Raw genomic sequence first — 57,671 nt, forward strand, 5'->3', positions numbered from 1 at the left:
TTCGCCATTCCGATTGAATCGGATGGTTTGATCGATTGAAATTTTATCCAATGAAGGCTGCTGGAGTATCCTGAATGTATAACAACAACACGAGCATGTTTGATGGGCTGATCGGTGTTGGCTCAACGGCGATTATCATCGTTGTCGCACTTTTGACGATCGGGTTCATCCTGATGCGGCTTTATGTGCGCGCGTCAAAAGAAATTTCCTTTGTCCGTACCGGTTTTGGCGGGCAAAAAATCATTATGAATGGCGGGGCGCTGGTTTTTCCGATCCTGCATGAAACCATTCCCGTTAATATGAATACGCTGCGCCTGGAAGTGCGCCGCGATGATGATCAGGCGCTGATCACGCGGGACCGGATGCGCGTTGATGTGGTCGCCGAGTTTTATGTACGTGCGCAGCCCACAGAGGATTCTATTGCCGCAGCCGCCCAGACGCTGGGCAAGCGGACGATGCAGCCTTTGGAATTGAAAGAACTGGTTGAAGGCAAGTTTGTTGATGCCTTGCGTTCTGTTGCGGCCGAAATGACGATGGAAGAGCTGCACGAAAAAAGAACCGACTTTGTTCAAAAGGTGCAGCAGGCCGTTACCGAAGATCTTTTGAAAAATGGTTTGGAGCTTGAATCCGTTTCGTTGACGGGTCTTGACCAGACCGGGATGGAATTTTTCAACCCGAACAATGCGTTCGATGCCGAAGGTTTAACCCGGTTAACCGAGGAAATTGAACGTCGCAAGAAAATCCGTAACGATATCGAGCAGGAAACACAGGTTCAGATTAAAACCAAGAACCTGGAAAGTGAAAAACAGCATTTATCACTGCTGCGTGACGAAGAATATGCCCGCCTTGAGCAGCAGCGCGAAATTGAAGTTCGCAAGTCCACCCAGTCTGCCGAGATTGCCCGTCACCGGGCCGAACAGGAACAGGCGGCAAAACAGGCCGAAATCACCTCCGTTCAGAATGTTGAAAAATCCAAAATCACGGCGGATAAAGGCATTGCCGAAGAACGGATCGAAATGGAACGGTTGATCCGCGAACGCGAAATTGAAAAGCAAAAGGCAATTGAACTGGCCGAGCAGGGCCGTGCCATTGCCATTGCAGAAAAATCCAAAGAGCAATCCGAAGCCCAGTCGAATGCGGATGAAGCACGCGCGAAGGCTGTTCAGGCCGAAGAGCGCGTTTCAACGGCCCGTGAAACGGAAATTGCGGAACGTCAAAAAGCCATTGAACTGATTGAGGCGGCCAAAGAGGCGGAACGTCAGGCGATCAGCATCAAAGTTGCAGCAGAAGCTGAAAAAATGGCGGCTGCAGACCGGGCGGAAGCCTTGCGTGAAGAAGCAGAAGGTGACGCCACAGCAGAAAAACTGCGTGCTGAAGCCGCAGAAGTTCGCTATCGCGTGGATGCTGCTGGTACACGTGCGATCAATGAAGCGCAAAATGTGTTGTCGGCAGAACAGATTGCGATGCAGATCAAGATCAAGTTGATTGAAAACCTGGATCAGATCATTCGCGAAAGCGTCAAGCCGATGGAGAATATCGACGGTATCAAAATCATTCAGGTGGATGGTTTGACCGGTGGTTCGTCTGGCGGTGCTGGCGGCAGTGATTCCAGTGGCGGCGGAAGCCTGGCGGACAATGTTGTGAATAGCGCGTTGCGTTATCGTGCGCAGGCCCCGCTTTTGGATTCCCTGTTAAAAGAAGTTGGTATCAATGGTGCTGATATTAACAGCATGGCCTCGATTTTGCCGGGGCTGACAGATACCGTATCGCAGTCAAAGTCCGATACTGCATTGGATCCGCAATCTCAAGCCAGCAGGGATGCCAAGGCCGATACTGAACCGGAAATTGATGCGGCATTGGCATCCAAAGAGATGTCGGGCGATAAGGGCAACAGCCCGCAAGATCCGAAAATCTGATCTATTACGTATTTGAACAAAAAAGGCCCATCCAGCGTCGTCTGGATGGGCCTTTTTAGATTGCGAGGTGGATTATTCCGCGCTGGGGGCCTCGGCGTTCTTTTTCTTGTCGCCAATTTTGGGTTCGGTGCCATTTAGCAGGCGGCGGATATTGGCGTGGTGGGCGGCCCAGACAATGACGGCCAGGAACAGCGCCAGCCAGCCAGCCCCGACATCATGGGCGATGAAAAACGCAGCCAGCGGGGCCACGGCAAGAGCCATCAGGGCCGAAAGCGACGAGATACGGAAAATCAATGCCATAACCAGCCAGGCCAGGCAGGCGATGATCCCCATGATCCAGTTGACGGCCAAAAGCGTGCCCAATGTGGTGGCGACACCCTTGCCGCCCTTAAAGCGTAGCCAAAGCGGGAGCATATGCCCGACGACCGCTGCCGCGCCGGCAAAAATGCCCTGTTCCGGGCCGTAAATATAGGTAAACAGAACAACTGCTGCTGCCCCCTTGCCGCTATCGCCAATCAGGGTCAGCAGGGCGAGGAACTTGTTGCCGGTACGCAGCACATTGGTGGCACCAATATTGCCCGATCCAATGGTGCGGATATCGCCAAGGCCCGCCATGCGGGTTAATACCAGACCAAAGGGAATGGAACCCAGAAGGTACCCGCAGACAACAGCAATCTGCAGGGACATTAATGTTGCCTTGTAGGTGGCATCGAGTTCCATGATCAGGACCCTTCAATACAGCTGGGGTGTGTAAAAACTTCGCGTCCGTCGATCAGGGTGCGTAAAACGATGCCCTGGATCAAGCGTCCGTCAAAAGGCGAGTTTTTCGATTTGGACTGGAACTTGTACGGATCGATCTTTGCCGGGCGGCCAGGGTCGAACACCACAATATCTGCTGCACTGCCCGCTGCCAGCGTGCCATGATTTTCAAGCTTCATCAGTTTTGCCGGCGCATGGGTGACTTTGCCAATTGCGTCAAGCAACGACATATGCCCGTTATGATAAAGTTCCAGCGTGATCGGCAGCAGGGTTTCAAGGCCGACACCACCAGCCGCCGCCTGGGCAAAGGGCAGGCGTTTGCTGTCCTGGTCCTGCGGGTTGTGGTCGGACGCGATGGCGTCAATCGTGCCGTCAGCAAGACCCATGACAATTGCCTGGCGGTCATCCTCGGCACGCAGGGGCGGGGACAGCTTGGCAAATGTGCGATAATCGCTAACGGCATTTTCATTTAACGCAAAATAAAACGGGGCCGTGTCGCAGGTGATTTTAAGGCCGCGTTTTTTTGCCCTGCGAATGACTTCAACCGATTCACCCGTCGAAATATGGGCGAAATGCAAGCGGCCCCCTGTCATTTCGGCCAGGCGAATATCACGTTCGATCTGAATGACTTCTGCCAGTGGCGACACACCGGAAAGACCCAGCCGGGTGGCAAGTTCGCCACTATTCATATGAGCACCGCGTGAAAGTTCCGGTTCTTCGGGGTGCTGGACGATCATGCCATCGAAAAAGGTGGCATAGGACAGGGCCTGGCGCAGTAAACGCGCACTGGCAATGGTTTGCACGCCGTCACAAAAGGCAACCGCCCCGGCCTGATGCAGCAAACCCATTTCGGTGATTTCATGGCCTTCTATGCCCTTGGACACCGCCCCATAGACAAACACCTTGGCAAGGCCGACCTTGCGCGCCCGGCGGGCGACAAATTCCACCCCGGCCACATCATCAATCACCGGGTCGGTATTGGGCAGGGCGATCATGGTGGTGACACCGCCGACAGAAGCCGATTTGCCTGCGGTTTCGATGGTTTCCTGATGTTCGAACCCAGGTTCGCGCACCTGAACGCGCATATCAACCAGCCCTGGTGCCAGGCAAAGCCCCTGGCCATCAATAACCCGGCAGTCTGATGGCAGTTTATCGCGGGTGACGGAGGGGCCAATGTCGGCAATGATGCCATCCTGCATCAAAAGGCCGCCGGTTTGATCCAGGCCGGTTGCAGGGTCCAGCAGGCGCACATTGACAAAGGCGGTTTTACCGCTGGCTTTGGCGCGAATGGCAGGCATCATGAATGGCCCCCTGCAAGATTTCGGTGGTTTTGAACCAGAATTTCCAGGGCCGCCATGCGCACGGCAACCCCCATTTCAACCTGTTCGCGGATGACGGAACGTTCCACATCGTCCGCGACCTCGCTGTCAATTTCGACTCCCCGGTTCATCGGCCCAGGGTGCATGATCAGCGCGTCGGGCTTGGCATTTGCCAGTTTGGCACGATCCAGGCCGTGGAAATGGAAATATTCGCGCACGGACGGGATAAAACTGCCTTCCATGCGTTCCAGTTGCAGGCGCAACATCATGACGATGTCACAATCCTTCAGGCCTTCTTCCATGTCGTGGAAAATTTCAACGCCCATACGATCAATTTTGGACGGGATCAGCGTAGGCGGGGCAATCAGGCGCACCCGCGAACCCATTGTATTAAGCAGCAAAATATTGGAACGTGCGACGCGGGAATGGGCGATGTCGCCGCATATTGCCACCGTCAGGCGATGCAGGCGCCCCTTATGGCGGCGAATGGTCAGGGCATCCAGCAGGGCCTGGGTGGGGTGTTCATGGCGGCCATCACCGGCATTGAGGACCGCACAATTAACCTTCTCGCTGAGCAATTTGACAGCACCGCTATCGGCATGGCGCACGACAAGGGCGTCGGGGTTCATGGCGTTAAGTGTCATGGCCGTATCAATCAGGGTTTCCCCCTTTTTGACCGAGCTGGTCCCCACCGTCATATTGATCACATCCGCACCCAGCCGTTTGGCGGCCAGTTCAAAGGATGTCAGCGTTCGGGTGGAGTTTTCATAAAACAGGTTAACGACCGTGCTGCCAGCGAGGATATTGCTGGTTTTGTCTGCGGTGCGGTTTTTTTCCGCATAATGCTGGGCACGATCAAGAATGAGGGTGATTTCCCCGGGGGTCAAACCTTCGATCCCCAGAAGATGTGGATGCGGATAGTGATCCGCCTCTGGTCCCATGACACTCATGGCGTTGCACTTGTTCCTTGGCTGCACACTGATTGGAAAATTGCGTGCGGAGCATAGCGAATTGCACCTGTTACGGAAAGGTGAAATATCAATTTTTAGCCTGTCCGCTTGGTCAGCATTTGAACAGTTAAAATGTTGTGGTGGCTGGACTTACGCCGCATGGAGCAAAATAGCCAAAACCGGCATGGTCGCAATGGCAACCAGTGTTTGAACGGTGATGATGCTGGCCATCATTTTGGCGTCGCCCCCCATCAGGCGTGCGAGAACATAGGCACTGGCCGAACAGGGCAGGCCGGCGTAAAGCGCAAGGGCCGCCATATCCGATGATGGCATGGCAAACAGAATGGCAAGGCCGATGGCAATGGCCGGGCTAAGAACCAGTTTACCAATGGTCGATGCCGCAACCGGGCCGCCAGCGCGCCGGGCGGCCTGCAAGTCGATCCCCGCACCCACGGCAAGCAGGCCGATAGGCAGGGCAGCACGGCCCAAAACTTCCAGAAACGGCCCTAAAATAGGCGGAAGGCCAAGCCCCGATATGTTGGCAATAACACCAATAACGCAGGCCATTAATAACGGGTTCCGGCAGACATCGCGCAGGACGGATAAAAGGCCGGTTTGCCGGTTATTATCCCCCCAATAGGAACAGGCCATGACCGAGAGCACATTGACCGTTGGCACGATAAGCGCAACACATAATGCCGTAACCGTCAGCCCGCGTTCACCCAGCAATGCCGCCGCTACGGCAAGGCCAATATAGGTATTGGGGCGAATGGCGCCCTGAAAGATCGATGAAAAGGCCGCATCGGAGACCCGTAAGGCGGGTTTGCTCAGAATGACCAGGGCTGTTTTGATAAAAACGGTGCCCAAAATGACGATTGCAATGCCGCTGACGGGCAGGCTACCCAAATCGGCCTTGGCCGTATTGGAAAACAGCAGGGCCGGAAAGGTGATAAAATAGGTCAGTTTTTCCGCGCCGGGCCAAAAGGCATCGGGCAAAAAGCGCGACTGGCGCAGGGTGAAACCCGCCAGTATCAGGCCAAAAGTCGGGATCAGGGCGGAAAGAATGGCGAGCATGGTTTCGATCTATCGCAAAAGGAAGTGTAACTCGATAGGGCAGATCACGAGTTTGTGCAATGTTTTGCAATGTGTCGGAGCGGATGCAAGGCCAATATCGCGCCGCTAAGTTGCAATGGGCTCATTTTTTCTGTGCCTTTTTTGCTGAAAGCTGCTTATGACTATATTCTTATAAAAGTTCGACCCGTTGACGGGTTTAAGGCGGATGATGGTGCAAGGTTACGCAGCTGGTTACAAAGAATGGCAATAAAGGTTTTGATGGCGGATGGTTCGGCTGACCTGCGAATTGGCATTTGTGTGACGGAATGACACAAGAATAAGCGCCACGAGATGCTATCGACCAAATGACCGACACAAAACGGTTAAAAGTCTTTGAAGCCCGGCTGATGGAATGGCCGAAAAGGGATGGGATAAACCCCGAATGGTGCCTAAAAAGGGGGAGTCTGTAAGGAGATGACAGATATGATCAGGGCGATTGATCATCTGGTATTATGTGTTCAGGACCTGGATACCGCCTGTGACCGGTATCGTAAATTGGGTTTCCGGGTGACACCAAAGGCCGTTCATCCGTTTGGTACCGGAAATGCGCTGGTGCAGCTTGACGGGATGTATCTGGAATTGCTGGCCGTGCTGGACCCCGAGTTGATCGGCCCGGACGAGCTTGACCAGCCATTTTCCTTTGCTGTTTATAACCGCAATTTTTTACGGTTGCGCGAAGGCATGTCGATGCTGGCATTGCAATCGCAGGATGCCCGTGCCGACCGCGCCGCCTTTTTGCAGGCGGGTGCTGCCGTGCCCGAGGTGTTTGATTTTGCCCGGAAGGGTGAAACACCGGACGGAAAGCAGGTTGATTTGGCGTTCTCGCTGTCTTTTGCCAGCCATCCGTTGTTGCGCCATGGTGTGTGTTTTTCCTGCCAGCATCATCACCCGGCAGAGAATTTTTATTTTTCGGAATATCAGTCCCACCCCAACAGTGCTGTCGCCATTGACCAGGTTTTTCTAACCCACTGGGCGGCAGAGGCCGTGGAAGAATTCTTTTCTTCTATGGCTTTGAATGATCTTGTTGATGTGGGGCATCAGGATGAATTATTGGCACGGTATCCGGTTGGCGACAGTATCTTGCCCGATGATGGTTTTGCCGGTTTCCGGTTGCGGGTGAAGGATATCGAGGCGATCCGCCCGGCGGCCCTGTCTTTGGGGGCGGTGGAATGTGGTGATATGCTGGTGGTGCCCCCCACGCACATGTTTGGCGTTATGATGGTGATAACCCAGCAAAAAGCCGCCTGAACGATTGTTCGGCGGCTTGATATATCCAGGTATTTATTTGAAAGACGGGGCAGGGTTACTTTTCTTCCCCGTCATCATCGAAATCTTCGTCTTCTTCATCGTCATCGACCACGCCGGGGTCGGTATGAAGATTAAGATTATCAAGCGCACCTTGCAGGATATAGCCTGCTGCGGCCTTGTCGACCACGTCAGCACGGCGCTTGCGGGTCATGTCGGCTTCGCCGATCAGGATGCGTTCAACAGCCGAGGTGGACATGCGTTCGTCCCACAGCAAAACCGGCAGGTCGATATGCTTGTCCATTTCATCGACAAAGGCATAAACGCGGTGGCAGGCCGTGCCAATCGTGCCGTCCAGCTCGCGCGGGAAGCCGATGACGATGCCGCCGACATTTTGCTTTTCAACGATCGAGGCAAGTTCGACGATGTCGCGGGTGAACTTTGTGCGCTTGATCAGGCTGTAGGGCGTTGCAATTTGCAGCCCGACATCCGAAAGCGCAACACCAATGGTTTTGGTGCCCAGGTCCAGGCCCAAAATCCGCGCTGCTGGTGCAAGGTACCGCAGCAATTCCTGAGTATCATTACATATCATGGCGACCTTATAGGGCCGGTGCGCAAAAAATGCCAGCGCAAAGCATGATGAAACAGGCAATTCAGGCATGCTGTTTTTACAGAAGAAGGTGGCGATTTTTGATAAAATTGCCGTTGCGGCCCAAACAGCGTGGAAAGGAGGGCGCACGGCCCTTGCCGCCGGTCGTTCCGGGTGCTAGGTTCCGCGCTGTATTTTCAGTTTCTGGCGGATGACCATTCGCCGGGTGTTTTGTCATTCCTTAAGAGAGACTTTCATCCATGTCGTCTTTGGATAAGGAAACAGTACGCAAGATCGCCTTTCTGTCACGTATCAACGTGTCCGAGGAAGGCCTGAGCGAACTGGCGGGAGATTTGACCCGTATCCTCGATTTTGTTGAGGAACTGCAAGAAGTTGATGTCGAGGGCTGTGACCCGCTGACGTCGGTTGCCGATCTGACCCTGCCGCTGCGCAAGGACGAAGTCACCGATGGCAATATCCAGCAAAAGGTGCTTGCAAATGCACCGATGACCGATGCTGGCTGTTTTGTTGTGCCGAAGGTGGTTGAATAATGACGGATCTGACAAAATTAACGCTTGCCGATGCCCGTGACGGGCTGGCAAAGGGCGACTTTACATCGGTTGAACTGACCGAAGCCCACATCAAGTCGATGGATGCCCATCGCAACCTGAATGCCTATATCACCGAAACGCCGGAAAAGGCTGTTGAAATGGCGAAGGCATCGGATGCCAAACGCGCCAAAGGTGACGCAGGCAAGATGGAAGGCCTGCCGATTGCGATTAAGGACCTGTTCTGCACCGAAGGTGTGCAGACCACGGCTGCCTCGCATATTCTTGAAGGTTTCAAGCCGGAATATGAATCCACCGTGACGACGAACCTGTTTAATAACGGGGCGGTCATGCTGGGTAAGGCCAACCTTGACGAATTTGCAATGGGCTCGTCCAATACCTCGTCCTATTATGGCAACGTGATCAATCCCTGGAAAACAGCGGATGGCAAGGATCTGGTACCGGGTGGGTCATCTGGCGGGTCGGCTGCGGCTGTCGCGGCGGGTATGGCGCTTGCGGCAACCGGTACTGATACCGGTGGTTCCATTCGCCAGCCGGCATCCTATTGCGGTATTGTGGGCCTAAAGCCGACTTATGGCCGTTGCTCGCGCTGGGGCATTGTGGCCTTTGCAAGCTCGCTGGATCAGGCCGGACCGATGACCAAAACCGTGCGTGATGCGGCCATCATGCTGGGCGCGATGGCCGGGCATGATGCCAAGGACAGCACATCGGCCCCGGTGGCGGTGCCTGACTTTGAGGCTGCTTTGACGGGTGACATTCGCGGTATGAAAATCGGTATTCCCAAAGAATACCGTGTTGATGGCATGCCCGAAGAAATCAACAAACTGTGGGAAAACGGTATTGCCATGCTGCGCGATGCCGGTGCCGAAGTTGTTGATGTTTCCCTGCCGCATACGAAATATGCGCTGGGCACCTATTATATTGTCGCCCCGGCAGAAGCATCGTCGAACCTGGCACGCTATGATGGCCTGCGGTATGGCCAGCGCGTGATGGAAGACGGCGACAGCCTGGACGACATGTATATGAAATCGCGTGCTGCGGGCTTTGGCAAGGAAGTCCAGCGCCGTATCATGATCGGGACCTATGTTCTTTCGGCGGGTTACTATGATGCCTATTACAACAAGGCATTGAAGGTGCGCCGCCGCATTTATCAGGATTTCGAGAACGCATTTGGCACCGTTGACGCCATATTGACGCCGACGGCACCGTCGGCTGCCTTTGCGATTGGCGAGAACGAGGATGATCCCGTCAAGATGTATCTCAATGACGTGTTCACCGTTCCGGCCAGCCTTGCGGGTCTTCCAGGGCTGTCCGTGCCAACCGGTCTGTCGGCCGCTGGGTTGCCGCTGGGTTTGCAACTGATTGGTAAACCGTTTGATGAAGAAACTGTCCTGCGTGTTGGCGGTGTGCTGGAAAGTGCCGCTGCCTTCAATGCAAAACCGTTCGGGCAGGAGGGCTGATCCATGACCTATATTCTTGAAGGTTCAACAGGTCCTTGGGAAATTGTTGTTGGTCTGGAAGTTCACTGCCAGGTCATTTCCAAATCAAAGCTGTTTTCGGGGGCGTCGGCCTCGTTCGGCAGTGATCCGAACACCAATGTCAGCCTGGTTGATGCGGCCATGCCCGGCATGCTGCCGGTGATCAATGCCGAATGTGTGCGCCAGGCGGTGAAAACCGGTTTGGGCCTGAAGGCAAAGATCAACAAGGAAAGCGTATTTTCGCGTAAAAACTATTTTTACGCCGATCTGCCGCAGGGCTATCAGATTTCGCAGTTTGATAAGCCGATTGTTGGCGAAGGCACGATCATTCTGGATATGCCTGATGGTTCGACCAAGGCCGTTGGCATTGAACGCCTGCATCTGGAACAGGATGCCGGTAAGTCGATGCACGACCAGGACCCGAAATATTCGCATATCGACCTGAACCGGTCGGGTGTGGCGCTGATGGAAATCGTGTCCAAGCCCGACATCCGGTCGCCGGAAGAAGCTGGTGCCTATCTGACCAAGCTGCGCGCGATTGTGCGTTATCTTGGCACCTGTGATGGCAACATGAACGAAGGCTCGATGCGTTGCGATGCTAACGTTTCGGTCCGCAAGGCCGGTGCCGAATTTGGTACGCGCTGCGAAATCAAGAACGTCAATTCCATTCGTTTTGTGATGCAGGCGATCGAGATCGAAGCCATGCGCCAGATCGAAGTGATCGAAGGTGGCGGGGAGATTGCGCAGGAAACCCGCCTGTTTGACCCGAAGCTGGGTGAAACGCGCTCCATGCGGTCCAAGGAAATGGCACATGACTATCGCTATTTCCCGGACCCGGACCTGTTGCCGTTGGTTTTTGATGACGCGTTTATTGCGGAAATCGAAAAAACCCTGCCGGAACTGCCCGACGAAAAGAAAGCCCGTTTCATGCGTGAATATGGCCTGTCGGCCTATGATGCGGGTGTTCTGGTCGCCGACCAGGAAAAGGCCGAGTATTACGAAAAGGTCGCCAAGGGCCGTGATGGCAAGATGGCGGCAAACTGGGTGATCACCAACCTGTTTGGCGCGCTGAACAAGCTGGGCGTTGATGTTTCCGAAAGCCCGGTTTCGGCTGAAAATCTTGGCAAACTGATTGGCCTGATTGGCGATGACACCATTTCTGGCCGTATCGCCAAGGATGTGTTCGAGATCATGATTGAGACCGGCGACGATCCTGAAAAGATCGTTGAAGAAAAAGGTCTGAAGCAGATCACCGATACTGGCGCGATTGAAGCCGCCATTGACGAAGTCATTGCCGCCAACCCGGACAAGGTTGAAGAAATCCGTGCCGGTAAGGATCGTATGCTGGGCTGGTTTGTTGGCCAGGTCATGAAATCCACGGGGGGTAAAGCCAACCCGGGCATGGTCAACAAGATGCTGCGCGACAAGATCATGGGCTGATTGCCTGATCCGTTCGATATTTGCTGCAAAAGCCGTCCTTCAATTTTGGAGGGCGGCTTTTGTGTATTCAGACGGCGTTTGCATCCTGTTTTTGCGTAATGGCTGCGGCCAGCATGGTTAAGGCCTTTAGCAACGGGGTGCGGGTGGTTTCATCGGCCAGAATATCGTCTGGCGAATAGTTTTTGCCATTCAGGGCAATTGTGACGCAGGCATCTTGCAGAATATTGGCATCCATCGTGCTGATGGTGTCAATTAATGCGGCTTGGGCGATGGTGGCGCGCCCCGATGCGTTTAATGCCACAACCGGCATCGACATGAATTCGCCACTGGCAACCGTCCAATCCAACGCATTTTTGATTGCGCCTGTGACGCCGTGGGCATATTCCGGGCTGGCGACCAGTACACCAGCCGCGCGCCTTAGCTGTTTTTTAAAATTCAGCACGTTTTGCGCTTCATTACCTTCATCATCGGGGTTGAAGATGGGCAGGTCGCCCAATCCTTCAAACAGGGTGATGGCAAGGCCGGTTTCCGGGGCAAGTTTTTGGGCGGCTTGCAGAAGTGTCCGGTTGATCGAGGCTGCACGCAGGCTGCCGCAAATGGCCAGCACATCAAAATGTGATGAAGGCATTTCATTCCTTTTTGTTGGCTTTTTAAGGCTGGATTGGTATTTGGGCGGGTATTCTATACTATGAAGAACCGGGCGGGTGGTGCAAATATCCGAGCAAAATTCCGACATGGCTTGCAGGGAACCTGTTGCGGTAGGGCAGGTGTGCTCCCTGCAAGCCAATGTCTGTTAGCGGAGGATAAAGCGCGTTAACTGGCGCGGATTGTTTCGAGAAGTGTGGATACCTGTTGTTGCAGGCGGCTCGACATGTCACCCATTTCTTCCGAGGCACTCAATACCTTTTGTGATGCTTCCCTGGTTTCCAGGGCGTTACGTTCGACATCGATAATACTTGAAGATACCTCCTCCGTGCCAGAGCTGGCTTCAGCGACCGAGCGCGAAATTTCGTCCGTGGCGGTATTTTGCTGATTAACCGACGTTGTGACATGACCGGTGGCTTCGTCGATCTTTTTTACGTTTTCTATAATGGCACTGACGGCGCTGACACTGTTGCGAATGGCGTCCTGAATGGCGGTGACACGTTTGTCAATTTCACCTGTTTTGTTCGCAGTTTCATTGGCGAGTTTTTTAACTTCATCGGCGACGACCGCAAACCCTTTGCCAGCTTCACCTGCGCGGGCAGCCTCGATTGTTGCATTGAGCGCCAGCAGATTGGTTTGTTCGGCAATATCCTTAATTGCACTTACAACTTCGCCAATATTGCTGGCCAAATTGTTAAGCTGGTTGACCGATGCGCTGGTGACTTCGGCATCTTTGGCGGCCTGTGAGGCGATATCGGCAACACAAGAAACCTGCCGGTTAATTTCGTCGGACGAGGACGTCAGTTGCTGTGCCGAGGTGGTTACGGTATGGACACTGGCATTGGCCCGAACAGCGGCGGTTGACACTTTTTGGGAAATCGCCAGGGTGTTTTCGGAAGCATGCGTCATTTGTTCGGCCATTGAGGACAGAGAAAGTGCCGAGTTGCCCAAAGACTGAATGACATCAGAAACCTGAGAATCGAAATCATCAGCCAGTTTGCGGGCTGCGATTTTCTTGTCTTCTTCGGCTTGTCGTTTCAGTTCTTCCTGTTGCCGTTGGAGGCGTTCTACTTCCTGGCCTTTGTTTTTGAAAACCAGAGTGGTTCGTGAGATTAACCCCAATTCGTCATTGGTTTGGTAATTGGGAACATCGATATTATAGTCCCCTTCAGCCATGTCGCCCATGACTTTGGAAATTCTGCGCAATGGCTTTAATGCCAGCATAATCCACAAGCCCGAGGCAACGCCGACAACGATTGCGCCAATCAGCGTGATGAGGCCAATATTCGACGCACTGGTCAGAATATCGCGGATGATGTCGCCTTCGGCATTGTTTTTGTTCTCTTCATAATCGATGAATAGATTGATGGTTTTTAGCCATTCCGTAAAGGCGGGTTTTGCCTCTTTGAGCAGAATCGTGCGCGCCTGTTCGTTTTTGCCGTTTAGGCGCAGCTATATGACCTGCTGGATCAGCGGCAAGATGTGGGCGTTGATTTTTCCCATTTCAGATACAATGACGTGTTCTTGTGGGTCTCCTTCACCCTTGGTCATTGATTCTTCAAGAGGAACGGCGACTGAATTGTATTTTTTGCCCAATTCGGTAATTTGTCGGACATAGATTTGCGCTTCGGTCAAATCCTGGGCCAGAACAACATCCCTTAATAAAATAGCGCGATCATGGACACTGCCGCGCGCATCAACAGCATATTTCTGTTTGACCGCGTTGATGTCGTTGATATTTCCAAGGTGGAAGTCAACTTTTTGGGATTTAATAATATAGACGTATGTCATGAAGCACATTGCTATTAAGACAAGAAAAAATCCGATTATAATGCGAAATCTTATTGGAATTATTTTGATTCCGTCGCTCGTATTATTTCTATTTTCGTTGAAAATTTTCATATGATTTACCCATAACTTTTAAATTTTGAAGTATTGATTTTTTTTTGAAGTCTATCGATTCCGTAGATTTTTATTGTCTTGACTGTTGAGGATTATTTTTTCTCGTTGGGTAAGTGAAATAGATTTTTGCAATATTTTTTATTCAAATTTCCTATTAGACATTTTCGCGTTTATTTTCAATTGCATAGAGCTATCATGTGAGAAACATAACGTGTGTAAATCAACTTGCTGGACAGTACCCCGAAGCCTGGAGCGTTCCCTGTTTTGGCTCTCGGGTTGTGTGCAAACTTCAGAGCGAATTGCATGACATTTGCGTCCGTAATTTTATTGCAATTGGATGTGAAGCAAACTGACGCGAAGCCGATTTGATGCGCCGATATGGACGCGCCAATGAGGGCGTTTTCCGATATTACGGGCGATAGTCGCGCGGTGATGCGCCCAATATGCGTTTGAACATGCTGGTAAAGGCCGCCGGGTTGTCGTAACCCAGATCAATCGCAATGGTGGTCACGGCGTCGCCCGCCGCCAGCCGGGGCAGGGCGGCCAGTGTGCAGGCCTGTTGGCGCCATTCGACAAAACTAAGTCCGGTTTCACTGCGAAACAGGCGGGTGAAGCTGCGGCGGCTCATGCCCAGATCATGGCACCAGCGATCAATTGTGTCATGCGCGCTTGGTTCACGCATAAAGCTGTCGCAGCGCCGGGACAAGGCGGGATGATCGGGCAATGGTAGCGAAAGCGGCACACCGGGCATGTTGCGAATTTCATGGTCAATCAATGCCATAAGCGCACCATCGCGCCCGTTTATGTCATAATCGGCGGGAAGGGTGGCCGCTTCGGATAGCAGGCTGCGCATTAACGGCGAAATGCTGACAACCTGGCATTGGTCGGGCATGTTGCGGGCTGGGTCAGGTCTGAGATACAGGGTGCGCACCACAACCTTGCCGATCATACGGACTTCATGAACGATGCCCGCCGGGATCCACATGCCGCGTTGGGGTGGCATCATCCAGACACCCTGGCCGGTGGACACAATCACCAGTCCCGTCATGCCATATAAAAGCTGGTCCCGGTCATGATGATGCGGGGCGATGATATCGCCATCCGCATAATTAACGCCAAGGCCAATGACAGGCCGGTCAACATCCGGGTATGACGACATTCCTGATCCTGTGCTTTTGGCCCAATAGCGTAAGTGATTGACCCTATCGTGGTGGTGGGCCGGTGTCGAGGCTTTTAGAATGATGCCAGACACACCGGCAATTTCGCCAAACAGCAAGCATATACAGGGTCACTACATGAATAATGCTGCCATTGCCCAACGACGAACCCCCAGGGCGGTTTTCCCGGTTTTGGGGGCCGCCAGTTTTTGTCATTTGCTTAATGACATGATTCAGTCGCTGTTTACAGCGGCGTATCCGGTTTTCAAGGGCGGGTTTGACCTTGGCTATGCGCAGCTTGGTTTTCTGACGCTCACCTATCAAGTCACGGCATCGGTGTTGCAGCCGTTGGTCGGCAGCTATACGGACCGAAATCCAAAACCTTATTCCCTGTCATTTGGCATGGGGGTGTCGCTGTTGGGCTTGTTGGTTTTGGCCTATGCTAGCAATTTTGTCATGTTGTTATGCGGCAGTGCGCTTTTGGGGATGGGGTCGTCAATTTTTCATCCGGAATCCTCGCGTCTGGCACGTCTGGCATCGGGTGGGGCGCATGGTTTGGCGCAGTCGATTTTTCAGGTTGGCGGCAATGTCGGCTCGGCTATCGGGCCATTATTGGTGGCGTTTGTTGTTTTGCCAAATGGGCAAAAAAGCCTGGCCTGGTTTGCCGTGGTTGCTCTGGGCGGCATGGTGATTTTGGCCGGGTTGGGCAATTGGTACAAGTTGCAAGGACATGCCAAACCGCCCGCCCGCAAGGCTCATGATGTGAACCCCCATTTAAACCGTTCGCAGGTATCGCGTGCGCTAACCGTGCTGTTTTGCCTGATGCTGTCGAAATGGTTCTATCTGGCAAGTTTCACCAGCTATTATGTGTTTTACCTGATGGACCGTTTTACCCTGTCCGAAGGGCAATCGCAGATTTATCTGTTTGTCTTTTTGGCGGCCGTTGCGGCGGGAACCCTGATTGGCGGGCCGATTGGCGACCGGATGGGGCGTAAAAAGGTGATTTGGGTTTCTATTGCCGGAACTTTGCCTTTTGCGTTGTTTTTGCCTTATGTCGGGCTTGGCGTAACCATCATTCTAAGTGTGATTATCGGCTTTGTTATTTCATCGGCCTTTTCTGCCATTGTTGTCTATGCACAGGAACTGTTGCCGGGCCGGATTGGTATGATCTCCGGGCTGTTTTTTGGTCTGGCATTTGGTATGGGCGGGATAGCGGCGGCATTGCTGGGTGTGCTGGCCGATGCGACCAGCATCTATTTTGTCTATCAGATTTGCGCCTTTTTCCCGGCCATTGGCTTTTTAGCGGCGTTGCTGCCGGATATTGAACGTGAAACCGCGTAATTTGATGCGGCAGAGATAATAAAGGCCGCCCGACATTTGCCAGGCGGCCTTTGTGTTTGGATCGCGGTGCTGATTAACCAACCTGTTGGGCGGGGTAGCCTGCTTCATCCAGGGCGGCAATAACAGCCGCACTGTCAGGATTACCCGAAACAGTGACAAGGCCACCCGCAAGGTCGACTTCGACCTTTTCGACATCATTTACGCTGCTGGCGGCCTCGGTGACAGCTTTGACACAGTGGCCGCAGCTCATTTCTTCGACTTTAAGTTTCAGCATGGCAATTCTCCATCCGTTTGACCGGCGGTAGTGTGCACCTTCCAGTAGATGGAAGGTCAAGCCATTTTCAGGATGCCAGCAGTTTCATGGTGGCGTCCGCCGCCAGTTCGCTTGACGCCGGGTTTTGCCCGGTAACAAGTTTGCCGTCGGTCACGGCAAACGGGGCCCAGTTGGCGCCTTTTTTGTAGTTGCCACCGGCCTTTTTAAATTCCTGTTCGATGGATAACGGCACAACTTCTTCAAGGCCGACGGCCTTTTCTTCTTCATCGGTAAAGCCGGTTACTTCCTTGCCTTTGACCAGTGGTTCACCATTGGTGGTTTTGACATTAACCAAGGCGGCCGGGCCATGACATACGGCACCAACCGGTTTGTCCTGGGCAACAAAGGCCTCGATCAGGGCAATGGAATCAGCGTCAGTTGCCAGGTCCCATAACGGGCCATGACCACCGGGGAAGAAAAGGGCATCAAAATCATCGGCCTTCAGGCCCTGAAGTTTCACCGTTGAGGCAAAGGCCTGTTGCGCGGCTTTGTCCCCTTCAAAGCGTTTGGTGGCTTCGGTCAGGGCATCGTCGGCTTCGCTATTGGGGTCAATCGGCGGCTGTCCCCCTTTGGGCGATGCCAGTGTGACGGTCGCGCCACCATCAAGAAAGCGATAGTAGGGGGCGGCGAATTCTTCGAGCCAGATACCGGTTTTATGGCCGGTATTTCCCATTTCATCGTGCGACGTCATGATCATTAAAATGCGCATAGCCGTGTAAACTCCTTGGCATAATTTGTGACCGATACATAAGGAGGATGTTTGCAATGCGCCAGTGCGGACAATGTCGGGAAGTTCAAAGCCTGTTCATGTCAGCAGGAGGCGAATTTCCGGTGCCAGAAGGTGCCAGGCGACCATCCACATTACACCTGCGGTAACGGTATCAATGATTTTCCAGGTAATGGGCCGGGCGATATAGGGGGCCAGCCAGGCAGCCCCAAGGGCAATGGTAAAAAACCAGATGAAACTTGCGCTGATTGCGCCAAGGGCAAAGGCCAGCCGTTCGGTCGCGGGGAATTGACCGCCAATGCCGCCCAGAACCACGACGGTATCGATATAGACATGCGGGTTTAACAGGGTGATCGCCAGCGTTGCTGTTAAAATGGCGCGCCAGCCCTTGGTTGAATTGCTGGTTTCCGTCAGTTTTTCATCCTGAAAAACCCGGATAAAGGCAGAACATCCATACCAGATGAGAAAGGCACCACCGCCCCAGGCCGCAACTTTTGTCAGCGGCGGGTAGCTGGCAACAAGGGTGCCAAGGCCGGCAACACCGGCGGCAATCAGCACGGCATCGCAAAGGGCGCAAACCAGGGCAATCAGCACTGGGTAATTTCGCCGTAACCCCTGAGACAATACAAAGGCATTTTGCGCGCCAATCGCGATAATGGCGCTGGCACCAAGTCCCAAGCCGGTTGCATAGGGCAGAAGCATTTTTAAAATCCAGTATGTTCACGTCATCGTTGTTTGCCTCGGTGATAACAAGTTTGGAAAATAAGAAAATCGAATTATACTGATGCTTCATTAGAAAAAATGATACTGATAGATGATCGATTATAAATTGCTGCAAGCCTGTGCCGAAGTGATCCGGCATGGAAGTTTTGAAAAGGCGGCCCGTGCTCTGGGATTAACCCAGTCCGCCGTATCGCAGCGTGTAAAACTGTTGGAAGACCGGATCGGCCAGCCGCTGATCATGCGGACCAAACCGATTGCGCCAACACAGCCGGGGGAACGCCTGCTGCAACATTATCAGCGTGTGCATTTGCTAGAGCAGGAACTGCGCGATGATGTGCCGGACGTGGTTGAAGGGGGCGGATATGGGCATATCGCCCTGGCCGTGAATGCCGACAGTCTGGCAACATGGTTTCATGAGGTTCCGAAAAAGCTGTTTGATCAATTGGGTTTGTTGTCTGACTTAAAAGTACAGGATGAGGTTTTAACCCATAATCTGTTGCAAACTGGCCGGGTTTTGGGCGCGGTTGGCACGCGCGATATTCCGGTGCAGGGCTGCAAGCTGCGCTCGCTTGGCTGCATGCGCTATATCATGGTTGTTTCGCCGGTATTTGCCGCCCGGTTTTTTCCGAATGGGGTTACAGCGGATGCGTTACGGGCGTGTCCGGCGGTTAACTTTTCCGAACATGATGAATTGCAAAACCAGTTTTTTTATCGTTTTTTCGGCCTTAACCCCGGTGAGTTTCCGGCTCATACCATGCCCAGTTCACAAGGATTTGTCTCGATGGCGGAACAGGGCATTGCCTATGCCGTGGTCGAAGAACATCAGGCAGAACCGGGACTTGCGGCAGGGCGGTTGGTGCAGCCGTGTTCGCATGTCATTGAAAGGCCATTGTTTTGGCATCACTGGAATATGGAAAGCAGGTTGCTTTCCCAGGTAACCGATATTGTGTGTGAAGAGGCCCGCCGTTTTTTGCATCAACCGGGCGGTTAGGGCGATCTTACTGATAAATATCAATAAACCGATTGTTTCTGTGGGAACCGATTGGCATGGACACCGTTTGACAGGAGGCAAAATTTGCTTCTTACTTCTGATAACCCTTCACGTCTGTCACAGCAGAAAGAATTTCATAGATGTCGCACCGGCTGATCGCCTGTGATCATTGTGACTACCTGCATACTGAAGAAGAAATTCCGCCCGGACATGTTGCACGGTGCGCACGCTGTGGGTCTCCGCTGTATCAAAGCCAGAATAACAGCATAGAACGGTCGCTGGCCTTTGCTTTTACCGCGCTGGTGTTGTTCATTCTGGCAAATTCTTTTCCGATTTTGCAGTTCAGTATGGAAGGCCGAAGCGAGACCAATACGCTGTCATCAGGGATGGTTACGTTTTGGCATGAAGGGTTTGCGTTTCTGGCATTCATGGTGGGGCTGACCTCTATTGTTGCCCCGTTGCTGTTGATTCTGGCCTATATTTACGTGCTGCTACCTTTGCGTTTCGGTTTTAATTTCCCGGCCATTCGCAAGGTCTGGCGTGTTTTGGCCGTGGTTCGGCCCTGGTCGATGCTGGATGTATTTTTGATCGGCCTGTTGGTCGCATTGACCAAACTCAGTGACTTTGCCGATGTGATTGCCGGGCCCGCCTTTTATGCGGTGTGCATCCTTATTCCCACAACCCTGCTGATGAGTGCGCAGCTTGACCCGCGCGAGGTGTGGCACAAGCTGGCCCCCAAAGGGCTGAAATACCCGACGACCGACGATATTGACGCCGGGCAGAATGAACCACATTGGGCCACCTGCGAGGTTTGCGCCTATGTTCTAACCGGGGATGCTGCACAACAGGCACATGCCAAATGCCCCTGTTGCGGGGCGGTTGTGCATCACCGCAAGCCGCGCAGCCTGTCACATGCCTGGGCCTTTCTCATCAGTGCTGCGGTTTTTTATATTCCGGCCAATGTTTTTCCGATCATGAGCGTGACCATGCTGGGCAGTACCGAGGCCGATACCATCCTGTCAGGGGTAAGTGCCCTGATCGATGCCGGGGAATGGCCAATTGCAATGGTGGTGTTTTGCGCCAGCATCGTAGTGCCGGTTTTTAAACTGGTGGTTCTGGCCTGGGTTTATACCGCTGCGGGCATGGGGGTTGCCGGTCCCTTGCGCCAGCGCACGCGGATTTATCGCATTACCGAACTGATTGGCCGCTGGTCGATGATTGATGTGTTTATGGTTTCAATTTTGGCAGCCTTGGTAAAACTGGGGAATATTGCTACCGTTGTACCGGGGTTCGGGGCAGTGGCATTTTGTGCCGTGGTTATTTTTACGATGCTTTCCGCGATGGCGTTTGATCCACGCCTGATATGGGATCGCGCGATACTGAAAATGCAGCAAGGGACGCCATCATGAGCGATGATAACCAGAACCGGGCGCCATCAGAGCCGCAAAAACCCGAAGTTCGGCGTGGATTACAAAATTTATCGCTTATTTGGCTGGTGCCGTTGGTTGCAATTATCATTGGTGGATGGCTTTTGTGGCGGGAAGTGGCCTCGAAGGGCCCGGAAATTACGGTAACATTCCAGTCCGCCGAAGGGCTGACTGCAGGCAAGACAGCGGTGCGGTATCGCGATGTCGATGTTGGTCTTGTTAAGGAAATCAATCTGTCAGACGATTTCAGCAATGTGGTGCTGGTCCTTCAGATGAATTCCGATGTGGAAGATTACCTGACGGATAAAACCAAATTTTGGGTTGTGCGTCCGCGTGTATCTGCGCGCGGGATTTCCGGCCTCGAAACCATTGTGACAGGCGCCTATATCGAAATTGTCCCGAGTAAGGAGGGCGAACCGACCAAAGAATTTGTCGGATCGGAGGAACCTCAGCTTGTTGCCGATGGTAGCGATGGGACCCGTTTTGTTCTGACAGCCAACGAATTGGGATCGATTAATCCGGGGGCACCCATTTTGTTACATGGGGTGTCTGTTGGCGAGGTTCTCGATACATCGCTTGATGCCGCCGCCGAAAAGGTATCGATCCCGATTTTCGTCAAGGCGCCCTATGATAAATTGGTCAAGAATGATAGCCGGTTTTGGGATTCAAGCGGGGTCAGTGTTGATTTGAATGCGCAAGGGGTGTCGATACATGCGCAATCGATCCGGTCGGTTATTCAGGGCGGTATCAATTTCATGACACCCGCTGGCAATGAAAAAGCGGCCCCGGCAAAGTCCAATACGGTGTTTACCCTGTATAAAAACCGCAAGCAGGCCGAAAGCCTGGTGCAGGGTTATACGCAAAAATTCATGCTGTATTTTGAAGGTTCGATACGTGGCCTTTCGGCGGATGCTCCTGTTGAATTCCGGGGAATTCGGGTGGGCACCGTTGACAGCGTTAATCTTGAATATTTGCGTGACAAAGGCATCTTCCGTGCGCCGGTACAAATCACGGTGGAGCCGGAACGTATTCAGACGGTCGGTGCCGAACCCAAAAGTGCGGCTGAATATAAAGCAGTTCTGGATCAATTGATTGAACATGGCCTGCGTGCGCGCCTGAAAACCAGCAGCTTCCTGACTGGTCAGCTTTATGTGGATATGGATATGTATCCGCTGTCTCCGGCGCGGTATCTGGGGGACGACAGTAGTGGCATTCAGGAACTGCCGACACTCCCCAATCAGATTGATGAAATCACGGAATCGCTGCAATCCCTGCTGGCCAAGGTTGAAACGGTCCCGATTGAACAAATCGGCATGCGGGTTTTGGGGACGGTCGAGGGGATGGAAAACCTTGTGACCTCGCCAGAGCTTAAGAAAAGCATGAAGAGCATCCAGGAGGCCAGCAATGGCATTAATCAGCTGGTTTCGCACCTTGATAGCAGTGTCTTGCCGGCAACCGAACAGGCTTTGGATGAAGCACGGAAAACACTGGCTGATCTGCGGGATATGACGGCCCCTAATTCACCGGTCAGATATAACCTTGAGGAATCGCTCAAGGAAATTTCGACGGCTGCGCGGTCGGTACGCACCCTGGCCGATTATCTGGAACAGAATCCCAACGCCCTGATCCTGGGCAAATCCGGCAATCAGGAGGAATAAGATGGCTTTTGTATCGGGCAGGCACAAAATGCGCAGTAGACTTACGGGGCAGGTTGCTGGTCGTGCTGGTGTTGGAATGAAACGGATCTGCCAGGTCGGTGTCGTCGCGGGAATGGCGGTTTTGCTCGCGGCTTGCAGTACCCCGGAAGCCGGGCGCTATTTTGTTTTATCCTCGGTTGCGCCAACGCAATCCATGCCGTCGGGCGTGGTTAATGCGGTGTTGGGGGTGGGGCCAATTTCGCTGCCCTCGCATTTGGACCGCGCACAGCTTGTTTTACGTACCGGCCCCAACGAGCTTTATTTGCGTGAAAATGATAAATGGGCAGAGCCGCTTGTTGAAACCACCCGTCGTATCTTAACCCAGGATTTGCAAACACGCTTGACCCCCAAACGGATAGAAACCTTTCCCTGGAACAGCCGTGATGGTGTGAACTGGCAAATCGCAGTTGACGTGGACAATTTTGAAGCGCAGCCGGACCGGACTGTTCGCCTGAATGCGCAGTGGAAAATTATCGATTTTTCCACGGGGAAGATTGTCCTTTCCCATCAGTTTGATCAAAGAATTAAACCGGCATCGGCAAATAGCGCGGATATTGTTGCCGCCATGAGCCAGCTATTGGGTAAAATGGCGGACGAAATTTCACTTTCTTTTGTTGCGCCCTGATATTTTACTTAAGGTTTAAAAGACAATGTGAAGACAACCTTTGTGCGAAATTATGGTTTCACATAACAGTCATCCGTCTGTTTAAAAGATAATGTTATCCCGTGCTTCATCAATACTTTGAGGGGGCTTGGGGAAAATGAAAAAATTCAATTTGTTAAATTGTGTTGCCATTGGCGGGTTGTTGAGCATTGCCTCGCCTGTTTTGGCGATTGCTGCCGACATCAATATTCCGGCAAATACGACGGATACATCTGAACGCACAATTTCGGGCAAGGATCAGGTAACTGTCGGGGCAGGGGCTGTTTTATCGACCAAAGATGAAGCATTGCTGGTTGACGAAGACGAGGACGCAACCGGTATCAAAATTGACAATGCCGGGACGATCCAGTCCTCTGAAAAGCGGGCCATTCGGGCCGATGATGCAAAAAAGAAACTGCGTAAAATCGACCTGATCAATCGGGCCGGGGCTGTTATTCAGTCCAGTGCCAAAGACGGCATTCAGTTTGGTAAAAATGATAGCGATAGCGTCATAACCATCGATAATTCCGGCACTATTTCCTCTGGTGGTGGTCAGGCGCTGGATTTGGCGGATAGTCATGGCGTTACCCTGACCAACCGCGCGGGTGGTGTTATTTCGACATCCGGTGGTGATGATGCTGTGCGGACCGGCGTTGCGTCGAAAGTGGATAATTATGGCACCATTCAGTCGCAAACGATGGGGCAGGGTGACGGGATTGATACGCGCGATGGTGATAACACCAATTCCGTGATTGTTAACCATACCGGTGGGTTGATCAGCGGCGGCAAGCATGGTGTTTCGGGCGGCGATAGCAAAGATTTAACTTCGGGTAGTCAAACCGTAACCGTCACCAATGAAAAGGGAGCGACCATTATTGGCCGGGCCGGGTCCGGTGTTGGCATGGATGATAACGGCAAGGTCATCAACTATGGCACCATAACTGGCGCATGGGATGGTCAGTATATGGGGGACCCCGCTGACAAGAATGATCCCGATAATTACGGCGTTGATGGTGATGGTGTTGATATTGACCAAAATGCCGATATTGAAAACTATGGTCTGATCGAGGGGACCGGTGCGACCGGTAAGAAGGATGGGCAGCTCAACCATTCTGAAGGTATTGCCGCAGGTGGCGGAACCATCATTAACCATGAAGGCGGGGTTATCCATGGGTTTCATTCCGGCATTCAGATTGATGATGGCAATGATGGTGCTGCGATTGCAAGTACGACCATCAACAATGCCGGAACCATCGAGGGGCAGAACCTTCATGCCGTGAAACTGACGGGCAACTGGGCTGACACACTGGTCAATACGGGGGTTATCAAGGCCGGGACCGGTTCGACTTTTGTCATTGATATGGGGGCGGGCGATGATTCCGTGACCATCAATGGCGGGACGATTTCGGGTGGCGACATTCTGGGCGGGGATGGCACCGACAGCATTGATTTCTTCAAAACCGGATCGGGTCAGTTCACCTTCGATGATAATATTTCCGGGTTCGAGACATCGCACATCTATGGCGGATCGGTTGTTCTTCGTGGTACCTTTGAGGCGAGCACGTCGGTTACTGTTGATTCCGGGGCATCGTTGCAGGCTGACAAGGGCTTTACCACGACGACGCTGACTAATAATGGCACCCTGAAAGCCGCTGAGAATGGAGTCATCCGCAATATTGTTGTTTCGGGTGATTATAGCCAGGGGGCAGACGCCATCCTCGAGATTAGCGTTGATAGCACAGACAAAAAGGCCGACCAGCTTAAAATCACTGGTAACGCCACCTTTGAAAACGGTGCGCATATTCGTCCGATTGTCTCGGGAAAAGTCAAGGAAGGGGATCGATATGTTATTGCCGCGTCATCAGGTCTGTCGGCGGATGTCACTAAGTTGCAACTGGACAACCAGCTATCTTCCGCGCTGCTAAACTGGACTTTTGACACGGAAAACGATGATCTGGTGCTGCGGGTTTCGCGCACATCCATGTCGGAGATCGGCGCTCCCGCCTATGGCGACAATGTTTTGCAAAGCCTTGCTTCGTCAAGTAATGCCGACATGCGTTCGGTGGTTAATATACTGGAGAAATTCACCTCGAAGGATGATCTGCGAGATGCGGTCAAGCAGATAGCCCCGGCACCTTCGAGCGGAACTTTTCAGGCAACAACCGCAACACTTGGGGCCGTGTCCTCGACGATTGAGGGGCGAATGGCTGCCGTGCGTGGTGGTGCGCAAGATAATGGGAGCGGTGCCATTGCGACATTGGCCCTAAACCAGACACAGACCAGCCCTGCGATGTTGAGTGACGCGCAACAGCCTGTGCTTGGCATCATGACCAGCGGTGCGTCTGCCAAAAGTGGCATCTGGATGCAGGGTTTTGGCACCAACGGCCAGCAGGATGCCCGAAATGGCAGTGCCGGATCACGCAGTCATGGGGCCGGTTTTGCCATTGGTGGTGATATGCAGGTCGGTCCAAATACGGTTGCCGGTGTCGCGGCCACATTCTCGCGCAGTTTTGTCCGTGGGCGGGATGCGCAAACCCAGGATCGCAGCCGCATTAACAGCTACCAGTTATCGACTTATGGCAGTCACAGTTTTGACAATGCCTTTGTCGAAGGGGTGATCGGTCTTGCCCGGAATAAGTATGAAGGCACGCGCGAATTGCCATCTTTAAGCCGCACGGCCAATGCCGATTATTCCGGTTGGCAGGGCTTTGCCAAAGTGGCGGTCGGCAAATCGCTGTCCTTTGATGCCGGGACGCTGACACCGGTTGCGTCTTTGCAATATGCCCATACCAGCATCGAGAGCTATACCGAAACCGGGGCGGGGGCCGTTTCGCGCACTGTAGCCAGTCAGGACTATGATACGCTGACGCCGGGAATCGGGGCGCGTTTTGCCCTTCCGTTTCAGCCCCTTCAAACAGGGCGTTTGTCGCTGCAGTTTTCGCAGATGTTCTCCTATGATGTGGTAGCAGACCGGCAGCAGATGAAATCAAGCCTGGTGGGCGGTGGCGCTGCATTCGAGACGCAAGGCATTGAACCAGATCGTTTTTCATCTGCAACGGGTATTGGCGTGGGCTATCGCAGTGGCAATGTCAGTATTGATGCTGGATATGAGCTGGAATTGCGCAAATCCTATACCGGGCACGCTGCCTTGCTGCGTTTGCGCTACGATCTGTAAAATGTGAAATTCGGGGCTGTATGCCGGCCCCGGGTATTTTATTGCGAGCTACAGCTTATAAGAGATTGTAAAATCTTGGTTTGGCGGCATGCCTTTGGTGTGGTGGTTCTTTATGGGGGCATCCAAACGTATGATTTGTTGTTTTTGTTCTAAACTTCGCTTACTCTAGCCTTAAGAGGGAGAATGCCCTTAATTTGGGACATGCAACTGCAGCTTTCCACGGTTTTTCACCGATACAGGTAGTTTTGGGGAGCCAGTCAGCATTATGCCGGTAAAAACAGCCTATACGTACGAAGTGCGTGTCAGGCGGGATGATCGATGGATCATTCACGCCACCTACGAGAGCGAAAAAGAAGCCACCAGCGACGCAGAGAATTTGCTGCGGGGCAAGGTTGCGGCTGTGCGCGTTGTCCGGGATTGGGAACGCGAGGACGGTCGTCATATCGAAAAGGTTCTTCTGGAAAAAGAAGGACAGGGCGGTGGCGACGATGACCAGATTCGTGTCACCCCCATTGAAGACGCGCCCTTGTGCGAAACGGATGAAGACTTGCTGGGGGTGGAAAGCCGTTCCACCATCAACAGGCTGTTGCGCCGATATTTTGAACAGGAAGTACTGACCCCGACCGAGGTGATGTACAATTTCAAGAATATGCGCAAGCTGATGTATCATGATACATTGCTGCCCAGTGCTGTTGACCGTGTTGCGACCATCCATTCGCGCACGACAGAGGGCAACCATATTGAAGCCTCCAACAAACTGCACCGTGCGATTGACACACTAGCCGCCCGGGCGCGCCAGGTGGAAAAATACGACTTGCCGCAGTTCGAGGATGCCACCATTACCGAGGTGCGCCGCGAAATCAAAAGTTTGCGCCTGGCGGAAGATACCGATTTTCTGACAATGGTTGCCCTGACGCGCGAATTGTCCTCGTCGCGGAGCTGGATTGGAAAGCTGGATTTTGCCCTGAAGGTTAAGGGGGATCCTGAGGATGACGGCGCGCGCGCAATGGTGGACGACGTGGTGGCCGATATTTTGGGATCACCTGTTGCATTGAAGGATTTGTTGGGGCCATCGCGCAGTTTTGGCGATGCGGTTTTGCTGCATATTGATCTGGCTTTGGGCAAGGCAAAAGGAAACCGGGGGGCGGCCCAGGATGTACTGGATTTGCTTAATCCCCTTTTTGCTGCGGGCCTGCTGCCCAAGGCGCAATTTGTGATGTTTGACTATGTTGCCCGTGAACTCAAAAGTGCCAATTCTCTTTCGCGCCATGACGGCGATGCCGACCAGCTTGTGCAGATTTTGGATCGGCTGTTAAACGCTGATGGTGTTGTTTTTGGTCAGCCGATGGTGGAAGCCTTGATCGAGCGCGGGGCGCGTATCCGCAATGTCGGGGGCAGCCGTGCTTTTGGCGAAGGGGTCGAGGAAATTGCCGGGTGTCTGGCACCGGGCTGGCGCCGGTTGGCGTTTTTGTCCGAGGTGACGCAAAGCGAACGCGCCGCCCATATTCAGGATGAATTGGCGGCACTGACACGAAAAACAGTCGCCGATATGCGCGGGCTTCGGGCGTTTTGCGGCCCCAAGGCAAAGCCGCGCGAGAAAATGGCGCTGGTCACGCAAATGCACGAAAAAGTATCCCGGTCCAATTTTGTCGAAGATCTGAAGCGGGATTTGGGAGAAAAACTTGATAATGGTCTGGCCGATTATTTGATGCGCGAAAAGGTCATTGAACGCATTGATAACCCGACGCTGCATTTGCGCCAACGTGCCTATATGCTGGTGAAATTCTGTTCCAGCGGCGTTTTGATCGAGGGGAAATCGGCGACAATGGCCCGCAAAAGGGTGGTTGGTTACTTGCGCCAACCCAATTTTACCGACCGGCTGGTTGATGATTTGACCGAAACACAGGAAAAAGAAGGCACGCTACGCGATTTTTATGCCCTGTTGCAACGAAGCGGTTTTTAGCCTTTTTTGCTGGTATTATTTAGGCTTGGCTCCCAAAACGCCCCGGATTTTTCCCCGTGGGCGTTTTTGTTTGCCGGGACGTTTGGGGACGGAGGTGCTCATTGGCAAGATTGGTGGGGTGTTTGTCATTGTTGCCAGCGGCATCTGGCGGCACAATGGCTGGCATCATACAGGAGCCACCCGATGACCCGTTTCACCCGGCCAGAACCGCATAAAAGAATGATCGCCTGTTATGCCTTTGATCAGGTCATGAGCCTGGATGTAACGGGGCCTTTGCAGGTGTTTGCCTCGGCCAATTCCGAATTGGTACGGCAGGGCAACCCGCCGCTTTATGATCTTGTCATCTTTGCCGAAAATGCTGGGCCCGTTATGACATCGGCAGGCATCAAGCTGTATGCCGACCTGACACGGGCCGATATTGACCCCGCCGGGATGGATACCATTCTTGTGCCCGGTGGTGATGGCATTGATACGGTGTGCGACCAGCACGATGTTGTGGCCTGGTTTCGGATGGCAGCACAGTCTTGCGACAGGGTGGGGTCGGTATGTTCGGGGGCTCTGTTGTTGGCGGCGGCCGGGTTACTCGATGGCCGGATGGCAACAACCCACTGGTCGCGCTGTGATCAGATGCGTATGACTTATCCGGCCATCGGTCTGGTGGAAAATCGCCTGCACACGTATGACCCGGACGGATTGGACGGGGATGGTCACATCTTTACCTCTGCCGGTGTCACGGCCGGGATCGACCTGGCCCTGGCATTGCTGGAGCATGATTGCGGGCGGGCAATGGCGCTGGCGGTCGCTCGCCGTTTGGTGATGTTCCTAAAGCGGCCCGGTGGGCAGGCGCAATTTAGCGCCTATTTGACCCCGGCCATTGGCGCATCGGCGCAATTGGCCGAATTGCTGGACTGGCTGCCAGTCAATTTGCAGGCAGACCTGTCTCTAGAAGCATTGGCAGCACAGGCCCGAATGTCACCCCGGACATTCTCGCGGGTTTTTACCCGTGACCTTGGCATGACCCCGGCCCGATATGTGGAGCGATTGCGTGTGGAAGCCGCACGCGGGCTTTTGATGGAGGGCGATATTTCAATCAGCCGGGTTGCCAGCGTATGTGGATTTGGCCATCCCGAAACCATGCGCAGGGCGTTTCACCGGCAGCTTTCGATCAGTCCGCAGGATTATGCTGATCGTTTCGGGGCAAGCGTGCTTGCGGATATGCCTGCCAGCGCCGACTGACGAAATTTACTTAAATCACTGATATAAAATGAAAGTTGGCAACATGCTGTTACTGACAAATGGACAGGTGCGTCTGCTGTTTATTGCCCAGGCGCTCTATTGGGTGTGTTCAATGGTGGGCATTACCCTGACGTCGCTTGTAGGTGTGCAATTGGCCCCTTATGCCAGCCTGGCAACCCTGCCTTTGGGGTTGCTGGTTTTGGGTAATCTTGGGGGCGTGCAACCGATTTCGATTTACATGCAACGACATGGGCGCAGGGCCGGTTTGATGATCGGCGCATTTTGCGGGGTGATTGGGGCGCTTATCGCTTCGCTTGGGGTGTGGTGGGGCAGTTTTACCGTGTTCTGCATGGGTGCGGTGCCGATTGGGATTTATCAGGCATCGGCGCGCTATTATCGTTATGTCGCACTGGAAGCCGTTGAAAGCCAACATAAGGGGCGGGCGGCGGCCTATGTCACGGGCGGGGGCGTGCTTGCAGCACTCGTCGCGCCAGAATTGGCGGTTTGGGCGCGTGATGCGCTGGTTATCCCGTTTCTGGGCGCGTATCTGGTGATGGTGCTGATGTCGGTATTGGCGATCATCTTGCTTGCTGCCGTTCAGCCCGGCGACATACCGGCCCGTATTCCCAATGGGGCAGCGGTGATGCGTGAATTGTTATTGCGGCCCAAAATCTTTTCCGCGGTTGCCATTGCTGCCATCGGGCAGGGTGTTATGGTTCTGATCATGACAGCGACGCCGCTGGCGATGAAGTTTTGCGGATTTGATATTACCCAGTCATCGGAGGTGATCCGCTGGCATTTCATCGGCATGTTTTTGCCAGCCTTTGCTGCCGGGCCGCTGATAGACACGCTGGGCGCCAGAAAGGTTGCGGCATTTGGATCGGTCATTTTAATGATCAGTGCCGTTGTTGCCCTTTTCGGGCTTGATAAATCCCATTTCCTGATCAGTTCGCTATTATTGGGAACGGGTTGGAATTTGATGTTGCTGGCAGGTACAACCCTGCTGGGCGAAGGGCACAGCCCTTCGGAGCGCGGACATGCCCAGGCGGTGATGGAGCTTGCAAACGGTGTACTGGGTGCTGTGGCGTCGTTTGCCGCTGGAATGCTGATTGTCAATGCCGGGTGGGAATCGCTTAATATCGGTTTGGTACCGGTGGTGCTATTTGGTTTGGGCATTATGGCGTTTTGCAACCGGCCCGCACGGCAGACCTCCCCGTAAGGTGCGATCATCGCCTATTGATAGATACAAAAAGCCCGCCGGGGGATAGTCCGGCGGGTCAGTTTTGTGGGGTATTTGCAGGATTATGAAAATACCCCGGCGCGATTCGCAATAAATGCCCGCCACAAAAGGGGTAATGTGGCGTGTAACAGGCTGAATAATAAAAAAGCCAGCGATTACGCTGGCTGCAGGGTCGGTTCCGGGGTGTTTGAGGCGACGAAGTCCTTGATTTTCTGAAGGACGAAATCGCGGGAGGCGCTTTCGCGGGTTTGAAACAGAACTTCGCGTTCCCGTATCACCAGGCCCAGATAAACCGGGTCGGTGCGGTCTTCATGCTGAAGTTTCAGGGTGCGCAAAACATGGCCGTAGTCATCAGTGCTTTGATAGACGGTCCGCATCGGGTGCTCCTGCGTGTCTCTTCTTCACATCTGCGGGGGGCTCTCCCGCACGCCGACTTTATGGCAGATTTTCTTTTCGGGGCCGTGACAGCTCTGTGATTGTTTAAAGACAGTCGCAAAAAACAGTTCATAACACGGGTCCTTTATCCCGAATTTTTAACCCGGTGGATTCGGAAGCACCGATATTGTGATGGATATTGTGTGAAAAGCCGGGAAATGGCCCGGCAGTCCGGTCTTGTTCCATTCGGCGCGACAGACACAAGGACCGGCCGGGACCTTATCAACGGAAATATTTTTGTCTGGCGAATGTACGCGCATCATTTTGCGGTTGAACAATCACGTCGTAATGACAGGAAAGGGCAGGGATTTCTCAAAAAATCACTGCTAAATGCACAATCCTAAAAAGAAATCCGTCGATACCCGGTTTTGAGGCATTGACAGTCCCGGATCGGATGTTTAAGAAAGGCGGCGTTCCACACGGAACACCACTCAAAACGGGCAAGTGGCCGAGTGGCTGAAGGCGCTCCCCTGCTAAGGGAGTATGGGGTCAAAAGCCCCATCGAGGGTTCGAATCCCTCCTTGCCCGCCAGTGAAAAAGGCTCCCTTAAAGGGGGCCTTTTTGCGTTTCTGGCCGCTTCGATAAAAGGCTGATTTTTATCAGATTTCTGAGACAGGCCGAAAGCAGGTTCTTCGGTTCCTTACGTCGTTCGCTGTGCGTCCCATTCCCGTTTTAACAGGGCGTATTGCATGGTGTTTTCATAAATAGGGTTGCCGTTTGCGTCTTTTTTGAAAGACACAAATTCGATGAAATGGCCTTCTTTGCGCATGCCCAGTTTTTTACAGAGATTTTCCGAGGGAAGATTGGTGTCTTCCACATAGGCATAGAGGCGGCGGGCATTTTGTTCGGTGAACAGGTGGTTGAACAGGGCCCGGACGGCTTCGGAGGCAAAGCCCTGGCCTTGGAATTCGGGATTAAAATGCCAGCCAACAGAAAAGACGTCTTTTTCATGTTCGTCCGGTGCAACAAAAACATCGCCAATGACCCGGCCGGAGTTTTTGTCGCAAACGGCAATATCCTCGTCACTTTTGCTGCGTTTTTCGGCCTCTTGCGCGGCTTTCTCCCTATTTTCAAGGGTTAGGGAGAAAAAGCAACTGACAGTTGGGGCGTGCAAATAGGCATAAAGATCGTCGGCATCGTCTTTTTTGAAATTCCGCAGAACAAGACGATCCGTTTCAAGCGTTTTCATGCGACCTCGCTCGCAGCCTGTAGCCTTGCCTTGGCCTCGGGATGGTTTAGGTAAAAGCGTTAAAGGTAATGATGGTTTGGGTGTCCTTGATATTGGGCAGGGCGTGAATTTTTTCGTTCACATAGCGGCCAATATCCTGACCATCATCGATATAGACTTTGACCAGCAGTTCAAACGGGCCGGAAATCGAATAAACCTCGGATACACCCTCGACTTCCTCTACCAGCGCGGCAGCAACGTCGTAGGCTTTGCCAAGTTCGCATTTAACGAAAATGAAGAACGGGTGCATGTTGAGGTCTCCAGACAGGATTGAACAGGACGCCAAGCTAGCTTGGTGGGCGTGACGTTTCAATAAATTGTCTGCCGGTATTTGCAAACAGGTGATTTTAAACGATTGCCCCGTTATGGGTGATTAGCTGCTGCCGGGCGACTGCCGTCTAAGCCGTTCCAGATGTTCAATACGGTCGCGCACGCGGTCCGGGCTGCGGCGGCCGACACCTTCGAGCAGTGTTTCCAGAAGCGCCATGCTGGCAGCCGCACTATCCCATGTCGTGCCGGTTTCGATTCTGACCGGGAAAACATGGCGGGCAAAACGGGCAATGGGACTGAGCCATTGATCGGTCAGCAAAATAATTCGCGCGCCCTGATTGGCCGCCGTTTCGGCAAAGGCAATCACATCGGCCTGATAACGCCGCACATCAAAAACCAGCAAAACATCTCGCTTGCCGATATCAAGCAGATCTTCGGTCCATTTGGTATTTTGCCCCGCCACCCGGCGGACATTGGGCCGCATGGAACGCAGATGTTCATAGGTATAAACCGCAAGGGCCGAGGAAAAGCGCCCGCCCAGGACATAAACGCCGCGTTTTTGATCTGCCAACAGGCTAACCGCCCCTTCAAGTTCCGTTGGGGCAATGTTGGAAAGCGACAGGCGGATATTGGAGGTGATGGCATCGGTCATATGATGCAGTAATTCGCCCATTGGATGTGCACTCGCCGCAATTGCTGCGCGGGGCAGGGCGCTGCGTGCCAGGGGGGATTGCAGGCGTGCTTCCAGCTCCCCACGCAGGCGTGACTGCATTTCCGGATAGCTTTCAAACCCCAGCTTTCCTGCGAAGCGCAGCACAGTCGGCGCTGAAACACCACACCGCTCAGCAAAATTTGCCACCGTTTCCAGGCCTGCCATCGGATAATGCCCCAGCAGTGCCTGGGCCAGTTTACGCTCCGACGTGGTGAGGTCCTCAGCCTTTTGCGATATCAGTTCGGCCACAGTGGGCGGTGTGGTTTTGTTCTTGGCGTCCAAATCGGTTTCTCGTGCTTTGCTGTGGAAAAGGCAGTGATGCGCAGGGCAATGGGTGGCGGGACGCCTCTCATAGTCGATTTTGCCCAATTTGTCATATCACCTTGGATTTCAGTGTAATGAATTTTACATCAACTAACAATCTTGTCATTCATGCTAGCGTGATGTAACGTCTATTACAAAGAGGCAAAAATGCCTTGTGCCACCAAAGGTGGTGAAGCCGAAAAATGACTGCCCCGACTGGCAGTTTATCGTTCTGGGAGGCGACAACACGTAACGTCCGTTGTTTCGACACTTCAGGGAGTGACGTCATATGGATAATTGCCCGCAATTTAAAAAGCGTTTTGCGCATCGTGCTCTGACTTGGGCCTTGGCCCGGGATATGCCGATGGCTGGCATTGTGCGGCCTTTTTGCATGTGATGGACAAACCTGGTGCAGGCACTGCCCAGGTCGTGCTGTGTCGGAAAAAATATTGGTAATTCAAGCCAATAGGCGGACTTGATCCGTAGGTTCGGCAAATCAGGCAAGCGGGTTATTTCGACTGTCTGGAAGGTCAGGATATCGGGGGATGGGATAGAAAAAATGCCTGATGTGATCAAAGCCTATATCCGGTGGGTGGATCGGATAAATTATGTGATCGGGCGGTTCGCGATGTATATGATTTTCGCGATACTGGCGGTTCTTTTATATTCGTCTTTTACCAAAACTTTTATGTATCCGGCCCTTTGGACGCTGGAAACGGCTCAATTTTTGATGGTGGCCTATTTTCTTTTAGGTGGTGGCTATTCCATGCAGCTGGACAGCCATGTGCGTATGGACCTGTTTTATGGCTCCTGGAAGCCCAAAACCCAGGCCATCGTTGATGCCTTCACAATTTTGCTGCTGATTTTTTATCTCGCCTTTTTGCTGTATGGCGGCATTTCCTCGACGACATATGCCATCGAATATAATGAAACCAGCTATTCAAGCTGGTCGCCGCCAATGGCACCCATCAAGATCGTCATGACATTTGGCGTGTTTTTGATGCTGTTGCAGTCGATTGCGACTTTCTTTCGGGATGTTGCCCGTATTCGCGGGGAGGTCCTGTAATGAGCTATGAAATGATCGCATTGTTGATGTTTGCATCAATGATGCTGCTGTTGCTGACCGGGAAGCGCGTATTTGGTGCCATCGGGGTGGTTGCCGTTGTCTTTTCGCTGGCCCTGTGGGGCGATGGCGGGTCTGAAATGGCCTTTAGCGCGGCCATGAAGCTGATGAAATGGTATCCGCTGCTGACCCTGCCTTTGTTCATTTATATGGGCTATATGCTTTCGGAATCCGGCATTGCCGATGATTTGTATCGCATGTTCCATGTTTGGATGGGGCCGGTGCGCGGCGGGCTTGCCATTGGTACCATTGTGCTGATGGTGGCGATTTCTGCCATGAATGGCCTCAGTGTGGCCGGGATGGCGATTGGGGCGAGCATTGCCATGCCTGAATTGCTGCGCCGTGGTTACGACAAGATCATGGTGACAGGCGTGATCCAGGCGGGCAGTTCGCTGGGTATTTTGGTGCCACCCAGCGTGGTTTTGGTGCTGTATGGCATGATTGCGCGCCAGCCTGTCGGGCAGCTTTGGCTGGCAGGGGTGTTTCCCGGCCTGATGATGGCGGGCCTGTTTGTGCTGTATATCGCGGTGCGCTGCTGGTTAAAGCCCGATATGGGACCGGCCCTTACCCGCGAAGAACGCGCCGCCGTGACATGGTCGGAAAAGATCAGTTTGCTCAGGGCCGGTTTGATCCCGCTTTTCATTTTCTTTTCCATGACGGGCCTGTTTTTGATGGGCTATACCTCGCTTGTCGAAAGCTCGGCTGTGGGGGCATTGGCGGCAACGCTGGCTGCAATTTTCAAGCGGCGCTTAACCGCGCACGTTATGGAAGAAACCCTGCGCAAAACTCTGTCCATTACCTGCATGTTCATGTGGATCATTCTGGCCGCCCTGTGTTTTGGCGCGGTGTTTGATGGGCTGGGGGCTGTCCGTGCAATCGAGAATTTCTTTGTCGATCAAATGGGGTGGGGGCCGTGGCAGATCCTGATCCTGATGCAGGTTTCCTTCATTGTCATGGGCATGTTCCTGGATGATACGGCGATGTTGGTGATTGTCGCGCCGCTTTATGTGCCGCTGGTTGGTCATCTGGGTTTTGATCTGGTGTGGTATGGCGTTCTTTATACCATCACCTGCCAGATAGCGTATATGACGCCGCCTTTTGGCTACAACCTGTTTTTGATGCGGGCGATGGCCCCACCGGAAGTCACGCTGAAAGATATTTATCAATCGATTACGCCGTTTGTGTTGATCATGGTGTTGGCCCTGGTCCTGGTAATGGTGTTTCCGCAAATCGCGCTTTGGCTGCCCGGTGTCCAATATGGGCACTAGGGCGTGTGATGAGTAAATGACCTGCCTTTGGCCCAGTTGTGTTTGAAGGCAGGTCCAATAACCAGAAACCATTCGAGGATTCGATACACGAGAAACGGAGAGGGGAGGTTTCGCTGCACTGGCGAACCGGAAATTGCGGGAAAACCCCGCCAGTTTACTGATCAGGGAGATAAAAATGACTTCGAGACGCGAATTTTTTCGTAAAGCAGGTCTGGCAACGGCGGCGGCAGGAACAACCGCCTTTGCCGCCCCCTATGTCAAAGCGGCAAATGCCAAAATTACCTGGCGTTTGCAAACCTATGCCGGGCCGGCCCTGGCGGAACATGTGATCAAACCGTCGATTGACCGGTTCAATAAGATTGCCAATGGTGAAATGGAAATCGAGCTTTATCACGCCGATCAACTGGTGCCGACGGGCGAGCTTTTTCGTGCCATGCAGCGCGGCACGATTGATGCCGTGCAATCCGATGATGACTCGATTGCTGCCCCGGTCGATGTGTCGGTTTTTGGTGGTTATTTCCCCTTTGCCTCGCGCTATAGCCTGGATGTGCCAACCCTGTTTTACGAATATGGCCTCGATAAAATCTGGGAGGAGGCTTACGGCGAAGTTGAAGGAGTGAAGTGGCTTTCTGCAGGCTCCTGGGACCCGTGCAACTTTGCCACCGTGGACCCGATCAAAAGCCTGGCGGATTTGAAAGGCAAACGCATTTTCACCTTCCCGACGGCGGGCAAGTTCCTCTCGCGCTTTGGCGTAGTGCCAGTCACATTGCCTTGGGAAGATGTGGAAGTTGCCGTTCAAACCGGCGAGCTTGACGGCATTGCCTGGTCCGGCATTACCGAGGATTACACGGTGGGTTGGGCCGATGTGACCAATTATTTCCTGACCAACAATATCTCCGGGGCGTGGTGCGGGTCCTATTTTGCCAATGAAGAACGCTGGAACGAATTGCCCGACCATTTAAAAGAGCTGTTCCGCGCCTGCATGGACAGTTCTCATTATCATCGCCTGTATTGGTACTGGGCCGGGGAAGCCAAATTGCGCACCCAGGGCACCAAAATGAAACTGACCTCGATCCCCGAGGCAGAATGGAAACAGGTTGAAGCCGAAGCACATAAATTCTGGGATGAAATTGCCCAGACCAGCCCGCGCTGTGCCAAGGTGGTCGAGATCCTCAAGCAATATTCTGAAACGATGGAAAAGGCAGGCCCGCCCTACCGTTATAGCTGATCGTGTCAGGATAAATGGGGCAGGCATTGCGGTGCTGTGTGATGCCTGCCTGTTTCTTGCGGTATCGTGCTTAACGATACCGATTTTATGACAATATCGATACCACTGTTCGGCGATGGATAAAGATCGAACGGATATAAAACGAAAAAGCGTTCTTGAAAAAAAGACGATCAAACAGGAGGCCGCCGATGGAGGCGAAACAGGTTAAGACGGCAGAAGATGCCCGCAAGCTGATAGAGGAACGCCAAATTCGCTATGTGAAGGTTGGCGTCTTTGATGTTGATGGCATCATGCGTGGCAAATACATGCACAAGGATAAGTTCCTTTCTGCCCTTGATGGCGGCTTTGGCTTTTGCGATGTGGTGCTGGGCTGGGATTCCAACGACCAGCTCTATGACAGCGCAAAATTTACTGGCTGGCATACGGCCTATCCTGATGCCCCAGTGCGCCTGTTGCCCGATACCTGCCGCGAATTGCCGATGGAGGAAGATACCGTCCTGTTTTTGGGCGAGTTTGAGGGGGAAGCGGAAAATGTGTGCCCGCGCGCGGTTTTGCGCCGGGTGCTGAATAAAGTGGCCGATATGGGCTACCGCGCCACGGCGGCCTGTGAGTTTGAGTTTTTCCTGTTCGAGGAAACGCCGCATTCAGTGCGGGAAAAAGGCTATCGCGACCTGAAAAACATTACCCCCGGCTTTTATGGTTATTCGATGCTACGCAGTTCGGTGCATGCCGAATTTTACCGTGATCTGCTTGATCTGGGCGAGGCAATGGATTTTCCGATTGAGGGTCTGCATACCGAAACCGGGCCGGGCGTGCTTGAAGCCGCCATCGCCCATGATGATGCCCTGCGTGCCGCCGACAAGGCCGCCCTTTTTAAAACCTTTACCAAGGTATTGGCGCAACGGTCTGACTGGATGGCGACCTTTATGGCCAAATGGTCGCCAGATTGGCCGGGGCAGTCCGGGCATATGCACACGTCCTTGTTTGATATCGAAACCGGCAAGTCGGTGTTTTTTGACGAAGGCAAAGACCATAATATGTCCGATCAAATGCGCTGGTTTGTCGGCGGGCAGCAAAAACTGATGCCGGAATTGCTGTCGATGGTGGCCTGCACGGTAAACAGCTATTCGCGTTTGATCCCCGGTTTTTGGGCACCCACCCATGCCACTTGGGGTGTTGAAAACCGCACCACGGCATTGCGCGTTATTCCCGGCAGCAGCAAAAGCCAGCGGGTCGAATATCGCATCGCGGCGGCGGATATTAATCCCTATATCGCATTGGCAGCCTGCATCGGCTCTGGCCTGTGGGGCATTGAAAACAAAATTGAACCCACCGCACCCGTCACGGGCAATGCTTACGAGCAGGAGTTTCCTGCCGAGCTTACAATTCCTGCAACGCTTTATGAGGCAGCAGGGCGGTTGCGAAAATCTGATGCGGCCAATAGCCTGTTTGGTGAAAAATTTGTCGAGCATTATGCCCAGTCCCGCGAATGGGAAGAACGCGAATTTCGCAAGGCGATTACCGATTGGGAAATGCAACGCTATTTCGAGATTATCTGATCATAATATCAAATATATCAAAATATTGCAGGTGGATTTGCATGTAAAATATGATGTTGATCTGCCCGTTATAGACCCTACCGTCACCCTGTGAGGAAGCATGTCTGAAGTTTTGAAAACCGTCTCGCCTGTTGATGGATCTGTTTATGTTGAACGGCCATTGGCCTCGGCGGCAGAGATTGACGTAGCCCTTGATAAGGCCCGTGATGCCCAAAAGGCTTGGCGCGCCGTACCGATTGAGCAGCGCCAGGAAATTTTGCGCAAGGCAGTTTCGGCCTTTATTGCCAAAAAAGACGAGATCGCCGCAGAAATAAGCTGGCAAATGGGCCGGCCGATTTCGCAGGCCGGTGGCGAGGTTGGCGGTTTTGAAGAACGCGCAACCTATATGATTGATGTCGCACCCGAAGCCCTGGGTGATTTTAACCCCGGTGAGAAGGCCGGTTTTAATCGCTTTATCCGCCGCGAGGCATTGGGTGTTGTCGCCATTATTGCGCCGTGGAATTTTCCGTATTTGACGGCGGTAAATGGTGTAATACCGGCCCTGATGGCGGGCAATGCTGTTGTTTTGAAACATTCCCATCAAACCCCGTTATGTGCCGAACGCTTTGCCGAGGCCTTTGTGGCTGCTGGCCTGCCAGCGGGCGTGTTTCAGCGTTTGCATCTAAGCCATGCCGATGCGGAAAAACTGATGGGCGACCGGCGGGTGGATTTTGTCAATTTCACCGGGTCTGTTCCCGGGGGGCATGCGGTGCAGCGTGCGGTGGCGAGCAAGTTTATTGCCACCGGGCTGGAACTGGGCGGGAAGGACCCGGCCTATATCCGCGCGGATGTGAACCTGGCCCATGCGGTTGAAAACGTTATTGACGGTGCGTTTTTCAACAGTGGTCAGTCTTGCTGCGGGATTGAACGCATTTATGTGCATGAAAGCCAGTATGACGCCTTTGTTGAGCAGGCGGCAGCCTTGGTCGGTCAATATCGTTTGGGCAGCCCGATAGACCCGGAAACCAATTTGGGGCCGATGGTACGTGCCAGTTCGGCCGAATTTGTGCGTGGGCAAATTGCCGATGCGATTGCCAGTGGGGCCACGGCCCTGATTGACCCGGCCCAATTTGCCGCCAATGCCGAAGGCACGCCGTATCTTGCCCCGCAAATATTGATCAATGTTGATCATTCGATGCGGGTGATGAGCGAGGAGAGCTTTGGCCCGGTCGTGGGCATTATGAAGGTTTCATCGGATGAAGAAGCCATTCGCCTGATGAATGACAGTGAATTTGGCCTGACGGCATCGATCTGGACATCAGACGAGGAAGCCGCCCTTGCCATTGGTGATCAGCTTGAAACCGGCACGGTTTTCATGAACCGGGCGGATTATCTGGACCCGGCATTGGCCTGGGTCGGGGTTAAAAATTCCGGTCGGGGCTGCACGCTCTCGAAGATCGGTTATGAAAGCCTGACCCGGCCCAAAAGTTTTCATTTACGGACAAAAATTTAACCAACGGTGCTGTGCATCAAAGGAAATGATGATGAGCAAAACGATTACCGGAAACTGGAATTACCCGACCCCCGTGCGCTTTGGCCCCGGGCGGATTGCGGAATTGGCCGATGCCTGCAAGGCGTTGGGGATGACGCGACCCTTGCTGATTACCGACGAAGGCCTGAAAGACCTGCCAATGGTGCGTGATGCCATTGCCGCCAATGCGGAGGCAGGGTTGCCAACCGGCCTTTTTGCCGGGGTAAAGGGCAATCCGGTGGGCAAAAATGTTGATGATGGCCTGGCGGTTTATCGCGAAGGCGGGCATGACGGGGTTATTGCCTTTGGCGGGGGCTCCGGCCTGGATGCGGCAAAGGCCGTTGCCCTGATGGCCGGGCAAACCCGCCCGATGTGGGACTTTGAAGATGTAGGTGATAACTGGACCCGCGCCGATCCCAACGGGATCGCCCCGATTGTCGCCGTGCCAACAACATCGGGGACGGGCTCCGAGGTTGGCCGCGCCAGCGTCATTACCAACGAGGAAACCCACGAAAAGAAAATCATCTTTCACCCTAAGATGTTGCCGGGAATTGTTATTTCTGATCCTGAACTGACTGTGGGGCTGCCCGCCCATGTGACGGCAGCCACCGGGGTGGATGCGTTTGTGCATTGTTTCGAGGCATTTTGCGCCCCCGGTTATCATCCGATGGCCGATGGTATTGCCCTGGAAGGAATGCGCCTGATTGCCGAAGCCCTGCCGCGTGCCTATGACGATGGCAGCGACATCGAGGCCCGTGCCGATATGCTGGCGGCGGCCTCGATGGGCGCGACAGCCTTTCAAAAGGGGCTGGGGGGTGTACATGCACTGGCCCATCCGATTGGTGCCATTTTTGATACCCATCACGGGCTGACCAACGCGATTTTGCTGCCTTATGTGATGCGGGCCAACCGCAAGGCGATTGACGAAAAAATGGTAACACTGGGCCGGGTGCTGAATATCTCCGCCCCTGGTTTTGAAAGCATGTTTGACTGGGTACTGGGGTTCCGCTCCCGTCTTGGGATTGCCAATACTCTGGCTGATATCGGGGTTGATGTTGCGCGTGCCGAGGAAGTGGCAACCAAGGCAAAGGCCGACCCGTCGGACGGGGGGAATCCGATTGATCTTTCTGTTTCGGATTATGCGGCAATTTATCGCCGTGCCTGTGCCGGTGAACTGGGCTGATCACTGCTGGATAACATGATTTCGGGATCGGGGATTAAGGGCGATGACATTAAAAATTCTGGTCGTTGATGGTAATTTAACCAGTGTAAACCAGCTTAATCAGTCGTTGGGTGGTTCGCCGTCTGGCGAGGGTTATGTTGCGGCCCTTAAATTCCTTGATCCCGATATTGATGCCACCATTATTCATCCTGCCGATGACGGACCGGATTGCCTGCCCGATGGATATGCGCTTACGGATTTTGATGGCATTGCCTGGACGGGCTCTGCCTTAAATGCCTATGCGGATGAACTCGCTGTAACCAACCAGATCTCGCTAGCCAGGGCCTGTGTTGAATCCGGTGTACCGGTGTTTGGCAGTTGCTGGGGGATGCAAATTGTCGCCCAGGCAATGGGCGGTGCGGTAAAGGCCTGTGACAAGGGCCGGGAAATTGGTATTGGCCGCGAGATTTTAATCAATGATGCGGGCAGGGCGCACCCGTTATTCAAGGGGCGAGGCCCGTGTTTTAGCGCCATGACCGTGCATATGGATGAAGTTTCCAGTGTGCCGGTAGGGGCGGTGATTTTGGCGGGCAATCGCCATTCGGTCATTCAGGCCTTTGTTCTTGAAACTGACCGCTACCGTTTTTGGGGCGTGCAATATCACCCGGAATATTCCCTTGCCGAACTGGCTGCGATTTTCCGCCGCTATGGACAACGTTTGATTGATGCCGGTTTGTTCCATGACCAGCAGGCCCTTGAGGCGATGGCCGATGACTGGTTCACGCTGCATAATGATACCAGCCGCCATGACCTTGCCTGGAAATATGGCATTGGAGAGGATGTGTTAAATCCATCCTCCCGCCTGACGGACCTTTCAAACTGGCTTGCTGATCAGGTGCGGCCTTTTGCGGCTGCGAGAAGCTAGAACTTCAAGGGCATCAGCAATGGTTAAATGGCGTGTTTTACCGCCTGTTTTGACCGGTCTTTCACGGTTTGCACATTTAAATCCCACACGGTTGTGCCGTGGGTTTCGGCCGTCAGGCTTGCCAGGGCCAAGCCTTGTGCAATGGCGGCGTCAAAATCGCCGGGCTGGGAAGCGGCGGCGGCACTAAAACCGGCAAAAAACGCATCGCCTGCACCATTGGCATCCACAAGGCGGGTGGGCACAGGCGGCCAGAAAGCGGCTTCACCGCGATGAAGGCTTATAATACCCTGTGCACCCAGTGTGATGATGACAGACGGAGCCCCTTTTGCGTGCAGGGCACGGGCGGCATGAAGCGCATCCTCTTTTGAGGAAACCTGTAATCCGGTCAGGACTTCGCTTTCAATCCGGTTGGCAATCAACAGATCGATGTCGCCAATGATGTCTTTCCAGCGTTCGGCCTTGGAGGGCGAGACGGTCGCGGCATAAAGCGGGATAGCCCCCTTGTTGCTGCTTAACCAGCGCAGGGTTTCGGTGGGCAGGTTGGCATCGGCAATCCACATATTCCATTTTTTCAGCTGTGGCAGCTGTTCTTCAAAATAGTCAACCGTCAGGCAGTCATAGGTTTGCGCATCCATCAGGCCAAGGGCCAGGTCGCCATCGGTATTGAGGATGGCGGTGTAACCCGGCGTGTGCTGGCCGGGCAATCGATCCAGCAAGCGGGTATCAATGCCAATTTCCGACAGGGCCTGCACAATTTGCGCACCGTCGCCATCGCGCCCTACTGCCGTTGCCATACCTACATGACAGCCCAGAAGACGCAAATGCACCGCAATATTGCGCCCGACACCCCCGGGTTTGCGATGCAGTGTTTTTACCGGGTTTGATGCGGCGGGAACAAACGGGTTCAGGCATTGCATGGTGCGGTCAAAATGGGCGGCACCCAGGCACAGAATATTGGCAGGCAAAGACATGAAAAATAACTTTTAACCGGGTTGCATATATTTGGGCAGGAAGTGTTTTTCTACCCTGTAAGATTGATAATCCCCGGATCATATACAGGCAAGGAAAAGCGATAATGATGTCGGCCCGCCGGCAGAAAAACGGGGCGGTCCGATATTGACCACCCCGTAAAGAGCCCTGTAGACGGTTTGAAACGTGCCGGAATTTTACTTTATATTGATCCGATTGCTGGTTGCCGGGGTCATGGGCGAATGGGCATTGATGAATTCGGCAACGGCCTGTTCAAGGTTGGGACCATAGTCATAGGCATCAACGGCATTGTCGCGGAACAGAACATAGCCATCGCCACCGCGCCGCATAAAATCGTTCGAGACAAGGCCATAGAGTTTGTCATCCTGAATGGGGGCGTAAGCACCATTTTCCATGACCATGACATTTGAAACCCGTGAACCGGGTTCTGCAGCCAGATCAAGATCGAATTTCAAACCGGCGACCTGCGGAAACTGTCCTTTGCCATCGGCAACGGCGGACACACCGTGTTCCAGCGATGCAACCACGTCCTTGCCCGATAGTTTAAAGGTTGCCAGCGTGTTCTGGAAGGGAAGGACGGTCATGACTTCGCCCATATCCACCTTGCCGGCATCAATGCTGGCGCGGATGCCGCCGCCGTTTTGAATGGCGATTTGATAACCGTCACCCGCCTTGGACAGCATGGCATCGGCGACCAGGTTCCCCATCGAACATTCCTGTGCGCGGCAAATCTCGCGTGCGCCCTCGGCCGGGGCGGTAAATTCGCCCACCAGCTGATTGCGAATGGCATCAACTGGGCCCCGTTTGGCATCAATCGCTGCCAGAACATTAGGATCCTGTTTAACATTGCTATCCAGTGCAATGGGATCACCCTGCCATTTTACCGGCACACCATCGTCGTTGAAGGTGACAGTCAAATCACCAAGATAGCGGCTATAGGCATAGGCCTGAACGATCAGGACCGGGTCGCCATTGGGGCTGTGTTCGACAACCGGGTAGGGGTAGGCGGCATTTTTGGCACTGTTGGAAAACAGCAAATGGTCATGCCCGCCGACAATAACGTCGATCCCGTCAACACGTTTGGCGATCTCGAAATCGCGATAGGACCCATCATGGCCCAGCACAATGATTTTGTTGATCCCGTCAAGCCGCAGCTTGGCAACGGCAATGCGCAAGGCTTCTTCCGATTTCATGAAGGTCAGATCGGGACCAACGGAACTGACTTCCGGGGTTTCTTCGGTGGTCAGGCCAATAACGCCGATTTTTTCGCCGCCCACTTCTAGAATTGTATAGGGCTTTATTTTGTCGTGCAGGGGGGAAGCCGCGCCTGCGACAATGTTGCTGGAAACGATCGGCACTTTGCTGTTTTCGATAAACCGGGCCAGGTTTTTGGGGCCGTCATCAAATTCATGATTGCCAATGGTCATGGCATCATAGCCAGCCATGCCCATTAACTCTGCGGTCAAGTCGCCTTTATAGGTTGTGTAAAACAGCGACCCCTGAAACTGGTCGCCGGCATCAAGCACCACCACATTGCCACCTTGCGCGCGTGCATCGTGGATGGCGGTTGTCAATCGGGCATATCCGCCAAAGCATTTGCCTTCGGCCTCACCCTTGGCATCGCAGGTATTGTTGTATTTCGTAACCGATTCGACGCGGTCGTGAACGTCATTGGTGTGTAAAATGCGCAGTTGATAATCAGCAAAAGCGGGTGCGCCCCCAAGGGCCAGCATCGAACAGGCTGTCAGCAGACCCAACGTCATCCGTTTCATGTTGTATGCTCCGGTCACAATGCGAAAACGCGTTTCAAGTAAAGTTCTGTTTAAAATGCGTATCGTAAACAACCCCCGATGGATGTCGACTGAAACTATCATGACGATTAAACGGAGATCGTTTTTTAACGCGGGATGCAGCCCCCTGACTGACGGCCTTTGAAAGGGAGTGTCACCAGATTGTGAAGACGGCGGGTTTGCCGGATCGGAGTAGGGAATCGGGTTGAAAACGGATACTTTCCACCCCTGGATATTGCTATTGTTGGCAGGTTTTGAGACGTGAAAACGGTGTGGTACCGGGTAATTTTCTTGAATTTTTCCAAGAGCGTCGGTACATGGGCGAATGTAAGGGAAAACACTGAAAGGGCAGGGTAAAGCGGCTGTGATCGGGGGGTGTTTTTGACCAAATGGACAGCTTTTATACCCGATAATGTTCCTCGCCTATTTACACAGGACCATATTTTGTAGTTACCATATGGTGTCTGTATCCGGTTTAATCGGGGAAAGGCGCACATTACCCGGATAAACCAATAAGGAACGGGCATTGTTTTTCGATGAGGGAGTTCCGCCGTCTCGGGTGCTGGCGGGATATAAAATAAGAGAACCAAGCAACAGAAGGGCATCGGAATGAAAAAGCTTCTGACCACAATGGTCGCGGCTGTCGCGTGCTATGCTACGGTGGCGTCGGCTGCCGAAATCAAGCCGGCAGTTGTCTATGATCTGGGCGGCAAATTTGACCGTTCTTTTAACCAGAGCGCCCATACGGGTGCTGAAAAATACAAAGAAGATACCGGCACGGCGTATCGCGATTTTGAAATCCAGAACGATTCCCAGCGTGAACAGGCCATGCGCAACTTTGCGCGCCGTGGCATGAACCCGATTGTCGTGATCGGTTTCTCGCAGGCCAGTGCTCTTGAAAAAGTTGCTGCCGAATTCCCTGATACCGATTTTGCCATTGTTGACTCGGTTGTTGATCTGCCGAATGTTCAGTCCATTCTGTTCAAGGAACAGGAAGGCTCGTTCCTGGTCGGGATCCTGGCGGCTATGGCCTCGAAGACCCACAAGGTTGGTTTTATCGGTGGGATGGATATTCCGCTGATTCACAAGTTTTCCTGCGGTTATACCGAAGGCGTTAAACATGCCGACCCCAACACCGAAGTCCTTGTGAACATGACAGGCACCACGGGTGCCGCCTGGAATGACCCGGTAAAGGGTGGCGAATTGGCAAAATCGCAGTTCGATCGTGGTGTTGATGTTGTTTATCATGCGGCTGGCGGCACTGGTGTGGGTGTTTTGCAGGCCGCTGCCGATGCGGGCAAGCTGGGTATTGGTGTGGATTCCAACCAGAACGCTCTGCATCCGGGTTCGGTTTTGACATCGATGCTCAAGCGTGTGGACGTTGCCGTTTATCAGGCATTTGAAGATGCCGCCAATGGCAAATGGCATTCGGGCACGACGGTTCTTGGCCTCAAGGATGGCGGTGTTGACTGGGCGCTTGATGAAAACAACGAGAAGCTGATCACCGACGACATGAAAGCTGCCGTTGCCAAGGCAAAAGAAGAAATCATCGATGGCTCGCTGAAGGTTCATGATTACATGACTGACAGCGCCTGCCCGATGTAAGCGATCTGACAATCGGGGATTAGACGTGTCAGATACGATGCACGCAGCGCACGGTACCGGGGCAACCGGTGCCGTGCCGCCCGCCATTGAACTGCGCGGTATTGATAAGCGGTTCGGGGCGGTTCACGCCAATAATTCAATTGATTTGAAAGTAGAAAAAGGCACGATTCACGGCATTGTCGGTGAAAACGGTGCCGGCAAATCAACATTGATGAGCATCCTTTACGGCTTCTATCAGGCCGATGCGGGAACCATCCATGTTGACGGGAAGCTTTGCGACATTAAGGGTTCTGAAGACGCCATTGCCGTTGGCATCGGTATGGTGCACCAGCATTTCATGCTGGTTGAAACTTTTAGTGTTTTGGAAAACGTGATTTTGGGTGTGGAAGGCGGGGCGGTCCTGCGTGAAGGGGTGGACAAGGCCCGAGAGGAACTGCGCCGACTGGAACGCGAATACTCCCTGGATATCGACCCCGATGCTATTGTTGGCGAATTGTCGGTCGGGTTGCAGCAACGCGTTGAAATTCTAAAGGCCCTGTATCGCGGGGCCGAAATTCTGATCCTTGATGAACCAACCGGTGTGTTGACACCACAGGAAGCCGACCATCTGTTTCGCATTCTTGAAACCCTGAAGCAGCAAGGCAAAACGGTGGTTTTGATCACGCATAAACTGCGTGAAATCATGGCGGCAACCGACAATGTTTCGGTGATGCGTCAGGGGGAAATGGTGGCCCATCGCCATACTGCCGAGACCAGCCCGCAAGAACTTTCTGAATTAATGGTGGGACGTAAGGTCTTGCTGCGCCTGGAAAAAGGTGAAGCCAACCCGCGCGATACCATTTTGCAAGTTGAAAACCTGTGTGTTGATACCAGCACCGGGGTGCGCAAGGTCAAAAATGCCAGCTTTCATGTTCGTGCCGGTGAAATTGTCGGCATTGCCGGGGTTTCGGGCAACGGGCAAAGCGAACTGCTAGAGGCACTGGGCGGCATTCGTTCCGTTAGCGAAGGTCAGGTGATTTTGAACGGGCAGGACGTCACACCGGGCCGTGGTGTTGGCCCTGCTGAATTGCGCCAGCGTGGCGTTGCCCATGTGCCCGAAGACCGCCATCGCATGGCGATGGTCACCGCCTTTTCTGCCGAGGAAGCCGCCATTCTGGGGTATCAGGATGACAAGGCCTATCAAAGGGGGCCGTTGCTTGATTGGAGCAAGATTGCCGATGCCACCCGGCATATGATGGAGGAATTTGATGTTCGTCCGGCGGACCCGCATTTGAAGGCCGCCAATTTTTCTGGCGGGAACCAGCAGAAACTGGTGCTGGCGCGTGAAATGATGCGTGACCCGGACCTGTTGCTGGTCGGGCAGCCAACGCGTGGTGTGGATATTGGCGCGATTGAATTTATTCACAAACGCATTGTCGCCATGCGTGATGCTGGCAAGGCGGTTTTGCTGGTATCGGTCGAGCTTGACGAAATCATGTCGCTGTCGGACCGGATTTTGGTGATGTGCGATGGCTATATCATTGGCGAGGTCAATGCCGCAGATGCAAATGAACGGGTTTTGGGCCTGATGATGGCGGGTGTTGACCCGGAACAGGCCGAAGCGGAGGCCGGGAAATGAGTGATACCATCCAACTTCCGCGCTGGATTGATGTTGGCGTTTTGCCGCTGATGAATTTGATGCTGGCCTTTTTGATTTCCGGGCTGGTGGTTATGGCGATTGGCGAAGACCCCAGCGAAGTTGTCCGCATCATGCTGTATGGTGCGTTCGGCTATGAGGAGGCGGTGGGCTATACGCTGTATTACACCACCAACTTCATCTTTACCGGCCTTGCCTTTGCCGTGGCTTTTCATGCCGGGCTGTTCAATATCGGTGTTGAAGGGCAGGCCTATATTGGTGGTCTGGGTGTGACTTTGGCCGCCCTTTATCTGAACTGGTTGCCTTTTCCGGTAATGCTGGTGGTCAGCATTTTGGCCGCAGCCATTTTCGGGGCGGCCTGGGCCTATATTCCGGCTTATTTGCAGGCGCGGCGCGGGTCGCATGTGGTGATTACCACCATTATGTTTAACTTTATAGCCTCGTCGCTGATGGTTTATCTGCTGGTGAATGTCTTGCGCCCGCAAGGCTCCATGACGCCGGAAAGTGCCGCGATCGATGAGAACCTGACCCTGCCTTACATTCACAATATGGCCGCCTGGTTTGGCATTGATATGGCCAGCAGCCCGCTGAACTTTTCCTTTGTTTATGCGATTGCCTGTTGTGTGCTGGTGTGGCTGTTTATCTGGCATACGCGCTGGGGCTATGCCATTCGTACCGTGGGGGCGAATGCGGCTGCCGCGACCTTCGCCGGGATTGAACCGGGCCGGTATATCATTCTCGCCATGATGATTTCGGGCGGGCTTGGCGGCTTCATGGCTCTTAACGAAGTCATGGGGGTACAGCATCGTTTGCTGATCGACTTTACCGCCGGTTATGGTTTTGTCGGTATTGCGGTGGCGCTGATGGGGCGTAACCACCCGTTTGGCATTTTTCTGTCGGCCCTTTTGTTTGGCATGCTCTATCAGGGCGGGGCGGAGCTTTCATTTGAAATTCCGACCATCACCAATGACATGGTTGTGGTTATTCAGGGTCTGGTCATTTTGTGCACCGGTGCGCTTGAACATATGTTCCGCCCGCGAGTGACACGGATTTATACGGCCTGGCGTCTTCGCCAGCGTGCACAGGAGGCTGCATAATGGATAATTTCCAAATGGTCGTCCTGTTGCTTGATGCAACGATGCGGACATCAACCCCCCTGATCCTTGCGGCCCTTGCGGGCATGTTTTCCGAGCGGGCCGGGACGATCAACCTGGCCCTGGAAGGTATGATGCTGGGCGGGGCCTTTTCGGCGGCCTGTGTGGCCTATTATACTGACAGTCACTGGCTGGGCCTTGGTGCCGCGGTCCTGACGACAATGGCTTTGTCATTGCTGCATGGTTTTGCCTGTATCACCCATAAGGGCAACCAGGTTGTGTCGGGCATGGCGATCAATATTTTGATGTCAGGCCTTACCGCCCTTGTCGGGATTGCCCTGTTTGCACAGGGCGGTAAAACTCCCGCCCTGGACCACGAGGCACGGTTTCAACCCATCACCCTGCCGGGGGCCGACGCGGTTGCCAATGTACCGATATTGGGGTCGTTATATTCCGAACTGTTAAGTGGGCACAATATTCTGGTTTATGTGGCGTTTCTGGCGGTTCCGGCATCCTGGTGGGTGTTGTATCGCACCCGTTTTGGTCTGCGGTTGCGGGCCGTGGGCGAAAATCCGGGGGCCGTGGATACGGCAGGCATCAGTGTGGTGGCGATGCGGTATCGCTCGGTGCTGTGCAGTGGTTTTCTGGTGGGCATTTCCGGGGCGTATTTGTCAACCGCGCAAGGGGCGTCGTTTTTGTCTGATATGACGGCGGGCAAGGGTTATATTGCGCTGGCTGCGATGGTCTTTGGCAAGTGGCGCCCGTTTCCGGCCATGTTTGCCTGTATTCTGTTCGGGTTCCTGGATGCAGCGGCAACGCGGTTGCAGGGGGTTTCCGTGCCTGGTATTGGCGAAGTCCCGGTTCAGCTTGTGCAGGCCTTGCCTTACATTCTGACGGTTATTTTGCTGGCGGGCTTTATTGGCCGTGCTGTTGCCCCCAAATCGCTGGGCCGTCCTTATGTCAAGGAACGTTGATTTTTGATTTCGTCGGGTTAAGCCCTGTCTGGATGTTCGATGACTGATCATAGTACTGCTTCTAGCGCCGATGCGATGGCAAATCGCATGGCCCCCGCTGATCTGGTGGCGGCGGCTCAGGCGGCGCGCAAAAATGCCTATGCCCCTTATTCCAACTTTTTGGTCGGGGCGGCTTTGCGCACCGACAATGGGGCCATCATTGCGGGCTGCAATGTTGAAAATGCCGCTTATCCCGAAGGGGTTTGTGCCGAAGGCGGTGCCATTTCGGCAATGGTGTTGGCAGGTGAACGCAAGATCATGGAAATTGTGGTGGTGGGCAGCGGTGATGTTGCCTGCACCCCGTGTGGCGGGTGCCGTCAGAAAATCCGGGAATTTAGCGGACCGGATGCCACAATTTACATCATCAGCGAAGCGGGAAAAACCCTGCTGACCCTAAGCCGTGAAGAGTTGATCCCGCATTCTTTTGGACCGGAGAACTTGTCATGAGCCATGTTCAAGCTGCACTCGCCATTATCGAGCAAAAGGCACCCGCATTCAAAGCGGATGTTGCCCTTGTCCTGGGAAGTGGTCTGGGGGGTGTTGTTGATGCGGTAAGCGAAGCCATTCATATCAGCTATGCCGATTTACCCGGCTTTCCCAAGCCGACTGTTGAAGGGCATGGCGGCAAGCTGGTGTTGGGGCGTATTGGTGCGGTTTCGGTGGCCGTTATGCAGGGACGTGCACATTATTACGAACATGGCCGTTCAGACCTGATGGCGGAACCGCTTGAGGTACTGCGCAAATTGGGGGCGGGTCAGTTGATTTTGACCAACGCCGCCGGTTCGCTTTTGTCGGAGGCGACACCGGGAAATTTGATGCTGATTACCGACCATATCAGCCTGTTTGGCCCCAATCCTTTGATCGGCTATCACGGTGCGGATCGTTTCGTGGATATGAATGTGCCCTATGACCCGGAAATTGGTGCAGGATTGCATCACACGGCAGCCGAGCTTGGCATTCCCCTGTTTGAGGGGACTTATGCCTGGTGTACGGGCCCCAGCTTTGAAACCCCGGCGGAAATCCGCGCGTTGCGGGTGATGGGCGCGGATGCGGTTGGCATGTCCACCGTGCCGGAAAATATCCTTGCGCGCCGTTTGGGTTTTCGGGTTGCAGCTGTGTCAAACATTACCAACCTTGCCGCTGGCATGAGCAAAACCGCCCTGAGCCATGAACAGACCCTGGAAATGGCCAAAGAGGGATCGGCAAACCTGATACGTATTTTGCTGCGTTATTTCGCCCAGGCAAGATAACGCGATTATCCAATTCATCTATAATCGGGCGGGCTGTATGGATATGTCCGTCCGGATTTTTAACCATCTGCCGAGCAGGGGAACAATATGCTGCCGCAGGAAATTATTCGCCGTAAACGTGAAGGCGAAGTTTTAAGCGAAGAAGAAATTGCCTTTTTTGTCAAAGGTATTGCCGACCTTTCTGTCACCGAGGGGCAGGTTGCGGCCTTTGCGATGGCGGTGTTTTTCCAGGGCATGAGCATGGATGAACGCGCCGCACTAACCCGCAATATGCGCGATTCCGGCACGGTGCTGGACTGGAAAAAGCTGGGGCTGGAAAACGGCCCGGTCGTGGACAAGCACTCTACCGGCGGTGTGGGCGACAAGGTTAGCCTGATGCTGGGGCCGATTGTGGCGGCATGCGGCGCGTTTGTACCCATGATTTCCGGGCGGGGCCTTGGCCATACCGGCGGTACGCTGGACAAATTTGATTCCATTCCCGGTTATCGTACCGCACCTGACCTTGCCGAATTTGCCAAAGTTACCCGCGAGGTTGGCTGCGCCATTATCGGCCAGACGGCGGATTTGGCCCCGGCGGATAAACGGTTTTATGGTATTCGCGATGTAACGGCGACGGTTGAATCCATTCCGCTGATTACCGCTTCGATCCTGTCGAAAAAGCTGGCGGCGGGGCTGGATGCACTGGTGATGGATGTCAAATTTGGCTCCGGTGCGTTCATGAATGAATATGACCGTGCCCGCGAACTGGCACAAAGCATTGCCGAGGTCGCAACCCGTAATGGTGTGCCCACCACGGCGCTGTTGACCGATATGGACCAGGTTTTGGGCGAGACCGTGGGGAACGCCCTGGAAATGAAAGAGGCGGTCGATTTTCTGACCGGCAAAAATCAGGAACAGCGGGTTTATGATGTGACCCTGGCGCTGGCAGCCGAAATGCTGGCATTGACCGACATTGCCGATGACGTGGCCGATGGTTTGCAAAAAGCTTCGGCGGCGCTGACATCGGGCCGTGCGGCCGAGGTATTTTCGCGTATGGTATCAGGCCTTGGTGGACCTGCCGATTTTGTTGAAAATATCGACAAATATCAGGAGGCCGCGCCCAAGGTTGCAGAAATTAGTGCCGAAAAAACCGGGCGGGTATTGTCGATGGATGCCCGCAAGGTTGGCTTGGCGCTGGTGGCCCTTAAAGGCGGTAGAACCCGTGCCGATCAGGAAATTGATCATGCGGTTGGCTTTACCGATTTTGTTCATGTGGGGCAAACGGTTTCGGCAGCATCTCCGCTTTGCATTGCCCATGTGCGTGATGACGCGCAATTGCAGCTTGCCGGGAAAATGTTGCGCGAAGCCATTGTCATTGGCGATGGCGATATTGCACAAACCGGGACGGATGCCGCTGTGCGAGAACGTATCGTCGCGCGCCGCAATGGTGACTAACGCTTTGTTTTTGCGGCTTTAAAGATAAAGACCCGGACTGTGACTGGTCCGGGTCTTTTTGTTTGTTTGATAAAGTTGTGTCCTTCAGGCGGCATCGGCCTTGATCAGTTCGGCAGCTTTTTCTGCAATCATGATGGTTGGGGAATTTGTATTGCCCGAAACAATGGTCGGCATGATGGAGGCATCGGCAATGCGAAGGCCGGCAATGCCATTAAATTTCAGGGCAGGGGAGACAACGGCATCCGGGTCTGTTCCCATGCGACAGGTGCCAACCGGGTGGAAGATGGTTGTGCCAATGTCACCGGCGGCCTTTGCCAGATCGTCGTCGGTTTCATAAGATGGTCCCGGCTTGAATTCCTGCGGATTATAGGGTTGCAGGGCCTTTTGCCCCACAATCTGTCGTGTTTGGCGAATGGCATCAATCGCAACCTGGCGGTCGCTTTCGGCCGACAGGTAATTGGGTGCAATGGCGGGCTGGGTTTTATAATCCGGGTTGGTTAGATGGATTGACCCCCGGCTTTCCGGCCTAAGGTTACAGACACTGGCGGTAAAGGCAGGGAAGGGATGCACGGAATCACCAAATTTTTCCAGTGATAGGGGCTGCACATGATATTGCAGATTGGGCATATCGTAGGCCGCTGATGATTTGGTGAACATGCCCAACTGGCTGGGGGCCATCGACATGGGACCGGACTGGTTAAACAGATATTCCAGTGCAATGGCCGCCTTGCCAAACAGGGAATTGGCCTGTTCGTTCAGGGTTTTGATGTTCGAGACCTTGAAAGCACAGCGCAGTTGTAAATGATCCTGCAGGTTTTCCCCGACCGAACGGTTTTCATGAACCACATCAATCCCGGCCTTTTGTAGCACATCACCCCGGCCAATGCCCGAAAGTTCCAGAATATGCGGAGATCCAACCGACCCGGCCGATAAAATGACCTCGCGGCGTGCGCGCACCGTGCGGATGCTGCCGTAATGATTAAATTCCACCCCAACAGCACGGCCATTTTCAATGATCAGACGGCGCACCTGGGCGTGGGGCTGGATTTTGAGGTTGGCCCGGTTTTGTGCCGGGCGCAAAAAGGCCTTGGAAGTATTCCAGCGAATACCCCGGCGCTGATTGACCTTGAAATAGCTGGAACCTTCGTTATTGCCGCGGTTGAAATCGTCCACCTTGGGGAAGCCGGCCTGTTCGGCCGCATTTTGGAAGGCATCGAGAATATCCCAGTGCAGGCGGGCTTCTTCAACGCGCCATTCACCGCCCGAACCGTGCAATTCATCCGCACCCTTGTAATAATCCTCGGACTTTTTAAAGAGCGGTAAGACGTCATCCCAGCCCCAGCCCATACAGCCGGATTGACGCCACTGGTCATAATCGGTGGCCTGGCCGCGCATATAAATCATGCCATTGATAGAGGAACAGCCGCCCAGAACCTTGCCGCGCGGATAGGAAAGGGAGCGCCCGTTTAGCCCGGGTTCATTGACGGTTTTAAAGCACCAGTCAACCCGGGGATTGCCAATGCAATAAAGGTAGCCCACCGGGATATGGATCCAAGGGTAACGATCCTTGCCACCGGCTTCAAGCAGGATGGTTGTGGCATTGTCAATTTCAGACAGGCGGTTGGCGAGCGTACAGCCCGCCGACCCTGCACCAACAATGATGTAGTCAAAAGTTTCGTCAGTCATGAAAAGGGGCCTTATTGCTTGGTTCGCAGACCCAGACGGGCACCAAGACGCGACGCATTGAATTCACCAATAATGCCGCGGCGGAAAACCAGAACGCAGATCATAAAGATCAAACCGGTCAGAACCGTTACCGGGAAGGCGGAAGCCGCCAGATAGTTTTGCAGTGTCACCACAAAACCAGCGCCAAAAATGGGACCAAAGATGGTGCCAATACCGCCCAGAAGCGTCATGAGAATGACTTCCCCCGACATTTGCCAGGCAACGTCGGTCAGGGTGGCAAACTGGAACACCAGTGTTTTGGTACCACCTGCCAGCCCGGCCAGTGCCGCAGACATGACAAACGCGCCCAGTTTGTATCGATTGACCGAATAACCCAGCGAGATGGCGCGATCCTCGTTTTCCCGAATAGATTTCAGGATCATGCCAAAGGGAGAATGGACAATTCGCCAGATGGCAAAGATGCCAATGACGAAAACACCCAGCACGAAGAAATACATGTTGAGTGGTTCGTTCAGGTCGATAAAGCCAAACAAATGCCCACGGGGAACCCCCTGAAGACCATCCTCACCATGTGTAAATTCGGCCTGCAGACAGAAGAAATAGAACATTTGCGCCAGGGCAAGTGTGACCATCGCAAAATAGATACCCTGACGACGAATGGCGAAAAAACCCATCACCAATCCCAGCAGGGCAGCACCGGCAACCCCGACCAAAACGCCCAGTTCCGGCGGAAATCCCAGTTCCTTGACAACATAGCCGGTAAAGTAGGATGCACCACCAAAAAAGGCGGCATGACCGAAGGACAGCAAACCCGTGTAGCCCAGCAACAGGTTAAAGGCGCAGGCAAACAGGGCGAAGCACAAAACCTTCATCAAAAAGATCGGATAAAAGACAAACGGTGCGATCAGTAGGGCGATAAAGGCAACAGCCAGCAAGGCAAGCTGAATCCGGGTGCCGGTATCGTGGGTGGCACTTGATGTTATGGAAGATGTTTTCATATCACGCTTCCCGACCAAACAGACCGGCAGGCCGGACCAGAAGAACCAGTGCCATGATGACAAAGATCACGATGTTTGAGGCTTCAGGGTAGAAAACCTTGGTCAGGCCTTCGAGAATACCCAGCGCATAGCCGGTAACGATGGCTCCCATGATGGACCCCATACCGCCAACAACAACAATGGCAAACACCACAATGATCAGGTTGGAGCCCATCAGCGGACTGACCTGGTAAATTGGCGCGGCCATAATCCCTGCCAGTGCGGCAAGACCCGCCCCAAGACCATAGGTAAGGGTTAATAGCAGGGGCACGTTAATGCCAAACGATTGAACCAGGATGGGGTTTTCCGTTGCTGCGCGCAGATAGGCGCCAAGACGGGTTTTTTCGATCAGGACCCAGGTTCCGATACAAACGATCATCGAGGCAACCACAACCCAGCCCCGGTAAATCGGCAGATACATGAAACCAAGATTGACCCCGCCACTGAGGATTTCGGGGGTGGCGTAGGGCTGACCGGAGGACCCATAGAAATAGCGGAACGTGCCTTCGATAACCAATGCCAGACCAAAGGTGAAAAGCAGACCATAAAGATGATCAAGATTATAAAGGCGGCGGAGCGCAAAGCGTTCAACCACAATGCCGGTAAGGCCGACAATGACAGGGGCAAGAATGAGCGCGAACCAGTAATTCACGCCAAGCCAGGTGAGCAAAAGCATCCCGGCAAAGGCGCCCATCATATATTGTGCGCCGTGGGCAAAGTTGATGACGCGCAGCATTCCGAAAATAATGGCCAGGCCAAGGCTGAGCATTGCATAGAAAGACCCGTTGATCAGGCCGATCAGCAATTGTCCCAGAAACGCCTGAATGGGAATTCCAAAAATCATAATCACGGCGTTTAAACTCCTAGAACCTCGTGCAGCATATCCATGCGCTCTGGCAGTTCGCTGGCGTTAAATCCTGCGGAAACAAGACCATGTTCCATCAGATAAAAACGGTCGGCGATTTTGCTGGCGAAACGGAAATTCTGCTCGATCAGCAAAATGGTCATGCCACGCTGTTTCAGGGTCTGTAAAACCTCGCCAATGCGCTGGACAATCACCGGGGCCAGGCCCTCTGTCGGTTCGTCCAGCAACAGCATATCCACACCAATGCGCAACATGCGGGCCATTGCCAGCATTTGTTGTTCACCGCCCGAAAGTTTGGTGCCGGAACTGGTTTTACGCTCATAAAGGTTGGGAAACAGGTCGTAGATTTCCTCGATACTCATGCCGCTATCGGAAATTTTTGGCGGCAGCATCAGGTTTTCTTCGACTGTCAAACTGGCAAAAATACCCCGTTCTTCGGGCACAAAACCCAGGCCGGTTTTGGCGGTTTTGTGGAGGGGCAGGCGCATCAGATCATGGCCGTTAAACTCAATTTCGCCGGTACGTTTACGCAATATGCCAACGATAGAGCGCAAGGTGGTGGTTTTCCCCACCCCGTTACGTCCCAGGATGGTTACGGTTTCGCCCCGGCGGACATTCAAATTTACCCCGTGCAAGACGTGGCTTTCATCATACCAGGCATTCAAATCCTTGACGGACAGAAGGATTTCCCTATCACTCATCGTCTGTCCCCATATAGGCAACTCTTACGCGTTCGTCGTTGCTGACGGTGTCATAATTACCTTCGGCCAGAATTTCGCCGCGTTGAAGCACGGTGATTTGGTCACACAAATCGGCAACAACCTTCAGGTTATGTTCCACCATCAAAACAGCACGGGTACGCGCCACTTCGCGGATAATTTCGGCGACCCGACCCACATCCTCCTGGCCCATGCCTGCCATTGGCTCGTCGAGCAGCAGGACCTTTGGGTCCAGCGACAGGGTGGTGGCAATTTCCAGCACGCGCTTGCG

The 57,671-nt window shown here is 53.6% G+C and carries 52 protein-coding genes and 1 tRNA gene (2 of these 53 only partly in view); 30 read left to right on the forward strand and 23 right to left on the reverse strand.

What is annotated here, in order from left to right:
• Together LF95_RS07030 and LF95_RS07035 are read left to right on the forward strand one after the other, a co-directional pair.
• A protein-coding gene (locus tag LF95_RS07030) for a YqiJ family protein (protein ID WP_073954277.1) crosses the window boundary here: on the forward strand, positions 1–39 show its 3' portion. 624 nt of this gene lie to the left of the window's left edge; the window shows 39 of its 663 coding nt (coding positions 625–663); the start codon falls outside the window, past its left edge; its stop codon occupies positions 37–39.
• Between the two features lie 35 nt (positions 40–74).
• On the forward strand, positions 75–1,916 hold the full coding sequence (locus LF95_RS07035; protein WP_073954278.1) for a flotillin family protein: 1,842 nt from the start codon (positions 75–77) through the stop codon (positions 1,914–1,916).
• Between the two features lie 72 nt (positions 1,917–1,988).
• Here the strand turns inward: LF95_RS07035 and plsY are convergent, their stop codons facing one another.
• From plsY to LF95_RS07055, 4 genes are all read right to left on the reverse strand, one after another.
• Positions 1,989–2,636, reverse strand: a complete 648-nt coding sequence (gene plsY / locus LF95_RS07040) for a glycerol-3-phosphate 1-O-acyltransferase PlsY (RefSeq protein WP_073954279.1) — start codon at positions 2,634–2,636, stop codon at positions 1,989–1,991.
• A 2-nt stretch (positions 2,637–2,638) separates the two neighbouring features.
• The gene (locus LF95_RS07045; protein WP_073954280.1) at positions 2,639–3,976 is read right to left on the reverse strand and encodes a dihydroorotase; all 1,338 of its coding nucleotides are present in this window, start codon (positions 3,974–3,976) and stop codon (positions 2,639–2,641) included.
• Positions 3,973–4,935, reverse strand: a complete 963-nt coding sequence (locus LF95_RS07050) for an aspartate carbamoyltransferase catalytic subunit (RefSeq protein ID WP_371440817.1) — start codon at positions 4,933–4,935, stop codon at positions 3,973–3,975. Before LF95_RS07050 ends, LF95_RS07045 begins: the two co-directional genes overlap by 4 nt.
• A gap of 159 nt (positions 4,936–5,094) precedes the next feature.
• Positions 5,095–6,018, reverse strand: a complete 924-nt coding sequence (locus LF95_RS07055) for an AEC family transporter (protein ID WP_073954282.1) — start codon at positions 6,016–6,018, stop codon at positions 5,095–5,097.
• A 453-nt stretch (positions 6,019–6,471) separates the two neighbouring features.
• Here LF95_RS07055 and LF95_RS07060 point away from each other — a divergent pair, with 453 nt between their 5' ends.
• Positions 6,472–7,305: a VOC family protein gene (locus tag LF95_RS07060; protein ID WP_252509686.1), complete on the forward strand. Its 834-nt coding sequence runs from the start codon at positions 6,472–6,474 to the stop codon at positions 7,303–7,305.
• A 55-nt stretch (positions 7,306–7,360) separates the two neighbouring features.
• Here the strand turns inward: LF95_RS07060 and ruvX are convergent, their stop codons facing one another.
• Positions 7,361–7,894: a Holliday junction resolvase RuvX gene (ruvX, locus tag LF95_RS07065; RefSeq protein WP_073954908.1), complete on the reverse strand. Its 534-nt coding sequence runs from the start codon at positions 7,892–7,894 to the stop codon at positions 7,361–7,363.
• Positions 7,895–8,151: 257 nt separating this feature from the next.
• On the opposite strand from ruvX, the gene gatC reads away from it, so the two are divergent.
• From gatC to gatB, 3 genes are read left to right on the forward strand one after another with little or no spacing between them, the layout of a single operon-like run.
• Entirely contained in the window at positions 8,152–8,442 is a 291-nt protein-coding gene (gatC, locus tag LF95_RS07070; RefSeq protein ID WP_073954284.1) for an Asp-tRNA(Asn)/Glu-tRNA(Gln) amidotransferase subunit GatC, read from the forward strand.
• Positions 8,442–9,920: an Asp-tRNA(Asn)/Glu-tRNA(Gln) amidotransferase subunit GatA gene (gene gatA, locus LF95_RS07075; RefSeq protein WP_073954285.1), complete on the forward strand. Its 1,479-nt coding sequence runs from the start codon at positions 8,442–8,444 to the stop codon at positions 9,918–9,920. The genes gatC and gatA overlap by 1 nt, the downstream gene beginning before the upstream one ends.
• A gap of 3 nt (positions 9,921–9,923) precedes the next feature.
• On the forward strand, positions 9,924–11,378 hold the full coding sequence (gatB, locus tag LF95_RS07080) for an Asp-tRNA(Asn)/Glu-tRNA(Gln) amidotransferase subunit GatB (RefSeq protein WP_073954286.1): 1,455 nt from the start codon (positions 9,924–9,926) through the stop codon (positions 11,376–11,378).
• A 67-nt stretch (positions 11,379–11,445) separates the two neighbouring features.
• On the opposite strand, the gene LF95_RS07085 is transcribed toward gatB, so the two are convergent.
• The 4 genes from LF95_RS07085 to LF95_RS07100 all read right to left on the reverse strand — a co-directional run bounded on the left by LF95_RS07085 (position 11,446) and on the right by LF95_RS07100 (position 15,084).
• Positions 11,446–12,006, reverse strand: a complete 561-nt coding sequence (locus LF95_RS07085) for an NADPH-dependent FMN reductase (RefSeq protein ID WP_073954287.1) — start codon at positions 12,004–12,006, stop codon at positions 11,446–11,448.
• A 185-nt stretch (positions 12,007–12,191) separates the two neighbouring features.
• Entirely contained in the window at positions 12,192–13,247 is a 1,056-nt protein-coding gene (locus LF95_RS07090) for a methyl-accepting chemotaxis protein (protein WP_143181963.1), read from the reverse strand.
• 228 nt (positions 13,248–13,475) lie between these two features.
• The gene (locus LF95_RS07095; protein WP_143181964.1) at positions 13,476–13,814 is read right to left on the reverse strand and encodes a hypothetical protein; all 339 of its coding nucleotides are present in this window, start codon (positions 13,812–13,814) and stop codon (positions 13,476–13,478) included.
• A 520-nt stretch (positions 13,815–14,334) separates the two neighbouring features.
• A complete protein-coding gene (locus LF95_RS07100) occupies positions 14,335–15,084 on the reverse strand; it encodes an AraC family transcriptional regulator (RefSeq protein WP_073954290.1) in 750 nt (249 codons plus the stop codon).
• Between the two features lie 136 nt (positions 15,085–15,220).
• On the opposite strand from LF95_RS07100, the gene LF95_RS07105 reads away from it, so the two are divergent.
• Positions 15,221–16,423, forward strand: coding sequence for an MFS transporter (locus tag LF95_RS07105; RefSeq protein WP_073954291.1), 1,203 nt, complete (start codon positions 15,221–15,223; stop codon positions 16,421–16,423).
• A gap of 73 nt (positions 16,424–16,496) precedes the next feature.
• On the opposite strand, the gene LF95_RS07110 is transcribed toward LF95_RS07105, so the two are convergent.
• From LF95_RS07110 to LF95_RS07120, 3 genes are all read right to left on the reverse strand, one after another.
• The gene (locus tag LF95_RS07110) at positions 16,497–16,697 is read right to left on the reverse strand and encodes a heavy-metal-associated domain-containing protein (protein WP_073954292.1); all 201 of its coding nucleotides are present in this window, start codon (positions 16,695–16,697) and stop codon (positions 16,497–16,499) included.
• A gap of 67 nt (positions 16,698–16,764) precedes the next feature.
• Entirely contained in the window at positions 16,765–17,445 is a 681-nt protein-coding gene (locus tag LF95_RS07115) for a type 1 glutamine amidotransferase domain-containing protein (RefSeq protein ID WP_073954293.1), read from the reverse strand.
• A gap of 96 nt (positions 17,446–17,541) precedes the next feature.
• Entirely contained in the window at positions 17,542–18,165 is a 624-nt protein-coding gene (locus LF95_RS07120) for a LysE/ArgO family amino acid transporter (protein ID WP_073954294.1), read from the reverse strand.
• A gap of 112 nt (positions 18,166–18,277) precedes the next feature.
• Here LF95_RS07120 and LF95_RS07125 point away from each other — a divergent pair, with 112 nt between their 5' ends.
• The 8 genes from LF95_RS07125 to LF95_RS07165 all read left to right on the forward strand — a co-directional run bounded on the left by LF95_RS07125 (position 18,278) and on the right by LF95_RS07165 (position 30,537).
• Entirely contained in the window at positions 18,278–19,177 is a 900-nt protein-coding gene (locus LF95_RS07125; RefSeq protein ID WP_073954295.1) for a LysR family transcriptional regulator ArgP, read from the forward strand.
• Between the two features lie 140 nt (positions 19,178–19,317).
• A complete protein-coding gene (locus tag LF95_RS07130; RefSeq protein ID WP_073954296.1) occupies positions 19,318–20,586 on the forward strand; it encodes a paraquat-inducible protein A in 1,269 nt (422 codons plus the stop codon).
• Entirely contained in the window at positions 20,583–22,262 is a 1,680-nt protein-coding gene (locus LF95_RS07135) for a PqiB family protein (RefSeq protein WP_073954297.1), read from the forward strand. The genes LF95_RS07130 and LF95_RS07135 overlap by 4 nt, the downstream gene beginning before the upstream one ends.
• Positions 22,263–22,290: 28 nt before the next feature.
• Entirely contained in the window at positions 22,291–22,926 is a 636-nt protein-coding gene (locus LF95_RS07140) for a PqiC family protein (RefSeq protein ID WP_168173667.1), read from the forward strand.
• A 136-nt stretch (positions 22,927–23,062) separates the two neighbouring features.
• Positions 23,063–26,119, forward strand: coding sequence for an autotransporter family protein (locus LF95_RS07145; protein ID WP_073954299.1), 3,057 nt, complete (start codon positions 23,063–23,065; stop codon positions 26,117–26,119).
• Between the two features lie 265 nt (positions 26,120–26,384).
• The gene (locus LF95_RS07150; RefSeq protein ID WP_073954300.1) at positions 26,385–28,082 is read left to right on the forward strand and encodes a hypothetical protein; all 1,698 of its coding nucleotides are present in this window, start codon (positions 26,385–26,387) and stop codon (positions 28,080–28,082) included.
• 183 nt (positions 28,083–28,265) lie between these two features.
• Positions 28,266–29,318: a GlxA family transcriptional regulator gene (locus LF95_RS07160; protein WP_073954302.1), complete on the forward strand. Its 1,053-nt coding sequence runs from the start codon at positions 28,266–28,268 to the stop codon at positions 29,316–29,318.
• A gap of 28 nt (positions 29,319–29,346) precedes the next feature.
• Positions 29,347–30,537 carry an MFS transporter gene (locus LF95_RS07165; RefSeq protein WP_252509687.1) on the forward strand — a complete coding sequence of 397 codons (1,191 nt, stop codon included), beginning with the start codon at positions 29,347–29,349 and terminating at the stop codon, positions 30,535–30,537.
• 176 nt (positions 30,538–30,713) lie between these two features.
• Here LF95_RS07165 and LF95_RS07170 read toward each other — a convergent pair whose 3' ends face one another.
• Positions 30,714–30,935, reverse strand: a complete 222-nt coding sequence (locus LF95_RS07170; protein WP_073954303.1) for a hypothetical protein — start codon at positions 30,933–30,935, stop codon at positions 30,714–30,716.
• Positions 30,936–31,431: 496 nt separating this feature from the next.
• On the opposite strand from LF95_RS07170, the gene LF95_RS07175 reads away from it, so the two are divergent.
• Positions 31,432–31,524, forward strand: a tRNA-Ser gene (locus LF95_RS07175).
• 109 nt (positions 31,525–31,633) lie between these two features.
• Here LF95_RS07175 and LF95_RS07180 read toward each other — a convergent pair.
• The 3 genes from LF95_RS07180 to LF95_RS07190 form a co-directional block, all read right to left on the reverse strand.
• Positions 31,634–32,182: a GNAT family N-acetyltransferase gene (locus LF95_RS07180; RefSeq protein WP_073954304.1), complete on the reverse strand. Its 549-nt coding sequence runs from the start codon at positions 32,180–32,182 to the stop codon at positions 31,634–31,636.
• A gap of 46 nt (positions 32,183–32,228) precedes the next feature.
• Positions 32,229–32,471 (reverse strand): Lrp/AsnC ligand binding domain-containing protein, encoded by a 243-nt coding sequence (locus LF95_RS07185; RefSeq protein ID WP_073954305.1) that lies wholly within the window; start codon positions 32,469–32,471, stop codon positions 32,229–32,231.
• A gap of 123 nt (positions 32,472–32,594) precedes the next feature.
• Positions 32,595–33,485, reverse strand: coding sequence for a MurR/RpiR family transcriptional regulator (locus LF95_RS07190; protein ID WP_168173668.1), 891 nt, complete (start codon positions 33,483–33,485; stop codon positions 32,595–32,597).
• A 580-nt stretch (positions 33,486–34,065) separates the two neighbouring features.
• Between LF95_RS07190 and LF95_RS07195 the strand changes: the two genes are divergently transcribed.
• From LF95_RS07195 to LF95_RS07225, 7 genes are all read left to right on the forward strand, one after another.
• Positions 34,066–34,572: a TRAP transporter small permease subunit gene (locus tag LF95_RS07195; RefSeq protein ID WP_073954306.1), complete on the forward strand. Its 507-nt coding sequence runs from the start codon at positions 34,066–34,068 to the stop codon at positions 34,570–34,572.
• Positions 34,572–35,897: a TRAP transporter large permease gene (locus LF95_RS07200; protein ID WP_073954307.1), complete on the forward strand. Its 1,326-nt coding sequence runs from the start codon at positions 34,572–34,574 to the stop codon at positions 35,895–35,897. Before LF95_RS07195 ends, LF95_RS07200 begins: the two co-directional genes overlap by 1 nt.
• Before the next feature lie 175 nt (positions 35,898–36,072).
• The gene (locus LF95_RS07205; protein ID WP_073954308.1) at positions 36,073–37,125 is read left to right on the forward strand and encodes a TRAP transporter substrate-binding protein; all 1,053 of its coding nucleotides are present in this window, start codon (positions 36,073–36,075) and stop codon (positions 37,123–37,125) included.
• 188 nt (positions 37,126–37,313) lie between these two features.
• On the forward strand, positions 37,314–38,684 hold the full coding sequence (locus tag LF95_RS07210; RefSeq protein ID WP_073954309.1) for a glutamine synthetase family protein: 1,371 nt from the start codon (positions 37,314–37,316) through the stop codon (positions 38,682–38,684).
• Between the two features lie 100 nt (positions 38,685–38,784).
• On the forward strand, positions 38,785–40,176 hold the full coding sequence (locus tag LF95_RS07215) for an aldehyde dehydrogenase family protein (protein WP_073954310.1): 1,392 nt from the start codon (positions 38,785–38,787) through the stop codon (positions 40,174–40,176).
• A gap of 31 nt (positions 40,177–40,207) precedes the next feature.
• A complete protein-coding gene (locus LF95_RS07220; RefSeq protein WP_073954311.1) occupies positions 40,208–41,377 on the forward strand; it encodes an iron-containing alcohol dehydrogenase in 1,170 nt (389 codons plus the stop codon).
• 43 nt (positions 41,378–41,420) lie between these two features.
• Positions 41,421–42,281 carry a type 1 glutamine amidotransferase gene (locus LF95_RS07225; protein ID WP_073954312.1) on the forward strand — a complete coding sequence of 287 codons (861 nt, stop codon included), beginning with the start codon at positions 41,421–41,423 and terminating at the stop codon, positions 42,279–42,281.
• Positions 42,282–42,304: 23 nt separating this feature from the next.
• Here LF95_RS07225 and LF95_RS07230 read toward each other — a convergent pair whose 3' ends face one another.
• Together LF95_RS07230 and LF95_RS07235 are read right to left on the reverse strand one after the other, a co-directional pair.
• Complete coding sequence (locus tag LF95_RS07230; protein WP_073954313.1) at positions 42,305–43,252, reverse strand: PfkB family carbohydrate kinase; 948 nt, start codon at positions 43,250–43,252, stop codon at positions 42,305–42,307.
• A gap of 195 nt (positions 43,253–43,447) precedes the next feature.
• Entirely contained in the window at positions 43,448–45,043 is a 1,596-nt protein-coding gene (locus LF95_RS07235) for a bifunctional metallophosphatase/5'-nucleotidase (protein WP_073954314.1), read from the reverse strand.
• 627 nt (positions 45,044–45,670) lie between these two features.
• Between LF95_RS07235 and LF95_RS07240 the strand changes: the two genes are divergently transcribed.
• The 7 genes from LF95_RS07240 to deoA all read left to right on the forward strand — a co-directional run bounded on the left by LF95_RS07240 (position 45,671) and on the right by deoA (position 53,093).
• On the forward strand, positions 45,671–46,666 hold the full coding sequence (locus LF95_RS07240; RefSeq protein ID WP_073954315.1) for a BMP family lipoprotein: 996 nt from the start codon (positions 45,671–45,673) through the stop codon (positions 46,664–46,666).
• Positions 46,667–46,703: 37 nt separating this feature from the next.
• Positions 46,704–48,284, forward strand: a complete 1,581-nt coding sequence (locus LF95_RS07245) for an ABC transporter ATP-binding protein (RefSeq protein WP_073954316.1) — start codon at positions 46,704–46,706, stop codon at positions 48,282–48,284.
• The gene (locus LF95_RS07250) at positions 48,281–49,399 is read left to right on the forward strand and encodes an ABC transporter permease (RefSeq protein ID WP_073954317.1); all 1,119 of its coding nucleotides are present in this window, start codon (positions 48,281–48,283) and stop codon (positions 49,397–49,399) included. The genes LF95_RS07245 and LF95_RS07250 overlap by 4 nt, the downstream gene beginning before the upstream one ends.
• Positions 49,399–50,370, forward strand: a complete 972-nt coding sequence (locus tag LF95_RS07255; protein ID WP_073954318.1) for an ABC transporter permease — start codon at positions 49,399–49,401, stop codon at positions 50,368–50,370. The genes LF95_RS07250 and LF95_RS07255 overlap by 1 nt, the downstream gene beginning before the upstream one ends.
• A 75-nt stretch (positions 50,371–50,445) precedes the next feature.
• Positions 50,446–50,856 carry a cytidine deaminase gene (gene cdd / locus LF95_RS07260; protein WP_371440818.1) on the forward strand — a complete coding sequence of 137 codons (411 nt, stop codon included), beginning with the start codon at positions 50,446–50,448 and terminating at the stop codon, positions 50,854–50,856.
• The gene (locus LF95_RS07265; protein WP_073954319.1) at positions 50,853–51,659 is read left to right on the forward strand and encodes a purine-nucleoside phosphorylase; all 807 of its coding nucleotides are present in this window, start codon (positions 50,853–50,855) and stop codon (positions 51,657–51,659) included. Before cdd ends, LF95_RS07265 begins: the two co-directional genes overlap by 4 nt.
• An 87-nt stretch (positions 51,660–51,746) precedes the next feature.
• A complete protein-coding gene (gene deoA, locus LF95_RS07270; protein ID WP_073954320.1) occupies positions 51,747–53,093 on the forward strand; it encodes a thymidine phosphorylase in 1,347 nt (448 codons plus the stop codon).
• 84 nt (positions 53,094–53,177) lie between these two features.
• Here deoA and LF95_RS07275 read toward each other — a convergent pair whose 3' ends face one another.
• The 5 genes in view from LF95_RS07275 to LF95_RS07295 are tightly spaced (at most 11 nt apart) and all read right to left on the reverse strand, a layout consistent with a single transcriptional unit that may run on beyond the window.
• Complete coding sequence (locus LF95_RS07275) at positions 53,178–54,779, reverse strand: GMC family oxidoreductase (RefSeq protein ID WP_073954321.1); 1,602 nt, start codon at positions 54,777–54,779, stop codon at positions 53,178–53,180.
• Positions 54,780–54,790: 11 nt separating this feature from the next.
• Complete coding sequence (locus tag LF95_RS07280) at positions 54,791–55,777, reverse strand: branched-chain amino acid ABC transporter permease (protein WP_083607550.1); 987 nt, start codon at positions 55,775–55,777, stop codon at positions 54,791–54,793.
• 1 nt (position 55,778) lies between these two features.
• A complete protein-coding gene (locus LF95_RS07285; protein WP_215905671.1) occupies positions 55,779–56,663 on the reverse strand; it encodes a branched-chain amino acid ABC transporter permease in 885 nt (294 codons plus the stop codon).
• Between the two features lie 8 nt (positions 56,664–56,671).
• Positions 56,672–57,382: an ABC transporter ATP-binding protein gene (locus LF95_RS07290; RefSeq protein WP_073954323.1), complete on the reverse strand. Its 711-nt coding sequence runs from the start codon at positions 57,380–57,382 to the stop codon at positions 56,672–56,674.
• Positions 57,375–57,671, reverse strand: the 3' end of a protein-coding gene (locus LF95_RS07295; RefSeq protein ID WP_252509713.1) for an ABC transporter ATP-binding protein. The gene runs 504 nt beyond the window's last position; the window shows 297 of its 801 coding nt (coding positions 505–801); its start codon lies off the right edge, out of view; it ends in the stop codon at positions 57,375–57,377. The genes LF95_RS07290 and LF95_RS07295 overlap by 8 nt, the downstream gene beginning before the upstream one ends.

The sequence above is a fragment of the Thalassospira sp. TSL5-1 genome, assembly GCF_001907695.1.
Lineage (GTDB): Bacteria > Pseudomonadota > Alphaproteobacteria > Rhodospirillales > Thalassospiraceae > Thalassospira.

Excerpts from the sequence above, each read along its gene's own strand:
- LF95_RS07035 (WP_073954278.1), top strand. The coding sequence starts at position 75 with ATGTATAACAACAACACGAGCATGTTTGATGGGCTGATCGGTGTTGGC.
- plsY (WP_073954279.1), bottom strand. The coding sequence starts at position 2,636 with ATGGAACTCGATGCCACCTACAAGGCAACATTAATGTCCCTGCAGATT.
- LF95_RS07045 (WP_073954280.1), bottom strand. The coding sequence starts at position 3,976 with ATGATGCCTGCCATTCGCGCCAAAGCCAGCGGTAAAACCGCCTTTGTC.
- LF95_RS07050 (WP_371440817.1), bottom strand. The coding sequence starts at position 4,935 with ATGGGACCAGAGGCGGATCACTATCCGCATCCACATCTTCTGGGGATC.
- LF95_RS07055 (WP_073954282.1), bottom strand. The coding sequence starts at position 6,018 with ATGCTCGCCATTCTTTCCGCCCTGATCCCGACTTTTGGCCTGATACTG.
- LF95_RS07060 (WP_252509686.1), top strand. The coding sequence starts at position 6,472 with ATGACAGATATGATCAGGGCGATTGATCATCTGGTATTATGTGTTCAG.
- ruvX (WP_073954908.1), bottom strand. The coding sequence starts at position 7,894 with ATGATATGTAATGATACTCAGGAATTGCTGCGGTACCTTGCACCAGCA.
- gatC (WP_073954284.1), top strand. The coding sequence starts at position 8,152 with ATGTCGTCTTTGGATAAGGAAACAGTACGCAAGATCGCCTTTCTGTCA.
- gatA (WP_073954285.1), top strand. The coding sequence starts at position 8,442 with ATGACGGATCTGACAAAATTAACGCTTGCCGATGCCCGTGACGGGCTG.
- gatB (WP_073954286.1), top strand. The coding sequence starts at position 9,924 with ATGACCTATATTCTTGAAGGTTCAACAGGTCCTTGGGAAATTGTTGTT.
- LF95_RS07085 (WP_073954287.1), bottom strand. The coding sequence starts at position 12,006 with ATGCCTTCATCACATTTTGATGTGCTGGCCATTTGCGGCAGCCTGCGT.
- LF95_RS07090 (WP_143181963.1), bottom strand. The coding sequence starts at position 13,247 with ATGCTGGCATTAAAGCCATTGCGCAGAATTTCCAAAGTCATGGGCGAC.
- LF95_RS07095 (WP_143181964.1), bottom strand. The coding sequence starts at position 13,814 with ATGACATACGTCTATATTATTAAATCCCAAAAAGTTGACTTCCACCTT.
- LF95_RS07100 (WP_073954290.1), bottom strand. The coding sequence starts at position 15,084 with ATGTCGTCATACCCGGATGTTGACCGGCCTGTCATTGGCCTTGGCGTT.
- LF95_RS07105 (WP_073954291.1), top strand. The coding sequence starts at position 15,221 with ATGAATAATGCTGCCATTGCCCAACGACGAACCCCCAGGGCGGTTTTC.
- LF95_RS07110 (WP_073954292.1), bottom strand. The coding sequence starts at position 16,697 with ATGCTGAAACTTAAAGTCGAAGAAATGAGCTGCGGCCACTGTGTCAAA.
- LF95_RS07115 (WP_073954293.1), bottom strand. The coding sequence starts at position 17,445 with ATGCGCATTTTAATGATCATGACGTCGCACGATGAAATGGGAAATACC.
- LF95_RS07120 (WP_073954294.1), bottom strand. The coding sequence starts at position 18,165 with ATGCTTCTGCCCTATGCAACCGGCTTGGGACTTGGTGCCAGCGCCATT.
- LF95_RS07125 (WP_073954295.1), top strand. The coding sequence starts at position 18,278 with ATGATCGATTATAAATTGCTGCAAGCCTGTGCCGAAGTGATCCGGCAT.
- LF95_RS07130 (WP_073954296.1), top strand. The coding sequence starts at position 19,318 with ATGTCGCACCGGCTGATCGCCTGTGATCATTGTGACTACCTGCATACT.
- LF95_RS07135 (WP_073954297.1), top strand. The coding sequence starts at position 20,583 with ATGAGCGATGATAACCAGAACCGGGCGCCATCAGAGCCGCAAAAACCC.
- LF95_RS07140 (WP_168173667.1), top strand. The coding sequence starts at position 22,291 with ATGCGCAGTAGACTTACGGGGCAGGTTGCTGGTCGTGCTGGTGTTGGA.
- LF95_RS07145 (WP_073954299.1), top strand. The coding sequence starts at position 23,063 with ATGAAAAAATTCAATTTGTTAAATTGTGTTGCCATTGGCGGGTTGTTG.
- LF95_RS07150 (WP_073954300.1), top strand. The coding sequence starts at position 26,385 with ATGCCGGTAAAAACAGCCTATACGTACGAAGTGCGTGTCAGGCGGGAT.
- LF95_RS07160 (WP_073954302.1), top strand. The coding sequence starts at position 28,266 with ATGACCCGTTTCACCCGGCCAGAACCGCATAAAAGAATGATCGCCTGT.
- LF95_RS07165 (WP_252509687.1), top strand. The coding sequence starts at position 29,347 with ATGAAAGTTGGCAACATGCTGTTACTGACAAATGGACAGGTGCGTCTG.
- LF95_RS07170 (WP_073954303.1), bottom strand. The coding sequence starts at position 30,935 with ATGCGGACCGTCTATCAAAGCACTGATGACTACGGCCATGTTTTGCGC.
- LF95_RS07180 (WP_073954304.1), bottom strand. The coding sequence starts at position 32,182 with ATGAAAACGCTTGAAACGGATCGTCTTGTTCTGCGGAATTTCAAAAAA.
- LF95_RS07185 (WP_073954305.1), bottom strand. The coding sequence starts at position 32,471 with ATGCACCCGTTCTTCATTTTCGTTAAATGCGAACTTGGCAAAGCCTAC.
- LF95_RS07195 (WP_073954306.1), top strand. The coding sequence starts at position 34,066 with ATGCCTGATGTGATCAAAGCCTATATCCGGTGGGTGGATCGGATAAAT.
- LF95_RS07200 (WP_073954307.1), top strand. The coding sequence starts at position 34,572 with ATGAGCTATGAAATGATCGCATTGTTGATGTTTGCATCAATGATGCTG.
- LF95_RS07205 (WP_073954308.1), top strand. The coding sequence starts at position 36,073 with ATGACTTCGAGACGCGAATTTTTTCGTAAAGCAGGTCTGGCAACGGCG.
- LF95_RS07210 (WP_073954309.1), top strand. The coding sequence starts at position 37,314 with ATGGAGGCGAAACAGGTTAAGACGGCAGAAGATGCCCGCAAGCTGATA.
- LF95_RS07215 (WP_073954310.1), top strand. The coding sequence starts at position 38,785 with ATGTCTGAAGTTTTGAAAACCGTCTCGCCTGTTGATGGATCTGTTTAT.
- LF95_RS07220 (WP_073954311.1), top strand. The coding sequence starts at position 40,208 with ATGAGCAAAACGATTACCGGAAACTGGAATTACCCGACCCCCGTGCGC.
- LF95_RS07225 (WP_073954312.1), top strand. The coding sequence starts at position 41,421 with ATGACATTAAAAATTCTGGTCGTTGATGGTAATTTAACCAGTGTAAAC.
- LF95_RS07230 (WP_073954313.1), bottom strand. The coding sequence starts at position 43,252 with ATGTCTTTGCCTGCCAATATTCTGTGCCTGGGTGCCGCCCATTTTGAC.
- LF95_RS07235 (WP_073954314.1), bottom strand. The coding sequence starts at position 45,043 with ATGAAACGGATGACGTTGGGTCTGCTGACAGCCTGTTCGATGCTGGCC.
- LF95_RS07240 (WP_073954315.1), top strand. The coding sequence starts at position 45,671 with ATGAAAAAGCTTCTGACCACAATGGTCGCGGCTGTCGCGTGCTATGCT.
- LF95_RS07245 (WP_073954316.1), top strand. The coding sequence starts at position 46,704 with ATGCACGCAGCGCACGGTACCGGGGCAACCGGTGCCGTGCCGCCCGCC.
- LF95_RS07250 (WP_073954317.1), top strand. The coding sequence starts at position 48,281 with ATGAGTGATACCATCCAACTTCCGCGCTGGATTGATGTTGGCGTTTTG.
- LF95_RS07255 (WP_073954318.1), top strand. The coding sequence starts at position 49,399 with ATGGATAATTTCCAAATGGTCGTCCTGTTGCTTGATGCAACGATGCGG.
- cdd (WP_371440818.1), top strand. The coding sequence starts at position 50,446 with ATGGCAAATCGCATGGCCCCCGCTGATCTGGTGGCGGCGGCTCAGGCG.
- LF95_RS07265 (WP_073954319.1), top strand. The coding sequence starts at position 50,853 with ATGAGCCATGTTCAAGCTGCACTCGCCATTATCGAGCAAAAGGCACCC.
- deoA (WP_073954320.1), top strand. The coding sequence starts at position 51,747 with ATGCTGCCGCAGGAAATTATTCGCCGTAAACGTGAAGGCGAAGTTTTA.
- LF95_RS07275 (WP_073954321.1), bottom strand. The coding sequence starts at position 54,779 with ATGACTGACGAAACTTTTGACTACATCATTGTTGGTGCAGGGTCGGCG.
- LF95_RS07280 (WP_083607550.1), bottom strand. The coding sequence starts at position 55,777 with ATGAAAACATCTTCCATAACATCAAGTGCCACCCACGATACCGGCACC.
- LF95_RS07290 (WP_073954323.1), bottom strand. The coding sequence starts at position 57,382 with ATGAGTGATAGGGAAATCCTTCTGTCCGTCAAGGATTTGAATGCCTGG.